Genomic DNA, 54,491 nt, shown 5'->3' with positions numbered 1-54,491 from the left:
GGCGACCGCGATCCAGCGGTGAAGCTGTCGCACCAGGCGGTTCCAGTTCATCGGTATCCTCCCTGAAGAAATGTTGTTTTACAGTCTTCTATGGGGCATATCGCAGGTCATTGGCGCGCGGGCGGCAGGCGATTACGGTTCCACATCGCCGTCCATCCGCGCCAGAACCTGCCCGATCTGATCGAGGAACCGTGGCCAACCCATTCTGGCGCCGTGAAAATATCTTGGCTGATCCGGCTTGAACCCGATCTGCTCGACGCGCAGCAGGGTGCCGGTCCGGGTCGCGGCAAGGGTCCAGGTCACCACGCTTTCCAGGTCGCCCGAGTTCCAGCTATAGGACAGGCATCTGTGCGGCTGGACGACCCGGACCTCGCAATCGACGGCGCCCCAGTCGAAGCGAAGCTGGCAGCGATGACCCGCGACCGGGGCGAAATCGCATTCCGCCAGCCATTCCGCGATCAGATGCGGCTGGGTCAGGGCCCGCCAGATCCGTTCCGGCGGATGCGGAAATTCTCGTTCCACGGCAAGCGAGCGCCTTTCCTCGGTCATTGGTCCATCCTCTTCAGCAGGTCTTCGAGACCGTCCAGCCGGGCGTTCCAGAAGCCGACCATCCGCCGGGTCCAGTCGGCCAGCGGGTCAAGCGCGCCGGGCCGGGCGCTGTAGCGGGTCTGCCGCCCTTCCGGGTGGCCCTGCACCAGCCGGGCCTGTTTCAGCAGGCGGAGATGCTTCGAGACCACCGGCTGCGAGACCCCGGCCTGCGCGGTCAACTCGCCGACCGTCCGGTCGCCTTCGCAGAGCCGTTCGAAGATCGCGCGCCGCGTCGGGTCGGCAAGCGCCCGGAAGATCAGGTCCTGGTCGGTCGGCATCGCAACTCATACCCCGCTGGCTATGGATAACGTATAGCCAGCGGGGTATGGATGAGTCAACAAGGCGGTGATCGGGCAGGCCGCCCGGCTGCGCTATCCGTTGCGGAAGTCGGCGGGCTTGATGCCGTGGCGGTTCAGCTTGTCGTAGAAGGTCTTGCGGGCCAGGCGCAGGCGGCTCATGACCTGGGTGGCGTTGCCCTTCTCGATCCGCAGCGCGTCGCGGATCAGCTCGGCCTCGTAGGCCGCGACAAGCTCGGCCAGGCTGGGCGGGGGGGTGTCGGGACCGGCCGCGTCGAAGGGGGTCAGGCCGAAGGCGTGGCTCTCGGCGAATTGCTGCAGCTCGCGCAGGTTGCCCGGCCAGCCATAGCCCGCCAGCCGGGCCTTGACCGCGCCGGTCAGCGGCGTGACCGGCAGGTTCAGCCGCTTGCAGGCCGCCAGCAGGAAATGCCGGAACAGTTCCGGGATGTCCTCGCGCCGTTCTGACAGGGGCGGCAGCGGCAGGACCACCCCCGCCAGCCGGTAATAGAGATCGCTGCGGATGGCGCCGGCCGCAAGCGCCGCCTCGGGGTCGCCGGCGACCGAGCCGATGACGCGCAGCTCCAGCGGCCGGGGGGCCGCGGCGCCGGGCGGGGTGAATTCGCCGGCCTCGATCAGGGCCAGCAGCCGGGCCTGGAGGACCGGGGCCAGCCCGTCGATCCCGTCCAGATACAGCGTGCCGCGATGGGCCCGTTCCAGCTGCCCCGGATTGCGCGGCAGGCGCCCCTGCGGCTCGGTTCCCAGCATCTCCGCGTCGAAGCGTGCCGGGTCCAGCGCGGCGCATTTCACATGGACGAAGGCACGGGCGCGGCGGGGACTGGCGCGATGGATGGCGCGCGCGACGGTTTCCTTGCCCGCGCCGTCCGGCCCGGCGATCAGCAGGTCGCCCCCCGCTTCCCCCAGCCGTTCGACCGTCTCGCGCAGATGCAGCATGAAGGGGCTGTGCCCGATCAGCTGCATGTCCTGCGCCGCGCCTTCCTGCTGCTGCCGGCGCAGCATCCGGTTTTCCATCACCAGCGCGCGGGCCGAGGCCGCCCGGTTCAGCGAGGCGCCCAGCTGGTCGGCGTCGACGGGCTTGGTCAGGAAGTCGTAGACGCCTTCCTTCAGGGCGGCCACGGCCATCGGCACGTCGCCGTGGCCGGTCAGCAGGATGACCGGGATCTCGGCATCCAGCGCATGGATGCGCGCGAACAGCTCGAACCCGTCCATGCCCGGCATCCGCACGTCCGACAGCACCACGCCGGGCCAGTCCGGCCCCAGCCCGGCCAGCGCGTCCTGCGCCTTGTCGAAGGGCTCGACCCGATAGCCCCTGATCCGCAGGGTCTGGACCTGCGCCTGCAGCAGATCGGCGTCGTCGTCGACCAGGCGGATCAGCGCGGCTTCGGTCATGGCGCCCTGGGCAGATCGAGGTGGAAGACGGCGCCCGTGCCGGGCCGCGGGGGCTCGGCGGTCAGCCGGCCGCCGAAATCGCGGGCGATGTCCTGCGAGATGACCAGCCCCAGGCCGACGCCCTCGGGCTTGCTGGTGGCGAAGGGCGTGAACAGGGTCGCGGCGATCTCGGGCGCCAGGCCCGGCCCGTTGTCGGCGACGGTGATCCGCACCATCGGACCCTCGCCGACCAGGATGCGGATCAGCGGATCGGGACGCCCCGCAAGCGCCTCTTGCGCGTTCTGGATCAGGTTGACCATCACCTGTTCCAGCCGCACGGTTTCCGCCATGACGCGCAGCTCCGCCGGGATGGGCGCCACCTCCAGCCGCATGTCGCGCCCGCTGCCGCGGCTGGCGGCCAGCAGGACCGAGGCCTCGACCGCCTCCTTGACCGAGACCGGGCCGACATGGCCGGTCGCCTTGCGCGAGAAGCTGCGCAGCTCGGTGGTGATCTGCGCGATTCGGTCGGTCATCCGCACGATGCTGCCAAGGTTTCCCGCCACGTCCGGCGCCTGATCCGAGGGCAGCATGGCCAGCCCGTTCTGCGCCAGCAGCTTGATCGTGGCCAGCGGCTGGTTCACCTCATGCGCCACGCCCGCCGTGATCTGGCCCAGGGCGGCCAGCTTGTTCGCCTGCACCAGGTCCCCCTGCAGCTTCGACAGCCGCTCTTCGGCCGCGCGGCGTTCGCGCATTTCGTCGGACAGGTCGCGGGTGCGCTCGGCCACGGCCCGTTCCAGATCCGCGCGATAGCGGCGTTCGGCCTCGGCCTTCTGGCGGATCTCGCGCTGGTGCCGCCATGCCCGGCCCGCCGCCAGCGCCACCAGCAGCAGCAGCAGCCCGGCGCTGCCGGTGGTCAGACCCGCCCATCGCAGCGCCGGCCGGGACGAGGAATGGATCGCCAGCCGCCAGCCCGGCGCGCCCGGCACCTCCAGATGGGTCGCGAATTGCGTGGGTTCCGGCGCCGGGATCTGCTGGAAGCGCAGGTCGTCAAGGCTGGTCAGGAACACCTGCCCGGCCTCGTCGGTGACGAAGGTGGGGTTCGGATCGCGCGCCCAGTTCGCCTCCAGGTCGTCGAACTCCACCTTGACGACGATCACCCCGACCTGGTCCGCGCCGGCGGTGATGTCATGGGACAGGTAGAGGCCGGGCCGGCCGCTGACCGTGCCAAGCGCGAATTGCGTCGCCTCGCCCGCCAGGATCGCCTGGCTGAAATAGTCGCGGAAGCTGTAGTCCTGCCCGATGAAGCTGGCCGCCTCGTTCCAGTTCGAGGCCGCGATCGCCACGCCCTCGCGGTCCAGCAGATACAGCACGGAGCTGCGGGTCTGGGCCTGCAACCCCGCCAGCTTGACCGAGGCGTCGCTGCGATTGGCGATGCTGGGCGCCAGCAGCGCCTGCCGCATGACGGAATCGTCCGAAAGCACCGTGGCCACCGCGCGCTGCCGCGCCAGGATGCTTTCCAGCGCCTGCACCCGTTCCTGCGCGACCGAGGCGGCGGCATCGGTCAGGTCCGCCAGCGCCGCCTCGCGCGACAGGCGGAAGGTCGCGGCCAGCAGCGCCAGCGCGACCGCCAGGCCAAGCAGCAGCGCCACCGGCCACCCGGTCCGGGCCGAGACCCCGCCGCGATCCCGCGAATCCCCCGCTGCTGCCATCGAACCCCGCCATCCGGCCTGTGTGGAATTCCACACTAGCACTTTCGGCCTGTGTGGAAAACCACACGGATGCAAGGCCCGTCCAGACCGTAAAATCCATGAAATCAATGCATTGCTGCCATACGCCCGTTTTTTGGGCGTCCCCCTGCCGCTGCGTAGAATGGTCGTCACGATTACGTCACCCGAGGCAGGAGGAGGCCCCATGCAATTCGATACATCCGCGGCGCCGGTGGCGCAGACGCCGAAACCCATCTATCGGCATCTCTATTTCCAGGTCATCTGCGCGATCGTCGCGGGCGCCCTGATCGGCCATTTCTACCCCGAGACCGGCGAGGCGCTGAAACCGCTTGGCGACGGCTTCATCAAGCTGGTCAAGATGATCATCGCCCCGGTCATCTTCCTGACCATCGTGACCGGGCTGGCCGGCATGGGCACGCTGAAGGGCGTGGGCTCGGTCGTGGGCAAGGCCTTCGGCTATTTCCTGACCTTCTCGACGCTGGCGCTGGTCGTCGGGCTGGTCGTGGCCAATGTCGTGCGGCCGGGGGCGGGGATGAACATCGACCCCGCCTCGCTGGATATGGGCGCGGTGTCGGGCTATGCCGAGAAGGCGCATGAAAGCTCGCTGACCGGCTTCGTCATGGACATCATCCCGACGACGCTGGTCTCGGCCTTCGTCGAGGGCAATATCCTGCAGGTGCTGTTCATCGCCATCCTGTTCGGCATCGGCATGATCCTGGTCGGCGATCGCGCGAAGCCCGTGCTGAACGTGCTGGAGGCGACCAGCTTCGCGATCTTCCGCGTGGTGGACGTCCTGATGAAGGCCGCGCCGGTCGGCGCCTTCGGTGCCTTCGCCTTCACCATCGGCAAATACGGCATCGCCTCGATCGTCAACCTGGCGACGCTGGTCGGGACCTTCTACCTGACCTCGGCGCTGTTCGTCATCGTGATCCTGGGCACGGTCTGCGCGGTCAACGGCTTCTCGATCTTCCGGCTGATCTCCTACCTGAAGGCCGAGATCCTTCTGGTGCTGGGCACCTCGTCCTCGGAATCGGCGCTGCCCTCGCTGATGGAGAAGATGGAGAAGGCGGGCTGCGCGCGCCCCGTCGTGGGGCTGGTCGTGCCGACCGGCTATTCCTTCAACCTGGACGGCACCAACATCTACATGACGCTGGCCGCCCTGTTCATCGCCCAGGCGACCAATACCGACCTGTCGCTGCAACAGCAGGTCCTGCTGCTTCTGGTGGCGATGCTGTCCTCGAAGGGGGCGGCGGGCGTGACCGGCGCGGGCTTCATCACGCTGGCGGCCACGCTGTCGGTGGTGCCGACCGTCCCGGTGGCGGGCATGGCGCTGATCCTGGGGGTGGACCGCTTCATGTCGGAATGCCGCTCGATCACCAACTTCATCGGCAATGCCGTGGCGACGGTCGTGGTCAGCCGCTGGGAAGGCGCGCTGGACCGCGAGCAGTTCGACCGGGTGATGGCGGGCGAGGCCGGCGGCATGGCGGAGCCGGTGCATGACCTGCGCGGTGCGCCCGCCGGGTTGCAGCTGAACGAGGCCAATGCCGACTGAGCCAGGGGGGCGCCGCGCCGCGGCGCCCCGCGTCGACATCCGCGATCCGGTTCCGCGATCAGGCGGAACCCCGCCGGGAGGGGCGGCAGCGGTCATCGAAGATTGACGCAAGCGGCCCGGTTCCCGAGGAACCGACAGGGCCACGGAACAACAATCCAAGGGAGGAACCATGCAACACCACACCGACATCCAACCCGCCCGCCGCCTGCCGATGCGCGCCGCCGGCCTGGCGCTTGCCGGCATTCTCGCCTGCCAGGCGACGCTGGCCGCGGCCGAGGTCGCCCCGCGCGACGAATTCTTCTGGCTGGCCGAGATCAACAAGGCCACCACCGTCATCAACAGCGACGAGGGGCTGCTGGACCCGCAGCTGGCGCCCGCGATCGCCGCGGCCCTGGCGCAGGTCATCGAGGACGGTGCCCAGCCCGATGCCGAGCGCCCCGATACCGTCATCAGCTTCGAGCCGCTGCTGATCGAGGCGGGCGGCGAGGATGTGACGCTGCTTCACGCCGGACGCTCCAGCCAGGACATGCATGCGACCTATCGCGCCGCGATCCTGCGCGACAAGCTGCTGGAGTTGGCCGAGCAGCTGAACGCGACCTCGACCACGCTGGTCGATCTGGCCGCGCGCCATGCCGATACCGTCGTGCCGAACTATACCAATGGCGTGGCCGCCCAGCCCAACAGCTTCGGCCATTACCTGCTGGGCCATGCCGCCGGGCTTGAACGCGACGCGCAGCGCATCCGCGAGGCCTATGCCCGCATCGACCGCAGCGCCATGGGCACGACCGTGCTGAACGGCAGCAGCTGGCCGCTGAACCGGCAGCGCATGGCGGATTACCTGGGCTTCGCGGCGCTGGTCGACAACGCCTATGACGCCTCGCAGATCTCGTCCATGGACCAGCCGGTGGAACTGGCCGGCATCGTCACCTCGATCGCGCTGCACAGCGGCAATTTCGTCGAGGACATCATGACGCAATATGCGCAGACCCGGCCCTGGATCCTGCTGGAGGAGGGGGGCGAAAACACCTATGTCTCCAGCGCCATGCCGCAGAAGCGCAATCCGGGCCTGCTGAACAATACCCGCAGCGACGCCTCGACCGCGGTGACGCTGGCGATGGGGCCGATCATCCAGACCCACAACATCACGCCGGGAATGCCCGATCCGAAATCGGTGGATGCCAATTCCGAGATGGTCGACGCGGCCATCGGCGTGCTGGACCGGCTGGACCGCGTGCTGAAGGCGCTGGTCATCAATCCCGAACGCGCGCTGGAGGAGCTGAACAGCGACTGGACCGCCTCGCAGGAACTGGCGGACCTGCTGATGCGCGACCATGGCCTGCCGTTCCGCGAGGGCCATCACTTCGCGTCCGAGATCGTGACCCATGCGCGCCAGAATGACCTCGGCCCGCTGGATTTCCCCTATGCTGAGGCGCAGCGCATCTATGCCGAAACCGTCGCGGGCAAGGATTACCCGCAGGAGCTGCCGCTGACCGAACAGGTCTTCCGCGAGACGCTGGACCCGGTCGCCATCATCCGCAACCGCGCCACCGCGGGCGGCCCGCAACCGGCCGAGATGGAGCGCATGATCGCCGAGGCCCGCGACCGGCTGGCCCGGCAGGAGGGCTGGATCGCGGAACGGCGCGACCATGTCGCGGCGGCGCTGGCGCGGCTGGACCAGGATTTCAGCGCGCTGCTGTCCAACTGACGCCGGGCCGAGGGTGACGCCGGGCTGGGGCTCAGGCGTCCCCCAGCCGCAATTCGACGCAGGCGCCCGCGGCCTTCGCACGGGCATGGCGGGCGCCGTTCAGGGGCAGGGGGCCGATCCGCGCGCCGGTGATGATCACGTCGCCAGCCTTCAGGTCCCGCCCCTGGCGCCGCGCATGGCCGGAAAGCCAGCGCAGGAAATCCAGCGCATCGGCGAGGGGGGCGGCGGCTTCGGTTGTCGGGACCGGCCTGCCGTCCAGCTCAAGCGCGATCCCCAGCCGGTCCGCCGGCGGCTTCGCCAGCTTCGAGCCCAGAACGACGCCGGCCGAGCTGAAGCTGTCGGCCATCCGCGCAAGGGGCGGCAGCTTTGCCTGCGGCGCAAGGCGCGGCGCCACCAGCTCGAAGGCCAGATGCACGGCGGCGATGGCCCGCAGGATGTCGTCCTCGGCCGCGTCGGGGCCGGGATCGGCGGCCATCAGGAACGCCGTCTCGACCTCGATCCGCGCATCGGCGGGCACGGCCAGCAGCGCGCCGGACTGCGCCAGGGTCGCGCCGGGCAGCACCGCGCATTCGCGGTCCGCGCCCCCCAGCAGCGCCATCTTCCACAGCCCGCCGGGATCGCCCAGCCCGGCCAGCACCGCCTCCTGCACCGCATAGGCGGCGGCGGTGTCGCCGGGCGGCGGGGTCAGGCCGTCGGCCGGGCGAGCGGAACGGCGCGCCGCCAGCAGCACCTGCGCGGCGGCCCCGGCGTCGAAGCCGGTCACGAGGCCACCCGCAGGCCCGGAAGATCGCCGGGCATGGCGTGGCGCGGAATGATCGCGCCGGGATGCTGCACCACCACCGCCGCCAGCCGCGCGGCGGCAAGGATGGCCGGCTGCGGCGCCAGGCCCGCCAGCCGCGCCGCCAGATAGGCCGCGTTGAAGCTGTCGCCCGCCCCGGTCGTGTCGCGCGCCGCGACGGCGGGCGGCAGGGCGTGGGTCTGAACCTCGGTTTCCCCCGCCGCGCGGCGCAGGACAGCCGCGCCGCCGGTGGTCAGGACGATCTCGGCTTCGGTCAGGCGCATCAGCAGCGCCATCGCTTCGGCCGGGGCGGCGGTGCCGAAACAGGCGGCCATGTCGTCCGTCGAGGGCAGCACCAGCGTGGCGATCCCCGCCGCCTGGGCGATGACCCGGCCGGCGGTTTTGGCATCGGGCCACAGCGCGGGGCGGTAATTGGTGTCGAAGACGATCCGCGCGCCCGCCTTTCGCCGCCGGGCCAGCGCCTCGATCAGGCGCGCGCGGCCTTCCTCATGCAGCACGGCCAGGGTGATCGCCGACAGAAACAGCGTCCCGGCCTGCTCCAGCGCCGCCAGCGGCGCCTGCCCGGCGTCGCAGAACAGGCTGCGGAAGGGGGCGTGCTCGCGCCAATAGAGGAAGCTGCGTTCCCCCGCCGCGTCGGTCGAGATGAAGCTGAGCCCCGGCCGCCCGCCCGGCCGCCCGCCCGGCCGCAGCACCACCGGCGCCATGCCGACCTCCTCGGCCTCGGCCTCGGCGATCAGCCAGCGGCTCATGGCGTCGTCGCCCAGGCCGGTCAGATAGCCGACCGCGCCCGGACCCATCAGCCGCGCCAGATAGATGGCGGTATTCAGCGTATCGCCGCCCAGCCGCCGGTCGAAGGTCGAGGGGGCATCGGGTCGGGCGGTGAATTCGACCAGCGGCTCTCCGATCGCAAGGATGCGCATGATCAGGTCCCGTAAGGCGTGGGCAGGGGGCGGCCGGCGGTGAAGGCCGCGATATTGTCCAGGACCAGCTGCGCCATCGCCCGCCGCGCCTGCGCCGTGGCCGAGCCGATATGCGGCGTCAACACGCAGTTCGGCGCCTGAAGCAATGCCTGCGGCACCTCCGGCTCGCCCTCGACCACGTCCAGCCCGGCCGCGGCGATGCGGCCCTGCGCCAGCGCCTCGGCCAGCGCGGCATTGTCCACCAGCGAGCCGCGCGCGACGTTGACCAGGATGCCCGAGGGCCCCAGCGCGGCCAGTTCCGCCGCGCCGACCAGACCGCGCGTATCCTCGCCCCCGGCCGCCGTCACGAACAGCAATTCGCAATCGCGGGCCAGCGCCTGCGCGTCGGGGCGGAAGCCGTCGGGGCTGTCGGGCTTTTCGCTGCGGCTGGTATAGAGCACCTGACTGCCAAGGGCGCGCAGCATCCCGGCCAGCCGGCGGCCGATCCGCCCATAGCCCAGGATCCCGGCAGGGCGCCCGAGGACCGGCAGCCCCAGCCCCAGCTTGCCCCCGGCGGCCCAGTTTCCGGCGCGGGTGAAGCGGTCGCCCTCGGCGATGCGGCGGCCCGTGGCCAGCGCCAGCGCCAGCGCCATTTCCGCCACCGCATCCGACAGCACGTCCGGCGTCGTCGTCACCTGGATGCCGCGCGCGCGGGCCTGTTCCAGGTCCACCGCATCGACGCCGACACCATTGACCGCGATCAGCCGCAGGGCGGGCAGGGCGGCCATCTGCGCCGAGGACAGGCCCAGCCCGCCGGTGGTCAGCACGATTTCCACGTCGCCCGCATCGGCGATGTCGCGGGTGATCCGGTAATCCGCCGCCAGCCGGTCGGCCATTTCCTGCGGCTTGGGATCGGCCAGGACCAGGATGCGCGGCCGGCTCATGCGATCTGGCCCAGGAAGTTGCGCAGGCGCTCGTTTTGCGGGTTGCCGAAGAATTCCGCCGGGGCGTTCTCCTCGACGATGCGGCCCTTGTCCATGAAGATCACCCGGTCGGCCACGGCGCGGGCGAAATCCATCTCGTGCGTGACGCAGAGCATGGTCATCCCCTCGCGCGCCAGGTCGATCATCGTGTCCAGCACCTCCTTGACCATTTCCGGGTCCAGGGCCGAGGTGGGTTCGTCGAACAGCATGATCCGCGGCTTCATGCACAGCGCGCGGGCGATGGCCACGCGCTGCTGCTGGCCGCCCGACAGCTGCGCGGGATATTTGTCCGCCTGTTCGGGGATCTTCACCCGCTCCAGATAGTGGCGCGCGGTCTTTTCGGCCTCTGCGCGGCTGACCTTGCGGGCCTTCATCGGCGCGAGGATGCAGTTTTCCAGGACGGTCATGTGCGGGAACAGGTTGAAGCTTTGAAAGACCATGCCGACATCCTTGCGGACCTTGGCGACATTCTCGCCGCCGGCGGTCAGCTCGACCCCGTCCACGACGATCGTGCCGGATTCGATGGGTTCCAGCTGGTTGATCGTGCGGATCAGCGTCGACTTGCCCGAACCCGAGGGGCCGCAGATGACGATCCGCTCGCCCGGCTGGACCGTCAGGTCGATATCGGCAAGGGCGTGGAATGCGCCGTAATACTTGTTCACGGCCCGCATGATGATCGCATGTTCCGTCATGGTCAGATCCCCCTGGAAAAGCGCCCGGCCGGCGACGGCCGGGCAGGCCGTTCTCACTCGGCGTTCTTCACGAAATCGGGCAGCGGCTCGCCCAGCCATTTCTGGTGGATCTCGTCCAGCGTGCCATCGCCCCTGGCCTCGGCCACGAAGGCGTTCACCTTCTCCAGCAGCGCGTCCGAGCCCGGCGCGACGGCGATGCCCTGCACTTGGCTGGACAGGTCGAACTTCTTGTCGAAACGGTCGCCCACGGCAGCGCCGATCTGCGCCATCACCACGTTCGAGGCGCCGATCAGCCTGACCTGCCCCGACATCAGCGCCTGCACGGCGCTGGCGTCGTCGTCGAAGCGGCGGATCTGCGCGTCGGCGGGCGCGACCTCGGTGACGGCGGTGTCCTGGGTCGAGGCCCGCGCGACGGCCACGGTCTGGCCCGACAGGGCCTCGGGTCCGGCGATCTCCAGCCCGGCATCGCCATAGACGGCGATGCTGATCCCGGCATAGGGGTCCGAGAAATCGACCCGCGCCGCGCGTTCCTCGGTGATCCCCAGCGAGGCGACCAGCACGTCGACCTGTCCCGACAGCAGATAGGGGATGCGGTTCGGCCCGGTCACCGGCACGATTTGCGGCTGGACGCCCAGATATTCCGCCAGCGCCTTCGCCACGTCGGCATCATAGCCGTCTGGCTGGCCGGCGCTGTCCATGATGCCGAAGGGCGGGAAATCGACCAGCATGCCCACCTTGACCGTGCCCGCGCTCTCGATGGCGGCCAGGTCGGCGGCGGCTGCGGGACCGGCAAGGCCCGCGGCCAGCGCGCCCGCGGCAAGGGTGGTGAAAAGACGACGGTTCAGTTGCATGGCTCCCCCTCCTCAAGGGTGGTTTGGTGTCAGCGCATCAGCGCGCGACGCATCCGGGCTTCGAGATGCCGGGCCAGCAGCGACAGCGGCCAGCACAGCAGGAAATACAGGGCCGCGACGGTGCCGAAGACCAGGAACGGCTGGAAGGTGGCGTTGTTGACGATCTGGCCGGCGCGGGTCAGTTCGGTGAAGCCGATGATCGAGGCCAGCGAGGTGCCCTTGATCAGCTGGACCAGGAAACCCACGGTCGGCGCGGTGGCGATGCGCATCGCCTGCGGCAGGATGACGTGCCGCATCCGGTCGCGATAGCCAAGCGCCAGGGCGGTCGCGGCCTCGCTCTGCCCCGAGGGGACGGCCTCGATGGCGCCGCGCCAGATCTCGCCCAGATAGGCGCTGGCATGAAGCGTCAGCGCGACGGCGGCGGCCAGCAGCGGATCGATCGGCAGGCCCACCACCGCCAGCCCGAAATAGACCAGGAACAGCTGCATCAGCAGCGGCGTGCCCTGAAAGACCTGGATGAAGCCGGTGGCGATCCGGCGCAGGACCCGGTTCTGCGAGCTGCGCGACAGGGCGATCGCCAGCCCGCCGATGGCGCCGCCGGCAAAGGCGATGGCCGACAGGATCAGCGTCCAGCGGACGGCGGTGACGATGAACAGGATGTCGGCCGAGGAAAATTCGCGGATCATGTCAGCGCCCCGCCGGATAGGTGAAGAAGACGCGGCGAATGGCGGCGAACAGCGTCGAGAAGCCAAGCGCCAGCAGGAAATAGAGGACCGTCAGCACCAGGTAGATCTCGAAGCTGGCGAAGGTCCGCGCGTTCAGGTCCGCCCCCGCCGAGGCCAGGTCGTTGGCCGAGATGACCGACACGACGCTGGAGGTCAGCATCAGGTAGATGAACTGGCTGGTCAGCGAGGGATAGATGTTGCGTAGCGCGGGCTTGACCACGACGTAGCGGAAGATCTGCACCGGGTTCAGGCCAAGCGCGCGCCCGGCCTCGATCTGGCCGCGCGGGATGGATTCGATCCCGGCGCGGATGATCTCGGTCCCGTAGGCGCCGACATTGACCACCAGCGCCACCAGCGCGGCGGTATTGGGCGACATGCTGATCCCCACGGCGGGCAGGCCGAAGAAGATGAAGAAGATCTGCACCAGGAACGGCGTGTTGCGGATCACCTCGACATAGGCGTCGACCAGCCAGCGCAGCGGCCGGATGCCCGAGGTCTTGGCGACCGCGCCCAGGACCGAGACGACCAGGCCGAACAGCATCGCCATCAGCGACAGCCGCACGGTCAGCCAGGCCCCGAACAGCAGCAGGTCCAGGTTCTGGATCACCGGCTGGAAGTTGAACTGATACATCTGGCCCTCCCCCTGCCGATGTAGAGATTCGTTCGAAACCTCAATTTAGATCGATCTAAAACAGGATCAAGCCAAAGTCAACACCGCGCGCCGCCGCTGCTTTCCCGGATGCGGAGCAGGGGCTGGACGATGGCGCGCTTGACCGGCGCGTCGGGATCGGCCAGCCGGCGGGCCAGCAGCCTTGCGGCATTGGCGCCGATGGCGGCGGGCTGCATCGCGACGCTGGTCATCGGCGGATAGGTCAGTTCCGCCAGCGGCAGGTCGTCCAGCCCGACCACGGCCCGGTCCCGGCCCGGCTGGCAGCCCGCCTGCCGCAGGCCCGCCATCAGCCCGGCGGCCAGCACGTCGTTGAAGCACAGGATCGCGGTGGGCAGGGCGGGCAGGTCCAGGATCCGGCGGGCCGAGCGCATCGCGCCCTCCCAGCTCAGTTCCGCCTCGACGATCCCGCCATCCTCGGCGCCGGTTTCGGCCAGCGCGCGGGCGAAGCCCTCCAGCCGCTCCTCGCGGGCCGAGGTGCGGGCGCTGACCGACAGGAAGGCGATGCGGCGATGTCCGCGCTCGACCAGGTGGCGCACCGCCAGCCCGACGCCCGCGACATAATCCGCCCCGGCATAGTCGGTGGCGTCGCGCCCGACCTCGCGCAGGGACTGGACCAGCGGCAGGCCCCAGCGGCGGATGCGGTCGGGCAGGTCGGCCGCGGTGCCCTGCGCGGGGCACAGGATCACCCCGTCGACGCCGTGGCCGCGGAACCGCTGCAGGATCTGGTCCTGACGCGGCGCGTCGTCGCGGCTGTTGGCCAGCAGCACCACGCGGTCGTCCAGGCCCATCACCTCTTCGGCGCCGGACAGGAATTCGGTGAAGAAGGCATTGACCAGATTGGGCACGATCACCCCGATGGTGCGGCTGCTGTTGTTGCGCAGCCGCGCCGCGCCGATGTCGCGCACGTAATCCAGATCGGCCATGATCTGCTCGACCCTCTGGCGCGTATGCTCGGCCACCAGCGGAGAATTCCGCACCACCAGCGAGACCGTCGCCCGCGACACGCCCGCGATCCGGGCGATTTCGGCCAGCGTCACCTTCTTGCGGATCATCGGGCTTTCTCCTTCGCGGCTGCCGGGGTTCGCGCCATGATCTTCCAGATCCGGGGCAAAGGACAACACCCGGCCGCGATCAGGCCTGCAAGCGGGGGTCCAGCGCGAAGCGTTCCTGCCGGACCGAATCGAAATCGGTCGCCGGCTTCGTTGCGTCGAAGATCAGGTTCCAGCTGTGCCGGGACACGGCGCTGGGGATCAGGACGAAGCGGTGGCGGGCCAGAAGCGCGTCGCCGAAGGCCTGCTGGTTGCGGTTCGGCGTGCAGGGCACCAGCCAGTGCGGGTTCGGAATGTCCTGCGGCAAGACGACATGGATCATGCCGGGATCGACGATCCGGCCGCAGGTCAGCACATGCGGCTGCGTATCCAGCACGCGAAAGCCCTTGTGGACCGCGACCTCCAGCGTCGCGGTGGCGGGGTCCAGCGAGGCATAGATCGCCCGGATGCCGGGCGAGTTCCAGCGCCCGCCGACCCGGAAGCTGCCTTCGCCGCTGGCCCAGGTCGGGGCGTGCCTTTGCGCATCCAGCCGCCAGAACCGAAACTCGCCGCTTCCCAGCGGCGGCGGCAATGGCGTCATGCATAGACCCCGTATTCGATCCGGGTCAGGTAGTCCTCGACCGCCTCGACGCCGACCGCCGTGGCCAGAAGATCGATGGGCTTGCGCTGGTCCAGCCCGATCGCCGGCTGGTTCATCCACCCCTCGGCCGCCTCGCGCGATCCGAAGATCTCGGTCGCGCGACCCAGGATCTCGGCGAATTTCCAGGTCCGGTTGCTCTGATCGACGCTGAGAACCGCCTCGGGCGCGTCCTTCTTGCGCCGCTGAAGCGTCCTGACGCTGATCCCGATCGCCTTGTCCAGCACGTTCTCGGTGGCCAGCAAGGAGATCTCGCGCGTCAGGTGCAGCAGCGCCGACGAGGGCAGGCCGCGCATCAGCATGTCATGCGCCTCCAGGCTGGTGCGCACCGGCTTGCGGATCGTGTCCCGCCCGCCCAGCAGGGCATAGGTGCGGGCGATGTCGTGTTCGACGGGCATGGGTTCGGCCATGAAACCCTCCTGTGCTGACAAGTGTCGCTGATAATATGACACTTGTCGCACCATTCTTCAAGGGCAGAGGCCGGGCCCGGCAATCAGGCGACCCGCTGGCCGCGGACCCAGACCCCGCGCAGGGCGCCGGCATGGCCGACCCGCGTGACCCGGATCAGGTCCGCCCGCACGCCCGCCTCGATCCGGCCGCGATCCGCAAGCCCTGTCGCCCGCGCCGGGGCCAGCGTGACCGTGCCGATGCCGCGCGCCATGTCGCCCCACAAATCGCCCAGCAGCAGCGCCGCCGACAGCAGCGAGGAGGGCACATAGTCCGAGGACAGGATGTCCAGCAGGTCCATCTCGGCCAGCTCATGCGCGGCCACGTTGCCGGAATGCGACCCGCCCCGGATCAGGTTCGGCGCCCCCATCATCACCCCGATGCCCTTGTCGCGGCAGGCCCGCGCCGCCTCGACGGTGGTGGGAAACTCGGCAAAGCCCACCCCATGCGAAGCAGAGGCCGCGACCTGCCCGGCGGTGGTGTCGTCATGGCTGGCCAGCACCGCGCCATAGCGCCGCGCCTCCTCGACCGCGCGCGCCTCGTGCAGGTCCCCGATCCGGGCGCGCAGGGATTGCTGGCTGGCGACATGCAGGTCGAACTCGGCATCCGACAGCCCGCGCTTGCCCATCACATAGTCGCGCAGCTTGCCGATGTCGCGGAACTGGCGCTGGCCGGGGGTGTGGTCCATCAGGCTGACGATGCCGATCCGGTCCTCGGGGCCGAAGCGGGCCATCTCGTCGACCAGCGTTTCCGAGCAGATCTCGGCGCGCAGATGCAGGAAATGGCTGATCCGCAGCGCGCCCGCGTCGCGCAAGCCCAGGATCTCGGTCGCCAGTTCGCGGGCATATTCGCCATAGCCGGCCTTGTCGGGCGAGGTGATCGAGCCGACCCGGAGCGCATCGAAGACCGTGGTGATCCCGACCGAGGCCAGCTCGGCGTCATGCGCGATGATCGCCGCCTGGTGCGGCCAGTCGACCCTGGGGCGCGGCTGGATATGCCGTTCCAGGTTGTCGGTATGCAGCTCGATCAGGCCCGGCATGACCAGGTCCCCGCCGCAATCCACCGCGCCAGGGGGCACCGCGCCGCCCGGATCGACCGACAGGATGCGGCCCTCCTCGAAGGCCACGGCGCCGTGGATCACCTCGTCGGGCAGGACCAGCCTTGCATTGGCGAGAATCGTCATGTTCATCCTTCCTGTCTTGCACATCGCGGGGCAGGGCGGCTGAATGCCGTCATCCTGTCACGGCCATGTGACATTCCCATGCGACCAGGCGCTTCATGGATCAGATAAAACGCTTTGCCGTCTATTACGCCCCCCCGCCGGGGGATTTCGCCGATCACGCCAGCGCATGGCTGGGCCGGGATGCCGTCAGCGGCGCGCCCTGCGCCCAGCCCGACCTGGGCCTGCCCGCCAGCGCGATCACCACCGAGCCGCGGCGCTACGGCTTCCACGGCACGCTGAAGCCGCCCTTCCGCCTGGCACCCGGCCGCACGCCCCAGGCGCTGGGGCAGGCGCTGGCCGACCTGGCCGGCGATCTTGCGCCCGTCAGCCTGCCGGGCCTGCGGCTTGCCCGCATCGGTGGCTTCCTGGCGCTGGTCCCCGAAGGCGATGCCGCACCCCTTGCGGCGCTGGCGGCGCGGGTGGTCGCGGAGCTCGATCCGTTCCGCGCGCCCCTTACCGGGTCCGAGATCGCCCGCCGCCGCCCCGAACGCCTGTCGCCGCGCCAGCGGGAATTGCTGGACCTCTGGGGCTATCCCTTCGTGATGGAGGAGTTCCGCTTCCACCTGACGCTGACCGACCGGCTGGAGCCCGCCTGCGCCGACCGGACCGAAACCGCGCTGGATGCCTTTTTCGCCCCGGTCCTGCCGCGCCCCTTCCAACTGCGCGATCTGTGCCTGTTCGGCGAGGGGCAGGACGGGCTGTTCCGGCTGCTGCATCGCTACACGCTTTCCGGCTGAAGCGCGGCAAGGAAGCGCGCCAGCCCCGTCTCGGGCGTGCCGTCGTTCAGCACATGGCGGATCTCCAGCCCCTGCGGCAGGGCGAAGCCGGCGCGGGCAAGGCGGCGGTGCTGGTCCTCGGCGGTCTCTCGCCCGCGATGGGCCAGGCGCTGCGCCAGGATGCCGGGCGGCGCGGTGACCAGCACGACGACCAGCCCCGGCCATTGCCGCGCCGCCTCGGCCAGCACCCCGCGCGAGGCGTTGAACAGCACCGGCCCCGTGCCAGCCAGTTCAGATGCCGGGATGCCATAGCCCAGCCCATGCGCCCGCCAGTGCAGCGCGAATTCGCCCGCCCCGGCGCGCCGGGCGAATTCCGCCTCGGTCAGCGGCTCGAAATCCTCGCCGCCGGCCTCGAGCGGGCGGGTGATCGCGCGGCGCGCCAGCCGCAAGCCCGGATGCGCCCGCGCGGCCATGGTCATCAGCAGGTCCTTGCCCGCCCCCGAGGGACCGGCCACCGCGAACAGCCGCGCGCTCATGCCGCCTGCTCCGGCACGAAGGCGGCCGCGTCCACCAGCCGGTCGCAGACCCGCGCCCGCGCGGCCTCGTCGTGGAAGATGCCCAGGATCGCGGCGCCCCGCGCCTTGGCCTCGCCGATCAGCGCCAGCACCACCTCGCGATTGGCGGCATCCAGGCTGGCGGTCGGCTCGTCCAGCAGCATCACCGGATAGTCGTGGACGAAACCGCGGGCGATGTTCACCCGCTGTTGCTCGCCGCCCGAAAAGGTGGTGGGCGACAGGGTCCACAGCCGCCGCGGCACGTTCAGCCGCGCCAGCAGCGCCGCCGCCCGGTCGCGGGCCCGGTCAGTCGGCACGCCCAGCCGCAAGAGCGGCTCGGCCACGACCTCCAGCGTGGGCACCCGCGGCACCACCCGCAGGAACTGGCTGACATGGCCCAGGGTGGCGCGGCGCAGGGCCAGGATCTCGCGCGGGGCGGCGCCGGCCAGCTCGACCCCGGCGACCCGGATCGAACCCGAGGCGGCCAGGTAATTGCCGTGGATCATCCGCATCAGCGTCGACTTGCCGGCGCCCGACCGGCCCACCAGCCCGACGCATTCGCCCGCCGCCACCGTCAGATGCGCCCCGGCCATCACCGGGATCACCGCGCCGCCCTGGTTGTGCAGCACGAAGCTCTTGGAAAGGTTTTCTATGTGGATCATCGCGTTACACCTGCAGGACCGAGGAGACGAGCAATTGCGTATAGGCGTGCTGCGGATCGTCCAGCACCTGGTCGGTCAACCCGGTCTCGACCACGCGGCCCGATTTCATCACCATCAGCCGGTCGGCCAGCAGCCGCACCACCGCCAGGTCATGGGTGACGATCACGGCCGACAGCCCCAGGTCCCTGACCAGGCCGCGCAGCAGGTCCAGAAGCCGCGCCTGGACCGACACGTCCAGCCCGCCGGTCGGCTCGTCCATGAAGACCAGCCGCGGCCCGGTGACCAGGTTGCGCGCGATCTGCAGCCGCTGCTGCATCCCGCCGGAAAACCCCGAGGGCCGGTCGTCGATGCGCTCGGCGGCGATCTCGACCCGGCCCAGCCAGTCGATGGCGCTGTCGCGGATCGTGCCATAGCGGCGTGCGCCCACGCCCATCAGCCGCTCGCCGACATTGCCGCCGGCGCTGATGCCCATGCGCAGCCCGTCGCGCGGGTTCTGGTGCACATAGGCCCAGTCGCTGCGCGCCAGCCGGCGCCGCGCCGCCTCGGGCATCGCCAGCACGTCGGCGCCGTCGTAAAGGATCCGCCCCGCGTCCGGGCGCTGCTGTCCGGCAAGGCAGGACAGCAGCGTCGACTTCCCCGAGCCGCTTTCGCCGACGATGCCCAGCACCTCGCCCGGCCACAGATCGAAGCCGACATCCGCGCAGCCGATCCGCGCCCCATAGCGGCGCGTCACCCCGCTTGCGGACAGAAGCGGCACCTCTGCTTTCATCTTGGCACAAATATCCATTTCCGCCGCCTGCATCACGCGCCTCCCTCGCCGTCGGGGCGTCCCGCCTGCCGGGACGCGCAGAAATCCGTGTCCGAGCAGCTGAACATCCGGCTGCCCCGGTCGTCGGTGATGACCTCGTCCAGATAGCTGTCGGTGGCGCCGCACAGCGCGCAGGCATGTTCGGCACGCGACGGCGTGAAGGGGTGGTCCTCGAAATCCAGGCTGACCACCCTGCTATAGGGCGGCAGCGCATAGATCCGCGCCTCGCGCCCCGCGCCGAACAGCTGGATCGCCGGATTGTCCGCCAGTTTCGGATTGTCGAATTTCGGGATCGGCGAGGGGTCCATGACATAGCGGTCCTCGACCTTCACCGGATAGGCATAGGCGGTGGCGATCTCGCCATGCCGGGCGATGTCCTCGTAGAGCTTCACATGCATCAGCCCGTATTCCTCCAGCTCGTGCATCCGCCGCGTCTCGGTCTCGCGCGGCTCCAGGAAGCGCAGCGGCTCGGGGATCGGCACCTGGTAGACCAGGATCTGGCCCTCGCTCAGCGGCGCCTCGGGGATGCGGTGGCGGGTCTGGATCACCGTCGCCCCGGTCGTGGACTGCGTGGTCTCGACGCCGGCGGTGCGCTGGAAGAAACGCCGGATCGAGACCGCGTTCGTGGTGTCGTCGGCGCCCTGGTCGATGACCTTCAGCCGGTCGTCCGGGGTCAGGCAGGCCGCCGTGACCTGCACGCCGCCGGTGCCCCAGCCGTAAGGCATCGGCATCTCGCGGCTGGCGAAGGGCACCTGGTATCCGGGCACCGCCAGCGCCTTCAGCAGCGCCCGGCGGATCATCCGCTTGGTCTGTTCGTCCAGATAGGCGAAATTGTAGTCCTGCACGGTCATTCCGCCGCCTCCTGCATGGTTTCCGCCCGCAATCTGCGCACCAGTTCCAGTTCGGCCTGGAAATCGACGTAATGGGGCAGCTTGATATGCTCCAGGAAGCCGGTCGCCTGGATGTTGTCGCAATGCGATAGCACGAATTCCTCGTCCTGGGCGGGGGCGCCGGTGAAATCCTCGCCCAGCTCGCGCCAGCGCAGCGCCCGGTCGACCAGGCTCATCGACAGCGCCTTGCGTTCGCCCTGGCCCATGACCAGCCCGTAGCCGCGGGTGAATTGCGGCGGCTCGGTCCGCGATCCCTTGAACTGGTTCACGCTTTCGCATTCGGTCAGCTCGATCTCGCCGATGGGGACCGCGAAGCCCAGCTCCGGCAGCTCTGCCTGGACCTCGACCATGCCGATGCGCAATTCGCCGACGAAGGCATGGGTGCGGCCATAGCCGCGCTGCGTCGAATAGGCCAGCGACAGCAGGAAGCCCTCGTCGCCGCGCGCCAGGGCCTGCAATCGCAGGGCGCGGCTGGCGGGAAGCTCCAGCGGGCTGCGGGTCAGGTCGGGGGCGGGCGTGTCGTCCGGCGCCTCGGCCTCGATCAGCCCGTCGCGGTCCAGAAGGCCGGCGACATGGGGCACGGCTTCGTCCGCGGCCGGGGCGGTGGGGGCGGCGGGCGGCACCGCGCCCTCGGCGGCCAGCGCGAAATCCAGCAGCCGGTGGGTATAGTCGAAGGTCGGCCCCAGCACCTGCCCGCCGGGCAGGTCCTTGAAGGTGGCCGACACCCGGCGATCCACGGCCATCCGCGCGGTATCGACCGGCTGCGAGCTTCCGAAGCGCGGCAATGTGGTGCGATAGGCGCGGATCAGGAACACCGCCTCGATCAGGTCGCCGCGCGCCTGCTTGATCGCCAGCGCGGCAAGGTCCGGGTCGTGAAGCGAGCCCTCGGCCATCACCCGGTTGACCGCCAGCGTCATCTGTTCGCGGATCTGGGCGACGGTCAGTTCCGGGACCGAGGGATCGCCGCGGCGCTCCTCGGCCAGCCAGGCATGGGCGGCGTCGATCGCGCGCTCGCCCCCCTTGACGGCGACATACATCAGCTTTCCTCCACGCGGGTGGTGCGGGGCAGTGCGGCAAGCCTGTCGCCGCAGGTCAGGATCAGATCGAAGCCGAGCGGGAACAGCGCCCGGTTGGCGCGCAGCGCATCGGTTTCGGGCAGCGACAGGCGCGCCGTCTTGTGGATGCCCGGTCCGGTCAGGCGCGGGCCGTCCTGGTCCAGCCGCGCCATCTCGACGATCAGCGTGGCCGAGCGGTCGGGATAGGCCGGGTCGCCGACCGGGAAACGGTCGACGGGCTCCAGGGCCTGCCAGGTTCCCAGCGCGAACTGCGCCTGGTCCGGGCCGGCCAGCGGCGCGCCGGTATGGAAGGCGATCCAGTCGCGGACCGCGGCGCAATCGGCCGCCCCGGCCAGGTGCAGCGGCGTCGTCGCATCGGCCAGCGTCAGGACCGTCACCCCCGCCGCGACCGACAGCGGCGCGGGCGGCAGGGCGCCGCCGACCCGGTGGATGCGGCCGGGACGGGCCATGGCCTCCAGCAAGGCGCGGAAGGCATGGGCCGACTGGATGGCGGGGTCGTGAAAACCCCCGGCAAGCTGGTTCATTGATCCTCTCCGCGCACAAGGGTGAAGAATTCGACCCGCGTCGCCGCCGCCTTCGCGGCCCGCGTCCTGCGGCGGGCCTCGGCCTCGCGGCGCAGCGGGTCCAGGATCTCGGCCTCGATCCGGGCGGCCGCATCGCCCTGCATCAGCGCGTCGGTGATGGCGGCGCGGGCGGCGTGGCCCTTGTCGCGGCCCTGCACCATCGCATGGCCGACCTCGCCCGTGCCCAGCCGGACCGAGGCGCGGGTGACGGTCATCTCGCCCAGGTTGAAGGGCGCGCCGGTGCCGCCGGTCCGGCCCTGCACCATCACCGTGCCGATCTGCGGCGGGCGCAGCAGGTCATGGGCGGGCAGGTCCGGCATCAGGGCCGCCAGCCGCGCCGGGGGCGCCTTGGCCAGGATCGCCATCCAGTCGCGGCGGCGGGCGTCGTCGGGGGGCAGGGGAATGTTCATCTGGACATCTTGCGGGTTTGTCTATGATCCTATACAACTAGACAAGTCATAACTCGCCCGCCGCCCCGGCTCAAGAAAAACCGTGTGAAATTTTGGTGACGACATGGCCCGCACCCCGATCTGGAGAAACATCGCCGACACGCTGGGGGCCGAGATCGCCGGCGGCCATTACCGGCCCGGCGACCGATTGCCGACCGAGGCCGAGCTGTCGGCCCGCTTCGGCGTCAACCGCCACACGGTGCGGCAGGCGCTGGCGCATCTGGCCGAGGCGGGGACGGTGCGGTCGCGGCGCGGGGCAGGGGTCTTCGTGACCTCGCGGCCGACCGATTACCCCCTGGGCCGCCGGGTGCGGTTCCACCAGAACATCGCCGCGCTGGGGCGCCAGGCCTCGCGGCGGCTGACCCGGCTGGAGACCCGCGCCGCCGACGCGCGCGAGGCCGAGGCGCTGGCCCTGCCCGCCGGGGCCGCCGTCCATGTGGTCGAGGGCGTGTCGCTGGCCGACGGCCAGCCGCTTGCGGTGTTCCGGTCGGTCTTCGACGCCGCGCGCTTTCCCTCGCTGGCCGGGGAATTGCAGCGCCACCAGTCGATCACCGCCGCGCTGAAGGCCTGCGGGCTGGCGGATTACACGCGGGCATGGACCCGGATCACCGCCAAGCTTGCCCGCCCCACCATGGCGCTGGCGCTGGAGATCCGCGAGGGCGCGCCGATCCTGCGCTCGGAATCGGTGAATGTGGACGGCGCCGGCCGGCCGGTCGAATACGGCCGGACCTGGTTCGCGGGCGACCGGGTGTCGCTGACCATGGCGCCCGAGGGCTGAGCGCCTCAGCTGCCCCGGATCAGCTTGCGGCGCAGCCAGCCCGACAGGCTGTCCATGGCCATGACCATCAGCACGATCAGCACGATATACCAGGCCACGTCCTCCCAATCCTTCTGGGTCTGGATCGCCTGGGTCAGCATCAGCCCGATGCCGCCGCCGACGATGGCGCCGATCACGGTCGCGCTGCGGGTGTTCGATTCCAGGAAATACAGCACCTGGCTCAGCAGCACCGGCATCACCTGCGGGATCACCCCGAACCGGGCGCGCTGCAGGCTGTCCGCCCCGGTCGAGCGCACGCCCTCGACCTGTTTCTCGTCGATGTTCTCCAGCGCCTCCGAGAACATCTTGCCGAACGAGCCGGTATCGGTCAGCAGCATGGCCAGCGCGCCGGTCATCGGGCCGGGGCCGAAGGCGCGGGCCAGGACGATGGTCCAGATCAGCCCGTCCACGCCCCGGATGAAGTCGAAGACCCGGCGCAGCCCGAAGCGCAGCGCGCCGAAGGGCATCATGTTGCGCGCCGCCATGAAGCCAAGCGGCAGCGCCAGGATCGCTGCGCCGAAGGTGCCCAGGAAGGCCATCAGGATGGTCTCGAACATCGCCCAGAAAACCGCGCCATGCTGCCACATCGCGTTGTTCAAAAACCCGCTGGCCATGGCGGCGACATTGGGGCGGGACGGGTCCAGCCGTTCGCCCCACAGCGCCAGCCCCGCCAGCTGGGTCCAGCTCTTGCCGAAGAACGGGCTGTCGGGGGTGAAGAAGAAGGCCGGCCAGCCGGCGGCATAGCGGAAGGTCTCGACCTTCGAGCGGGTATAGGCGAAGCGGCCGCCCGCCGTCGTGACGCTGACCCGCCTGTCGGAGGCGTTGATCCAGTCCGGCAGCGCGCCCTCGGGCGTGGTCAGGACCAGCCGGTCGCCCTGGGGGCGGATGTCGATGATGCCGTAATCGGGCACGGCATAGCGCGCCCCGGCAGCGTCATAGGTGACCACATGGCCGCCGCCCAGGTCGATGGTGGTCACCTCGCCCGCCACCGTGACCCAGCCGGGCAGCCGGCCCTGCGGATAAAGCCCCTTGGCCTCGCCCTCGATGGCGACGGTCAGCCGGCCCGAGCGGTTGTCGCGCGTGACATGGGTCTTGTGGCTCCAGAAATCGGCCAGCAGGACCTTGGCATTGTCCATCTTGGCCCGCGCGGCCAGCCCCGCCACGTCGAAGGCCATCGCGGCATAGAGAAGATAGGCCAGGATCGCCAGCGGCACCGCGAAGGACAGCATCCGGCGGCGGCGGAAGCGGGCGATGACGGTATCGGCCACGGGCGGGAAAAGCGGCGGCGGGGAAGCGGTCATGCCGGTCATGGCTCAGCCTTTCACCAGGCGGTTGCGGGCGTGGTCCGACAGCCGGTCGATCGCCACGATGGTCAGGAACAGCAGCAGGAAGATCGCCACCACCAGGTCATAGCGGCCCTGGCCCCATTGCATCGCGATCTTCAGGTCATAGCCGATGCCGCCCGCGCCGACGAAACCCAGGATCGCGCTGGCGCGCACGTTGATCTCGAAGCGCAGCAGCGCATAGGACAGCCAGTTCGGCGCGACCTGCGGGACCACGCCCAGCCACATCCGCTGCATCCAGGAGGCGCCGACGGATTGCAGCCCCTCGACCGGCTTCAGGTCGGCATTCTCGGCCACTTCGGAAAACAGCTTGCCAAGCGCGCCGGCGGTGTGGATCGCGATGGCCACGGCCGCCGGCACCGGCCCGCCGCCCAGGATATAGATCAGCACCAGCGCGATCACGATTTCCGGGATCGCCCGCGCGCCGTCCATCAGCCGGCGGAACAGCCCGGTCAGGCGCGGCCAGCGCGCCAGCCCGCGCGTCGACAGCAGCGCCAGCACCATCGCCGCCATCCCGCCCAGCAGCGTCGAGACGGCGGCGATGTTCAGCGTCTCGACCAGCGAGGGCAGGTGGCGCAGGATCAGCCCCGGCAGGTTGGCGCGCTTGTCCCAGGCCTCGGAGAGGACCTCGGAGGGAAAGTCCAGGACCAGCGGCAGCCCGTTCAGAAAGCCGCCGGCATTGCGATCCTCGGCCAGGCGGAAGCCCGAGATCATCGCCAGGGCGAAGACAAGAAGGATGATCCCGCCATAGAGCCGGCGCCGGCGCACCAGCGCCAGATAGGCGGCGCTGGTGTCGCCCGGCAGGGGACGGGCGGGGTTGGTGCCATGGGCGATGTCGGCCATCGATCCCTCGTTTCTGCCTGCGGGAAAGCGGCCCCCGCAGGAAATGGCCGCCGCGCGCCCCGCAATCCGGGACGCGCGGCGGGATGGGCGGGGCGGGATCAGCTGGAGGCTTCTTCCAGCTTGCGCGCGGCGACGATGCCTTCGTAGGCGTCATGGGTGATCGGGACGAAATCCATCGCCTCGCCATGGGCGACGCCATAGGCGCAGTCCCGGTCGGTTTCGTGCAGGTCGGCGGTCAGCTGGATGATCTTGTCCCGCACCTCCTGCGGCAGCGCCTTGCGCACCACCATCGGGCCTTCCGGGATCAGCTTCGAGCGCCAGATCTCCGTGATGTCGTTCATGTCGACCAGGCCGGCATCGGCGGCCTTGCGGAAGGCGCCGGAATTGTAGCCGTCCTCCCAGTCGCCCAGCCCGTCGGCCCAGGCCACGCCGGCATCGAAATCGCCGTTGGCCACGCCCACGATGGACTGTTCATGACCGCCTGAGAACCGCACATCCGAGAAGAAATCCGCCAGCGGCCCGACGATCTCCTGCAGTTCCGCCCCCGGCACCAGATAGCCCGAGGTCGAGTTCGGCTCGGCGAAGGCGAAGCTCTTGCCGCGGGCGTCCTCGATGGTGGCGATGCCGCTGTCGGCGCGGGCGAAGCCGATCGCGTAATAGCCGGTCGAGCCGTCCATGTTCTGCTTGGTCAGGACCGGCTCGACCGCCTCGGGATCGGTCAGGAAGATCTTGGCATAGCCCGAGGCCCCCAGCCAGGCCATGTCCAGCGACCCGCCCAAGAGGCCCTGGATCACCCCGTCATAGTCGGCGGGGGTGAAGACCTTGACCGGCACGCCCAGCTCGGCCTCGATGGCGGCGCGATAGCATTCGTTCGAGTTCATGCGGTCCTGGGCGTTCTCGCCGCCCATGATGCCGAGGTTGAACTGGGTGATCTCTTGGCCGAAGGCCATGCCTGACAGCGCGGTGGTCGCGGCAAGCGTGAATGCGGCGAGCTTCTTCATGGGATACTCCGTTGCGGATTTGACAGGGTTCGGTTCAGGCCAGCATCCGGGCGGCATAGGCCGCGTCGGCTGCGGAATCGGCGGGGATGGCGGTCGAGGTCGCGGCCTCGTTGAAGCTTTCGTCGGCGCCGTAGATGTCGCGGGCGACGCCGGTGGACAGCTGTTCGGGCGTGCCGTCGAAGACGATGCGGCCGTCGCGCATGCCGATCACCCGGTCGCAATAGCGCCGCGCGGTGTCCAGCGTGTGCAGGTTGGCGATCACCATCCGCCCGTCCTCCAGGTTGATGCGGCGCAGCGTGTCCATGACGATCTGCGCGTTCATCGGGTCCAGCGAGGCGATGGGCTCGTCGGCCAGGATGATCTTCGGGTCCTGCATCAGCGCCCGCGCGATGGCGACGCGCTGCTGCTGGCCGCCCGACAGCGCCTCGGCGCGTTTCGGGGCCTGCTCGGCGATGCCCAGCCGGTCGAGGATCTGCAGCGCCCGCAATATGTCGGTCTGCGGCCACAGGTTGAACATGGTCGCCAGGGTCGAGCGGCGGTTGAGCAGCCCGTGCAGCACGTTCGAGGCCACGTCCATCCGCGGCACCAGGTTGAACTGCTGGAAGATCATCGCGCACTGGCTTTGCCACGCACGCCTTGCGGCGCCGGTCAGGCCCAGGATCTCGCGCCCCTCGACCAGGATCCGGCCGGCCGAGGCATCGGTCAGCCGGTTCATCATCCGCAGGAAGGTGGACTTGCCCGCCCCCGACCGGCCGATGATCCCGACGAAGGCGGGCCGGTCGATGGTGAAGCTGATATTGTCGACCGCAGGGCGGTTCCCGAAGATTCGCGTGACGTTGCGCACTTCCAGCAAGGCGTGGCCCTTTCCCGATTCCGGGCCCTTCTAGAGACGCTCCTTGACGGGAAGATCGCGGATTGATGACAAATCGACGACAATCGGGGGCGGGGCGTCGCTCCATGGATTGCGTCCTGCCGGCGGTCGCCGGCAAACGCCAGTCCGAGGCGCGGGCCGTTCTGCGGTGAAAAAGGGATGATCTCCCGCATTATCGGCCGTATCCGGGAAATCATCCCGGTGCGCCCAGCCGGCGCCCTGACGGCCATGCCGGGGCCGCGTGCCGGGCGGAACCCTGTTTGCCGCGCGCGCCCGCATCGGCGTCTGCCCATCCTTGCCAAGCGGGCCATTGTTCCCGACATCTGGCGCAACGCAGAAGGGGATGCATCATGAGAAGGCTTGTCTTTTCCGCTCTTGCCGCGATCGGGCTGTCGGGCGCCGCGGCGGCCTCGGATTTCGGCCCTCTGGTCACGCCGGAGGAATTGCAGGCGCTGGTGGCCCGACCCGAGGCGCCGCTGGTCCTGGACATCCGCGGCGAGGCCTATGACCAGGGCCATGTCGAAGGCGCCATCTCGGCGCCCTATGACCGTTTCCGCGGCCCGGCCGACAATCCCGGCGCATTGCTGCCCGAGGACCAGCTGCAGGCGACCCTGCGCGAGCTGGGCGTCACGCTGGAACGCCCCGTGGTCGTCGTGCATCAGGGCGCGGATGACAGCGATTTCGGGGCTGCGGCGCGGGTCTACTGGACGCTGAAATCCTCGGGCGTCAGTCATTTGGCGATCCTGAACGGCGGGATGGGCGCATGGGCCGGTGCCGGCCTGCCGCTGGAGACGAAAGCCAATGCGCCGGTCCCCTCCGAGGTCGAGATCGCCTTTTCGGACCGCTGGCTGGCCACGACCGAGGACGTCGCGGCCATCGTCGACGGCCAGTCGGGCGCGAGGCTGATCGATTCGCGGCCCGAGGGCTTCCACCAGGGCCTGCAATCCCATCCGGCGGCGACGAAACCCGGCACCCTGCCGGGGGCCGAGAACATCTCGCACGCGGTCTGGTTCGACGATCCGACGCGGGTGATGGACGCGCCCGCGGCCAGCGACCTGGCGGCGCGGCTTGGCATCGGCCGGCAGGACCAGGTCGTGGCCTTCTGCAATACCGGGCACTGGGCGGCGACGGAATGGTTCGCGCTGTCGGAACTGGCCGGGGTCGAGGACGTGAAGCTCTATCCCGATTCCATGGTCGGCTGGTCGCAAGGCGGCGGCGCGATGCAGAACACCCCCGGCCTGATGCGGAACCTGCTGAACCAGATCAAGGGCAGCAACTGATGGTCGAGGCAGTCGCGCTTCCCGCATCGGGGCGTCCCGCGCAGCGCGGGCTGATCGTGCTGGCCGGGCTGGCGGCGGTCTTCGCCGTGGCGCTGTTTGCCGGCGCGCGCTTCGGGCTGCTGCTGGCGATCGGCCTGGGCTTCGGCATCGCGCTGGAGGGGCTGCGCTTCGGTTTCGCCGGGCCGTGGCGGGCGATGATCCTGCGGCGCGATCCCTCGGGCATCCTGGCGCAGCTTCTGGCCATCGCGCTGGTCTCGGTCGTGGCCTTCCCGCTGCTGGCCGCCCGCCCCGGAGAGATCGCGGGCGCCGCGGCCCCGATCGGCTGGGCGATGGTCGGCGGCGCCTTCGTCTTCGGCGCGGCGATGCAGGTCGTGCTGGGCTGCGGCTCGGGCACGCTGGTCAATGCCGGCAGCGGCAATCCGGTGGGACTGCTGGCGCTGCCCTTCTTCGCCATCGGCAGCTTTCTGGGCGCCTACGGGCTGGTCTGGTGGACCGGGCTGGGCGCGCTGCCGATCCTGACGCTTGGCGGCGGATCGGGGCTTGCGCTGACCCTGGCCCTGCTGGCGGCGGTGGCTGTGGGGCTGCTGCTGCTGGCCGCGCCGGGCACGCGGCGGGTGCCAAGGCGGCTGGTCTTCGCCGCGCTGGCGATTGCGGCGCTGGCCATCGCCAACCTGGTCGTCGCGGGCCAGCCCTGGGGCGTGGTCTACGGGCTCGGGCTTTGGGCCGCCAAGGGCGCGGTGGCGCTGGGGGCCGATCTGTCGGCATCCAGCTTCTGGAGCGCGCCGGGCAATGCCGCCCTGCTGGGGCAGAGCGTGCTGACCGACGTGACCTCATTGACCAATATCGGCATCATCGCCGGGGCCTTCCTGGTCGCGGCCTGGCGCAGCGGCGGGCTGTCCCAGCCGCTGCCCAGCTTGCCCGCCCGCGCCTGGATCGCGACGATCGTGGCCGGCCTCTTGCTGGGCTATTCCTCGCGGCTGGCCTTCGGCTGCAATGTCGGGGCGTTCTTTTCCGGCATCTCGACCGGCAGCCTGCATGGCTGGGTCTGGTTCGCCGCGGCCTTCGCGGGATCGGTTCTGGGCGTCCGCCTGCGCCCGATGCTGGGGCTGGAGGCGCGCGCATGACCCGTCGCGTCACCGCCTTCGCCGCGCTGCTGTTGCTGGCCGCGCTGCTGGTCTTCGACCAGGCGACCGCCGATCTGAACCCCTACCGGGCGCCGCCGCTGCTGGCGCTTGGATCGGGGGTTGCGGCCAGCGGCGGCTTCTGCGGCGCGCTGCCGGACTAGGCTTCCGCCGGCTGGCTGGCTGCCCTCTCGGCAAGCACCCAGTCGATGAAGGCGGCCCTTGCCGCCAGCCGCGCCTCGTCGGCGACCGGCGCGTCGGATATGGTCAGGTAATAGTCGAACTCCTCCAGCACGGCGATGTCGGACAGCCGGACCAGCGCGCCCTCGGCCAGATCCGTGGCGATCATCGCCAGCGAGCAGATCGCCACCCCCTGGCCCGACAGGGCGGCCGCGCGCAACAGGTTGAAATCCTGGAAGACCGGGCCGGGCAGGTCGGCGGGAACCGGCAGGCCGGCGCGTTGCAGCCACAGCTGCCAGCCCGCCGTGTCGGCGTCGTGCAGCAGGCCCATCGCGGGCAGGTCCGCCGGGGCAGGGGGCAGGTCGGCGGCATCGGGCAGCAGGCGCGGGCTGCAGACCGGCACGCTGATGCCCGACAGGAAGCCCTGGGCGCGGAAACCCGGCCCCCTGGGCGGGCTGTCCGAGAAGACGAAGGCCAGGTCGACATCCCCGAAATCCACCGCATGGCCGTGATGGGCATAGATCACCCGCAGCGCGATGTCGGGATGCAGGGCGCGGAAGCCCGGCAGGCGCGGGATCAGCCAGCAGACCGCGACCGAGGGGATCGCCGCCACCACCAGCTCGTTCGCGGCGGCGCTGTCGCGGGCCCGGCGGCAGGCGGCGTCGATCCCGCCAAGTGCAAGCGTCAGGTCGCGCGCCAGCGCCTCGCCGCGCGGCAGCAGGCGCGGGCGGCGGCCCGAGCGGTCGAACAGCGGCGCGCCCAGCCAGTCCTCCAGGTGGCGGATCTGGTGGCTGACCGCCGATTGCGTGACGAACAGCGCCTCGGCGGCGGCGGCGAAACTGCCCAGGCGGGCGGCGGCCTCGAAGACGCGCAGGGCGTTCAGCGGCGGTTGCGACATCGTTCCTCGCTTGAGAATTACTCAAGCTATACATGATAAATGGTCTTTTGACTTGGGGAAAGGTCGGGATCACAGTTGAGGCAATCGAAAGCAACACACAGGATCCCCGATGACCCAGCGCGAGAGATTGCAGGATTTCACCGGCAACGGCCCGAAGGCCGCGCCGACCTTTTCCGCCGCCGAGATGAGCCGCCGCCAGCAGGCGATCCGCGCGCATATGGCCAGCGCCGGGATCGATGCGGCGCTGTTCACCTCTTATCACAACATCAACTATTACGCGGATTTCCTCTATTGCCAGTTCGGGCGCCGCTACGGGCTGGTGATCGACCATGACAAGGCGACCACGATCAGCGCCGGCATCGACGGCGGCCAGCCCTGGCGGCGCACGGCGGGCGGCAACATCACCTATACTGACTGGCAGAAGGACAATTATTTCCACGCCGTCCGCCAGCTGGTCGGCGCCGCAAGGCGCATCGGCATTGAGTTCGACCATGTCAGCGTCGAGCTGCTGGCATCGCTGGAATCGGAATTCCCCGGCGTCGATCTCGTCGACATCGCCGCCCCCGCCATGCGGCTGCGGATGGTCAAGTCGGCCGAGGAGATCGCCCATATCACCGAGATGGCCCGCATCGCCGACCTGGGCGGCGCGGCCTGCGTCGAGGCGGTGGCCATGGGCGTGCCCGAGCACGAGGTGGCGCTGCATTCCACCGCCGCCATGGTGCGCGAGATCGCCCGCACCTGGCCCCAGGCCGAGCTTCTGGACACCTGGACCTGGTTCCAGTCGGGCCTGAACACCGACGGCGCACACAACCCCGTCACCAGCCGCCGGATCGAACGCGGCGACATCCTGTCGCTGAACTGCTTCCCGATGGTCGCGGGCTATTACGTCGCGCTGGAACGCACCCTGTTTGCCGAGGAGGCCAGCGACGAGCATCTGCGGCTGTGGCGGATCAACTGCGAGGTCCATGACCGCGGCAAGGAGCTGCTGGTGCCGGGCAACCGCTGCTCGGACATCGCGCGGGAGCTGAACGAGATCTATGCCGGCCACGGCCTGCTGCAGTATCGCAGCTTCGGCTATGGCCACAGCTTCGGGGTGCTGTGCCACTATTACGGCCGCGAGGCGGGGCTGGAGCTGCGCGAGGATTGCGACACCGTCCTGGAGCCCGGCATGGTCGTCAGCATGGAGCCGATGATCACCATCCCCGAGGGGATGCCCGGCGCCGGCGGCTATCGCGAGCACGACATCCTGGTCATCGAGGACGGCGGCAACCGCAACATCACCGGCTTCCCCTATGGTCCCGACCACCTGATCGTCAGGGCGGCGGCCAGGGCGGCCTGACCACGCGGCCCCCGGCACCGCCGGGGGCTTTCCTCCATCCTCCGACGCACAAAATAGGAGCCCCCATGCTGTTCGATTCATGGGTCCTGGACTGGTTTGCCCTGCTGAACCTGGCCACCCTTTCGCTTGCCGCGCTGGCCTTCGCCATCGGGCGCCTTCGCAACCGTCACTGACCGACAGGCGCGCCGCCGCGCAAGGATCGCGCAGAACGATCCGCCGGCCCGCGCCCCCCCGACAGGGAGAAGAAGATGAACGACTATCTGTGGTTGAACTGGCTGATCATGGCCGCCTCGATGATCGGGCTGCTGTGGCTGGGCTGGAAATCCTGCGGCGCGATGCACCAGAATGCCGAGGACGAAAGCGGCTTCCTGGTCGCCGGGCGCTCTCTGGGGCCGCTGGTCGGGGCCGGGACCATCGTCGCCACCGGCTATTCCGGCTGGGGCTTCATGGGCTCGCCCGGCGTCGCCTATCAGTTCGGCGCGGTCGAGCTGCTGGGGAACTTCATGTTCGCCCCGGCCATGGTGATCGCGGTGCTGTTCTTCGCGCGCTTCCTGTCCAGCCGAGCCGAGGCGATGGGAAGCTGCACCATCCCCGAATATGCGGCGCGGCTGCACGCGACCGGCAGGCTGGGCCGCGTGGTCCAGGCGGTGGCGGCGCTGATGACCATCGTGCTGCTGCTGGTCTTCCTGACCAGCCAGATCAAGGCCGTCGGCATGCTTGCCGCAGGCTGGCTGGACCTGCCCGAGGCCTGGGGCGCGACGCTGATGATCGGGGTCATCATCCTCTATACCGTGCTGGGCGGCATGCTGGCGGTGGCCTGGACCGACGCGCTGATGCTGTCGGGGATGCTGGCCGCCGCGGTCATCATCTGCGCGCAGATCTTCGGCGACCTGTCGCCGCTGGCGCTGGTGTCCGAGCTGCGCGCCGTCGATGCCGCGCTGGTCGATCCCGCCACGGCCGAGCCCTATGGCAAGCATCCCGGCGCGGTCTTCATGGTGCTGCCCTATGCCTTCATGTTCACGGCGGTGCTACCCTACATGTCGGTGCGTTTCCTGGCCTTCCGCCCGGACGTGAATTTCAGCAAGGTGGCGCTGTTCGTCGCGCCCTTCGCCTGCATCCTGTCGCTGATCCCGATCGTGGGGCTCTACATGCGGGTGCGGATGCCGGGGCTGGAGGCCGCCGACCAGGCCATGCCGGCCTATCTGCAGACCTTCCTGCATCCGGCGCTGGGGGGCTTCATCACCCTGTGCATCCTGTTCGCGATGAAATCCACCGCCAATTCGCTGCTGCATACCGTCGCGGCGGCCGCCTCGCACGACCTGCGCCGGGCGCTGTTTCCGGGGCGCGAGAACCCGGCGGCGACGCTGGCGATCAACCGCGCGGCGGTGGTGGTCTTCGGGCTGGTCGGGCTGGCCATGATGCTTTACGCGCCGCCCTTCCTGCTGTCCTGGCTGGGCATCCTGGGCACCGGGACGCTGCTGGCCGCGCTGGTCGGGCCGATCTTCGTGTCCTCGTTCTGGCTGGGCAACGGCTGGGGCGCGCTGGCGGCGATGGCGGGCGGCTTCGTGACCTCGGGCGGGCTGCTTCTGTGGTCGGATGCGGGCTGGGTCGTGGGGCCGCTGGTCGGCTGCCTGGTGTCCAGCACGCTCTATGTGCTGGTCAGCCTGGCGACCTTCGGCATCAGCCGCAGGGTCGAGGCCCCGGCCTGACGACACGGCGCACCGGGCGCCCCGGCGCCCGGTGCGATCGTTCAGTTCTGCGCGTTCATCACATAGCCGGGATGGCAGGCAAGGCGCACCGTGGTGATCGGCCCGGCATCGTTCCAGGTGCTGCGCTGCAGGATCAGCAGCGCCTGGCCGCGCCGGGTCTGCAGCAGCCGCGCCTCGCGCGCATCGGCATTGGCGGCCGAGAAGGCCATCTCGGCCCGCAGATAGGGGGCGTTGCGGACCAGCCATTCATTCGCGTTGACCTGCCGGAAATCGACCTGCTCCAGCCCCGGCACCGCGCGCGGATTGATCCAGCGATCCTCCAGCTGATAGGGCCGGCCGTCGCCGTAATGGACGGCGCGCAGATGGATCAGCTGCTCGCCTTCGGGCAGGCCGATCCGGGCCGCGATGTCGGCGGGCAGGGGGCTGCGGCGTTGGGCGACCACGCGATGGCCGTATTCCATCCCCGCCTGCTCGATCTGCTCGCGCACGATGGGGATCGAGATCGTGGCCTTGCGCACCGGGTTGATCGTCACCCGCGTGCCCGCCCGGCGCTTGCGGTCCAGCAGCCCCTCATCGGCCAGCAGCTGCAGCGCCTTGTTCACGGTCGCGCGGGCGACGCCGAATTCCACGGCCAGGTCGGCCTCGTCCGGGATGCGGTCGCCCTGCCGCCATTCGCGGTCCACGATGCGGCGGCGGACTTCGGCGGCGATATGCTGGGCCTTGGCCGAGGGGGGGGCCAAAGACTGGCCGGCTTGCTTGTCGGTCACATGCGCTCCTGCAATCTGGCGATGCAGGCCAGATAATCGGCCAGGATCCGGTCGCGGTCCATATGCCGTCCGTCCCGCACGACATGGCGGCCCGCCACCCAGACCTCGCGCACCAGCCCCTCACCGCCCGCGAAGATCAGGCTGTCCAGCATCTTGTCGCCCTTGCGCCCGAACATCACCGGATTGTTCAGCGACACCGCGGCCAGGTCGGCCCACAGCCCTTCGCGGATCGCCCTGGTCGCGCGCCCCGCCGCCGTCGCCCCGCCGTCCAGCCCCGCGTCATGGAGCACCCGCCCGGTCGAGCGGCCGGGCTGCGCCAGGATCGCGCGGGCGGTGTCGCGCAGGCGCTGGCTGTATTCCAGGGTGCGCAGCTCCTCGATCAGGCTGATGCGGATATTGCTGTCCGAGCCGAACCCCAGCCGCCCGCCGGCCTCCTGCCAGATCGTGCCGTTGAAGATCCCGTCGCCCAGGCTGGATTCGGTGATCGGGCACAGGCCCGCGACCGCGCCGGTGGCGGCAAGGCGGCGGGTCTCGTCCTCGGTCATGTGGGTCAGGTGGATCAGCGTCCAGCGCCGGTCGGGGGCGTGGTTGTCCAGCAGCCATTCGACCGGGCGGCGGCCCCAGGCGGCCCGGACTTCCTCGATCTCGGGGATCTGCTCGGCCAGGTGCATGTGCAGCGGGCGATCCGGGCGCAGGGTCGCGCAGAGGGCCAGCGCCTCGGGGGAAACCGCTCGCAGCGAATGCGGCGCGACGCCGATCCCGGCATCAGCCGGCAGGTCGCGCAGCAGCCGTTCCGAGGCGTCCAGCAGGCGGATGAACTGATCGGGCGTGGTGCCGAAACGCCGCTGGCCCGGCCCCAGCGGGCGGCGATCCACGCCGCCGAACTGGTAATGCACCGGCAGCAGCGTCAGCCCGATCCCGGTCCGGCTGGCCGCCGCCGCGATCCGCCCGGCCATTTCCGCGATGTCGTCGTAAAAGCCGCCATCGGCGCGGTGGTGCAGATAGTGGAATTCCACATTGGTGGCATAGCCCGCCTCCAGCATCTCCATCTGCACCAGCGCCGCGATGGCCTCGACATCCTCGGGCGTCAGGTGGTCCAGGAAGCGATACATGATCTGCCGCCAGGTCCAGAACGTGTCGCGCGGATGGGGCCCGCGCGATTCCGACAGCCCGGCCATGGCGCGCTGGAAGGCGTGGGAATGCAGGTTCGCCATCGCGGGCAGCAGCAGCTGGACCCGCTGGCCCGCTGCCGGGGCGCCCGGCTGCACGCGGGTGATTCGCCCATCTGCCCCCAGGTCGACCCGGACATCTTCTGCCCAGCCTTCCGGCAAGAGCGCCTGTTCTGCCCAGATGATGGTCATCTTGCTGTTCCTTTCTGCCGGATCCTGCCGGACGGGCTTTCCTGAAAATAGGTTTAGACATAGAGGATAAATAAGTTTAAACATAGAACCGCGAAGAAATCAATGCGGAGCATGTGTCCGATGCAGGTCCTCGTGAATGCCACCCTTGCAACAATGGCTGATGAATCAGCCGGTTACGGATTGATCGACGGCGCCGCGCTGGTCATCGACGGCGACCGAATCATCTGGGCGGGAGCCGAGGCGCAGCTGCCCCATCGCGATGCGCCGCGTCGCGATCTGGGCGGACGGCTGGTGACGCCGGGGCTGGTCGATTGCCACACGCATGTCGTCTTCGGCGGCGACCGGGCGCAGGAATTCGAGATGCGGCTGGAAGGCGCCAGCTATGAGGAAATCGCGCGGGCGGGTGGCGGCATCCTGTCCTCGGTCCGGGCGACGCGCGAGGCCGACGAGGCTGCGCTGCTGGATGCGGCGCTGCGGCGCGTCGATCACCTGATCGCCGAGGGCGTGACCACCATCGAGATCAAGTCGGGCTATGGGCTGGATGTCGAGACCGAGCTGAAGATGCTGCGCACCGCCCGGCGGATCGGCGAAAGCCGCCCGGTCCATGTGGCGACGACCTGGCTTGCCGCCCATGCCCTGCCGCCGGAATGCAAGGACGACCGTGCGGGCTATCTGCGCGACGTGGTGATCCGCGGCATGGACCGCGCCCATGCCGAGGGGCTGATCGACGCCGTGGACGGTTTCTGCGAGGGGATCGCCTTCTCGCGCGACGAAATGGCGGCGGTCTTCGATCACGCCGCCGGCCTGGGCCTGCCGGTCAAGCTGCATGCCGAACAGCTGTCGGACCTCGGCGGCGCGGCGATGGCGGCGGAACATGGCGCGCTGTCCGCCGATCACCTGGAATATCTGGGCGCCGACGGGATCGCGGCGATGGCGGCCTCGGGCACGGTCGCGGTGCTGCTGCCCGGCGCCTTCTACACGCTGCGCGAGACGCAATTGCCCCCTGTGCAGGCGCTGCGCGATGCGGGCGTGCCCATCGCGCTGGCCACGGATGCCAATCCGGGCACCTCGCCGCTGACCTCGATCCTGCTGACGATGAACATGGGCGCGACGCTGTTCCGCCTGACCCCGGCCGAATGCCTGGCGGGCGTGACCCGCCATGCGGCCCGCGCCCTGGGGCTGGCGGATCGTGGCACGATCACGGCGGGCGCGCGCGCCGACCTGGCGATCTGGGATGTCCGCCATCCGGCCGAACTCAGCTACCGCATCGGCTTCAACCCCCTTCATGCCCGCGTTTTCGGAGGCGAATTTGTCTGAACTGATCCTGATCCCCGGCGAAACGACACTGGACCAGCTTGAACAGGTGTGGCGCGAGGGGCTGGCGGTGCGCCTGGCCGACAGCGCCCGCGACGGCATCGCCCGTTCTGCCGCCGCCATCGCGGCTGCCGCCGATGGCGAGGCGCCGGTCTATGGCGTGAACACCGGCTTCGGCAAGCTGGCCTCGATCAAGATCGCGGCGGGGGATACCGCCACGCTGCAACGCAACCTGATCCTGTCGCATTGCTGCGGCGTGGGCGAGCCGGTCGAGCCGGAGACCGTCCGGCTGATCATGGCGCTGAAGCTCTTGTCGCTGGGGCGCGGCGCATCGGGCGTGCGTCCCGAAGTGATCCAGCTGATCGAGGACATGCTGGCGCGTGGCGTGCTGCCGGTGATCCCGTCGCAGGGCTCGGTCGGCGCCTCGGGCGATCTGGCGCCGCTGGCGCATATGGCCGCCGCCATGCTGGGCGAGGGGCGCGCGACCCATGACGGCCGCGAGATGGCCGCCGGTGACGCGCTGGCCGCCGCGGGTCTGAAGCCCATCGTGCTGGCCGCCAAGGAGGGCCTGGCGCTGATCAACGGCACGCAGGTCTCGACCGCCTTCGCGCTGGCCGGGCTGTGGCAGGCGTTCCGGGCGGCGCGCAATGCGCTGGTCGCCTCGGCGATCTCGACCGATGCGATCATGGGCTCGACCGCGCCGTTCTTCGACGAGATCCACCAGCTGCGCGGCCATCCCGGCCAGATCCTGGCGGCGCGGGTGATCCGCGAGCTGATGGCGGGCTCCGAGATCCGCGAAAGCCACCGGGTCGGCGACAGCCGGGTGCAGGACCCCTATTGCATCCGCTGCCAGCCGCAGGTCACGGGCGCCTGCATCGACATCCTGACCCAGGCCGCCCGCACCCTGCAGATCGAGGCCAATGCCGCGACCGACAACCCGCTGGTGCTGACCGGCGAGGGGGCGATCGTCTCGGGCGGGAATTTCCATGCCGAACCCGTCGCCTTCGCCGCCGACCAGATCGCGCTGGCCATCGCCGAGATCGGCGCGATTTCCCAGCGCCGCATCGCGCTGATGGTCGATCCGGCGCTGTCGCACGACCTGCCGCCCTTCCTGACCCCCGATCCGGGCCTGAACAGCGGGCTGATGATCGCCGAAGTGACCAGCGCCGCCTTGATGAGCGAAAACAAGCACCTGGCTAATCCATGCTCGACGGATTCGACCCCCACCAGTGCCAACCAGGAGGATCATGTCAGCATGGCCGCCCACGGTGCGCGGCGGCTCGGGCGGATGAACGCGAACCTTGCCCATATCATCGGCATCGAGCTGCTTTGCGCCAGCGCCGGGGTCGAGTTCCGCGCGCCGCTGAAGACCTCGGCCGCGCTGGCGGCGGTGATCGCGCGGCTGCGTGCGGATGTGCCGGCGCTGGGTCAGGACCGCTACATGGCGCCGGACCTGGCGGCGGCGGCGGAACTGGTGCGCTCGGACGCGCTGGCCCAGGCGCTGCCCGGCGATCTGCTGGCCGAGGTGCGGCCATGACCCCGGTCGAGGTTGCCCAGGGCGACGGCCCGGTCATCCTGGGCCTGCCGCATACCGGCACATGGCTGCCCGAGGATATCCGCGCGGCGCTGAACGACCGCGGCCGGGTGCTGGCCGATACCGACTGGCATATCCATCGCCTCTATGACGGGCTGCTGCCCGGCGCGACGACGGTGCGGGCGGTCTTCCACCGCTATGTGATCGACGCCAATCGCGGGCCGGACGATGCCAGCCTCTATCCCGGCCAGAACACGACGGGCCTGGTGCCGCTGACCGATTTCGACGGCCAGCCGATCTGGGATCTTGAGCCGACCGCGCTGCAAATCGCCGATCGCAAGGCCCGCTTCCACGCCCCCTATCACGCCGCGCTGGCGGCCGAGATCGAACGGGTCCGGGCGCGTCACGGGGTGGCGATCCTCTATGACTGTCACTCGATCCGGTCCAATATCCCATTCCTGTTCGACGGCGTGCTGCCGGATTTCAACATCGGCACCAATAACGGCACCACCTGCGAACCGCGCCTCGAAGCCGAGGTGCTGCGGATCTGCGCCGCCAGCGGGCGCAGCCATGTGCTGAACGGCCGCTTCAAGGGCGGCTGGACGACGCGGCATTACGGTCAGCCGGGGCAGGGCGTCCACGCGATCCAGATGGAACTGGCGCAAGCGACGCATCTGGCGTCCGAGGTCCCGCCCTTCGCCTATGACGAGGCGAAGGCCGATGCGCTGCGCGTCACGCTGACGGCGATCCTTCAGCGGCTGGCGGCGCTGGCGCCGGAGATCCGGGCATGAAGCCGCTGCAGGGCATCCGGGTGCTGGACCTGTCGCGCGTGCTGGCCGGCCCCTATGCGACCGCGCTGCTGGCCGATCTGGGCGCCGAGATCATCAAGCTGGAGCCGCCCCAGGGTGACGACTATCGCCATATCGGGCCGTTCCGGGACGGCGAAAGCGCGCTGTTCACGCTGAACAATCGCGGCAAGCGCAGCCTTGCGCTGGACCTGAAGACCCCCGCCGATCTGGCGCTGGCGCGGGCCATCGCCGCCCGCGTCGACGTGGTGGTGGAAAACTTCCGCCCCGGCGTCGCCGCGCGGCTGGGGCTGGGGGCCGACGAATTGCGGGCGGCCCATCCGCGGCTGATCTATTGCTCGATCTCGGGCTTCGGACAGGACGGGCCGTTCCGCGACCTGCCGGCCTATGACCTGGTGGTGCAGGCCATGTCCGGGCTGATGGCCGGCACGGGCGAGGATGGCGGCGCGCCGCTGAAGACCGGCGAAAGCATCGCCGACCTGCTGGCCGGGCTGTTCGCCAGCTGGTCGATCATGGCGGCGCTGGTCGGGCGGGGCGCGACGGGGCAGGGCGCGACGCTGGACGTGGCCATGTATGACGCGCTGTTTTCCATGCTGACCACCAGCCATGCGCTGCACCTTTACGCGGGCGTGCTGCCGCAGCGGGTCGGCAACCGCCATCCCCTGTCCACGCCCTTCGGCTGTTTCGCGACCAGCGACGGGCAGGTGGTGATCGCGGTGCTGAACGGCCGGCAATTCGCCACCCTGGCCCGGCTGATCGGCGCCCCCGAGGCGGCCGACGATCCGCGCTTTGCCAGCGACGAAAGCCGCACCGCGCATGAACCCGCCCTGAAGGCGCTGATCGAGGACTGGTCGCGCGGCCTGACCACCGAGGCCGCCGTCGCCGCGCTGGCCGCCGCCGGCCTGCCCGCCGCGCCGATCTGGGACATCGCGCAGGCAGGTTCGAACGACCATGCCGTCGCACGCGGGCTGGTCAGCCTGTTGCCGCATCCGGTGCTGGGCCTGGCCCCGACCGTCGGCCAGCCGGTGCGCTTTGACGGCGAAAAACCCGTGGCCGGCGGATCGGCCCCGTCCCTGGGCGGCGATCTGCAGGCGATCTTGCAGGAATTCGGACTGGAGAGAACCGCATGAGCGACGAATGGCACATGCTGGCCGAGGAAGAGCGGCTGTTCTGCGACATGCTGGAGCGCATCTGCGCCGAGCGCATCGCGCCGAAGGCGGCGGAAACCGACGAGACCTCGGGTTTCGTCCATGACCAGCTGCGCGTGCTGGCCGAGGCCGGGATGTGGGGCGCGAACCTGCCCGAGGACCATGGCGGCAGCGGCATTTCCGCCCCGGCGCTGCTGAGGGCGGTGGCGATCGTCGCCGGCGCCTGCGGCTCGACCGCCTCGGCGCTGACAGCGCATTACCTGGCGACCGACTCGATCCTGCTGGGCGGAGCGCAAGCGCAGAAACAGGAATGGCTGCCCCGCGCGGCGACGGGCGAAGCGCTGGGGGCCTTCGGCCTGACCGAGCCGACCGCCGGCTCGGACCCCGCCGACATGAAGACCCGCGCCCGGCGCATCGATGGCGGCTGGCATGTGAAGGGCACGAAATGCTTCATCTCGAATGGCGGGGTGGCGGATTTCATCGTGCTCTACGCGGTCACCGACCCGGACAAGGCGCATCGCGGGATTTCCGCCTTCATCCTGCCGAAAGGCACGCCGGGGCTGGAGGCCGGCCCGGCCGAGCGCACCATGGGGCTGAAGGGCGGCCATGTCTTCACGCTGAACATCGACTGCCACTTGCCCGATGACGCGCTGCTGGGCGAGGAAGGCCGCGGCTTCCGCACCGCCATGCAGGTGCTGGACAATGGCCGGATCGAGGTCGCCGCGCAATGCCTGGGCATGGCCGAGGCGGCGATGAAGGCGGCCGTCGCCTATGCGAAGGACCGCGTCATCGGCGGGCAGGCGCTTACCGACCGGCAGGGCATCCGCTGGATGATCGCCGACATGGGGCTGGCCTTCCGCCAGGCGCTGCTGGTCGCGCAGGACGCGGCCCGGCAGCGCGACCTGGCGCATCATGGGCAGGGCGGGCGCTTCTCGCTGGCCTCGTCCATGGCCAAGCTGGCGGCTTCCGAGGCGGCGGGCAGGATCGCCGACACGGCGCTGCAGCTGCATGGCGGCTATGGCTATACCCGCGACTTTCCCATCGAGAGGATCAACCGCGATCTGCGCATCATGCGGATCTACGAGGGGTCCAGCGAAATTCAACGCATCATCATTTCCGGCAACATGCTGGCCTGAACGGAGACCACAATGGACAATCGCACCGTCAATCCAAGGCACAATGCCCGCGACGTCTTCCCCGCCACCGGCACCGAGATCAGCGCGAAAAGCTGGCTGACCGAGGCGCCCTTGCGGATGCTGATGAACAACCTGCACCCGGACGTGGCCGAGAACCCGCATGAGCTGGTCGTCTATGGCGGCATCGGCCGGGCGGCGCGGACCTGGCAGGATTTCGACCTGATCGTGGACAGCCTGCGCGCGCTGGAGGGCGACCAGACGCTGCTGGTCCAGTCGGGCAAGCCGGTGGGCGTGTTCCAGACCCACAAGGACGCGCCGCGGGTGCTGATCGCGAATTCGAACCTGGTGCCGCATTGGGCGAACTGGGACCATTTCAACGAATTGGACCGCAAGGGTCTGGCGATGTATGGCCAGATGACCGCCGGGTCCTGGATCTATATCGGTTCTCAGGGCATCGTGCAGGGCACCTACGAGACCTTCGTTGAGGCCGGGCGCCAGCATTACGGCGGCGATCTGACCGGCAAGTGGATCCTGACCGCCGGGCTGGGCGGCATGGGCGGCGCGCAGCCTCTGGCCGCCGTCATGGCCGGGGCCTGCTGCCTGGCCGTCGAATGCGACGAGACCCGCGCCGATTTCCGCCTGCGCACCCGCTATGTCGATGAAAAGACGCACTCTCTGGACGAGGCGCTGGAGATGATCGACCGCTGGACCAAGGCGGGCGAGGCGAAATCCGTGGCGCTGATCGGCAATGCGGCCGAGGTCTTCCCGGAACTGGTGCGTCGCGCAAAGAACGGGGGCGTGCGTCCCGACATCGTCACCGACCAGACCAGCGCGCATGACCCGGTGCATGGCTATCTGCCGATGGGCTGGTCGGTCGCGGAATGGCGCGCGCGCCAGGAAAGCGACCCCAAGGGCGTCGAACAGGCTGCCCGCCGCAGCATGAAGGTCCAGGTCGAGGCCATGGTGGCCTTCCACGACGCGGGCATCCCGACGGTCGATTACGGCAACAACATCCGCCAGATGGCGCTGGAGGAGGGGCTGGAGAACGCCTTCGCCTTCCCCGGCTTCGTGCCCGCCTATATCCGCCCGCTGTTCTGCCGCGGCATCGGCCCCTTCCGTTGGGCCGCGCTGTCGGGCGATCCCGAAGATATCTACAAGACCGACGCCAAGGTGAAGGAGCTGGTCGACGACCCGCATCTGCACAACTGGCTGGACATGGCGCGGGAACGGATCGCCTTCCAGGGCCTGCCGGCGCGGATCTGCTGGGTGGGGCTGGGCATCCGCCACAAGCTGGGCCTCGCCTTCAACGAGATGGTCCGCAACGGCGAATTGAAGGCCCCGATCGTCATCGGCCGCGACCACCTGGACAGCGGCAGCGTGGCCAGCCCCAATCGCGAGACCGAGGCGATGCAGGACGGATCGGACGCGGTTTCCGACTGGCCGCTGCTGAACGCGCTGCTGAACACCGCCTCGGGCGCGACCTGGGTCAGCCTGCATCACGGCGGCGGCGTCGGCATGGGCTTCTCGCAGCATTCCGGCATGGTCATCTGCTGCGACGGCAGCGCAGAGGCCGATGCCCGGCTGGCGCGGGTGCTGTGGAACGACCCGGCGACCGGGGTGATGCGCCATGCCGATGCCGGATATCAGATCGCCATCGACTGCGCGCGAGAGCATCATCTGAACCTGCCCGCCATCCTCTGACCGCCTGCGCGTGCCGTCCCCTCTGGCGGCGCGCGGCCATAAGGTCCAAAAAACCGACATCAAGTCCAACTCAGGAGAGATCCATGACCATGATCCGAACCGCCAAGGCCGCGCTGCTGGGCATCGCCGCCCTTGCCATGACCGGCCCCGCGCTGGCCGACCAGCTGGCCGACATCCAGGCCGCCGGCAAGATCGTCACCGCGACCGACATGCATTACGCGCCCTTCGACATGCTGGTGAACGGCGAATACCAGGGCATGACCAAGGACCTGTTCGACGAGGTCAGCAAGGAACTGGGCGTCGAGCCGGTCTATCAGGACATCCCCTGGACGGCCGAGCTGCCGGGCCTCGAGGTCGGCAAGTTCGACATCGTCATCGCCCCCGTGACCATCACGCCCGAGCGGCTGGAGCGCTATACCTTCACCCCGCCGATCGCCGACGCCACCGTGTCGCTGGTGCGCGCGGCCGGCAACGACGCCATCGGCAAGCCCGAGGACATCGCCGGCAAGCGCGTGGGCGTCCAGCAGGGCACCGCGCAGTTCCGCCAGCTGCAGGCTTACGGCGAAAGCCTTGGCGGGGTGGACGTGCGCGAATACGGCACCACCGACGAAGCCTATGCCGACCTGGCCGCGGGCCGGCTGGACGCGGTGGCGGGATCGCTGCCGAACCTGACCTACCTGGTCAAGAACCGCCCCGAGACCTTCGCGCTGTTCGAGCCCGCCTCGTTCGGCGAGCCCACCTATTTCGCCTGGGTGCTGCGCAAGGAAGAGGCCAGCGAAAGCTTCGCCGCCGCCATCCGGGACGCCATCGCGAAGATGACCGAGGACGGCCGCATCCAGGCGATCCAGGAAAAATGGCTGGGCAGCTATACCGAACTGCCGCTGGAAGTCTCGGCCGAATGATGTGACCCGGCGGACGGGGGGCTGCCTCCTGTCCGCCCCGATCCCGACGGAGGGCTCATGTTTTCCATCCCGACCTTTCTGGACAGCTTCGGGCCGCTGTTCTGGGCGGCGCGATACACGCTTCTGGTATCGGGCCTCGGCATCGCGCTGGGGCTGGTGATCGGGGCGCTGATCTGCGCGGCGCGGCTGTCGGGGGTGGCGTTCCTGCGCACCTTCGCCGCGTTGTGGGTCAGCTTCCTGCGCGGCGTGCCGCTGCTGGTGCAATTGCTGCTGGTCTATTTCCTGCTGCCGGTGATCGGCATCGACGTGCCCGCGCTGGTCGCCGCCGTCGTCACCGTGGGCATCTGCGCCAGCGCCTATATCAGCGAGATCTGGCGCGGCGCCATCGGCGCGCTGCCCAGGGGCCAGACCGAGGCCGCGCGCGCCATTGGCATGGGGCCCGGCGATGTCTGGACGCGCATCGTGCTGCCGCAGGCCGTCACCATGTCGCTGCCCGCCCTGATCAACGAACTGATCCTGCTGGTCAAGGCAAGCTCGCTGGTCTCGGTCGTCGGCATCATGGAGATCACCCGCGCCTCCCAGGCGCAGGCCGCGACCACCTTCCGCCCGATGGAGGTCTACCTGGCCGCCGCCTGCATCTACCTGATGATCAACCTGTGCCTGGCGGCGCTGGGGCGTTACCTTGAACACAGGATGGCCGTGTGATGGAGTGGCAGATCCTTGAACAATACGGGCCCATGCTGCTGCGCGGCTTCGGGCTGACCATCATGTGCTGGCTGCTGGGCACGGTCTTTTCGATGGCGCTGGGGCTGCTGATCGCGCTGGCGCAGCGCCACGGTCCCACCCCGCTGCGCTGGCTGTTGCAAGCCTATATCGAGGTGATCCGCGGCACGCCCTTCCTGGTGCAGCTGTTCGTGCTCTACTATGGCGGCCCGCTGGTCGGGCTGCGGCTGGACGCGGTTCCGGCGGGGCTGCTGGGCCTGACCATCTATGGCAGCCCCTATTTTGCGGAAATCTTCCGCTCGGGCTTCCGCGCCGTGCCGATCGGCCAGATCGAGGCCGCCCGCGCCATCGGCATGCCCGAACATGTCATCATCCGCCGCGTGCTGTTGCCGGTCGCGCTGGTCTCGGCGCTGCCGGCGCTGGTCAACTTCTCGATCATCCTGACCAAGGAGACCGTGATCCTGTCGATCATCACCGTCCCCGAGCTGATGTACCAGGTCCAGCGCATGTCCACCGAAACCTTCCGCTATCTGGAAGCCAACCTGGTGCTGGCGCTGTTCTTCTGGCTGCTGGTCGAGACGATCTCACGCTTCGGCCGCAAGCTGGAGACGCGCATCACCCATTACCTGATCGAAAGGCCGTAACAGATGGTTCAGGCTTCTTCCGTCGAGATCCGCGGCGTCAACAAGTTCTATGGTCCCTTCCAGGCGCTGAAGGACATCGACATGTCGATCGCGCCGGGCAAGGTGACCTGCCTGATCGGGCCCTCGGGCTCGGGCAAGTCGACGCTGCTGCGCTGCATCAACTTCCTGGAGGAATACGATTCCGGCGAGGTCCGCATCGATGGGCAGCTGATCGGCTATGAGGCGCCGGGCAGGAAGATGTCGGCGCGCAAGCTGCGCGCGATGCGCCGGTCCATCGGCATGGTGTTCCAACAGTTCAACCTGTGGCCGCACATGACCGCGATCCAGAACGTGACCGAAGGTCTGGTCCGGGTGCGCGGCATGAAAAAGCCCGAGGCCGAGGCCCGCGCCGCCGAGGCGCTGAACAAGGTCGGCCTGGGCGACAAGATGGGCAACCACCCCTCGCGCCTGTCGGGGGGCCAGCAGCAGCGCGTGGCCATCGCCCGCGCCATCGCCATGGAACCCCGGCTGATGCTGTTCGACGAGCCGACATCGGCGCTGGACCCGGAACTGGTGGGCGAGGTGCTGACGGTCATGAAGACGCTGGCCGCCGAGGGCATGACCATGGTGGTCGTGACCCACGAGATGGGCTTTGCAGCCCATGTCGCCGATCAGGTGGCCTTCATGGAAAAGGGCGAGCTGGTCGGCATGGACATCCCCGACCGCATCCTGCACCAGCCCGAGGACCCGCGCATCCAGGGCTTCCTGCGCAGCTATCACGAGCGCAACAGCTTCTGACCCGTCGCGGGCATCGCCGGCCGTTTTCCGGCCGGCGATGGGTTCCTTTCAGCGGCCCTCGGTCAGGTCGTCGGCGGCTTCCTCGTGCAGCAGCCCGCTGATCCGCTTGCGCTCCTTCAGCGCCGACCAGGCGCCCCAGGCCAGCAAGAGCACGGTGATGCCCATGACCGTGGCGCTGATCGGCCGGTCGATGAAGGTCATGAAGTCGCCCCGCGACAGCAGAAGCGCGCGGCGGAAATGCTCCTCCATCAGCGGGCCCAGCACGAAGCCCAGCAGCAGGGGCGCCGAGGGCCAGTCGAGGATCCGCATCAGGTAGCCCAGGAAGCCGAAGAACACGACCAGCCAGACCTCGAAACTGGACATGTTGACCGAATAGGTCCCGATGCAGATGAACATCAGCACCGCCGGGAACAGCAGGTGATAGGGGATCATCAACAGCCGCACCCAGACCCCGATCAGCGGCACGTTCAGCACCACCAGCAGCAGGTTGCCGATCCAGAAGCTCATGATCAGGCCCCAGAACAGCGCCGGCTGGTCGTTGACCAGGCTGGGCCCCGGCGCGATGCCGTGGATCATCAGCGCGCCCAGCATCAGCGCCATGGTCGGGCTGCCGGGGATGCCCAGGGACAGCGTCGGGATGAAGCTGGTCTGGTCGGCCGAGTTGTTGGCCGATTCCGGCGCCATGATGCCCTCGATGGCGCCCTTGCCGAAGCGCCTGGGGTCCTTGGCGACGCGCTTTTCCATCGCATAGGCCATGAAGGCCGCGACCGAGGGGCCGGTGCCGGGCAGCGTGCCGAAGAAGGACCCGATCGAGGATCCGCGCAGCATCGGGAAGATCGACCGCTTCACGTCGTCCTTGCTGGGTTTCATCGCCTTGAACCTGACCGATTCGGGGTCGATGTCGCCGACATGGACGTTGCGGACCGAGGCGATCACCTCGGACACGCCGAAGATGCCCATGGCCAGCGCGATCAGGCTGATCTGGTCGGTCAGCTCCAGCGTGCCGAAGTTGAAGCGCGGCGTGCCGGTATAGATGTCGGCGCCGACGCAGCCGAAGAGGATGCCCAGCACCACCATCGCCAGCCCCTTCAGCGCCGATCCGTCCGAGATGGTCGAGGCCGCGACCAGCCCCATCACCATCAGCGCGAAATATTCCGCCGACCCGAAGCTGAGCGCGTATCGCGCGATCACCGGCCCGAACAGCATCAAGAGCAGGATGCCGATCGAGCCGCCGACGAAGGACGCGACCGTGGTCATCAACAGCGCCACGCCGCCCCGCCCCTGCCGCGCCATCGGATAGCCGTCGAGGCAGGTCACCGCATTGGCCGGCGTGCCGGGGATGTTCAGCAGGATCGATGCGGTGTTGCCGCCATAGCTGGTCCCGTACCAGATCCCCGCCAGCATGATCAGCGCGGTGGTGGGCTCCAGGTAGAAGGTGATCGGAAACAGCATCGAGATCGCCGACAGCACCCCGATGCCCGGAATGACGCCGACCAGCGTGCCCAGGAACACCCCCAGGAAGCAGTAGAGCAGGTTGGTGAAGGACAGCGCCGTGTTCAGGCCAAGCGCGATATTGCTGAAGATGTCCATATGCGGGTGCCCCTCAATACGGCCAGCGGAACATCGGCATGGGCAGGCCCAGCCCGACGCGGAAGGTCAGCCAGGCGATCAGGCACAGCACGGCACACAGGATGGCCAGGCTGACGGGGCGGAACTTCAGCTCGGCCAGCGACGAGATGATGGTGACGCCCAGGATCGCCGGGATCAGCCCGAAGGGCCGCACCAGGATCGCGAAGGCGCCCACGCCCAGCAGCACGAACAGCGGCGTCCAGATGCGGATATAGGGCTTCGGCCCGGTGCGGAAGAAGGCCGGGATGGCGATCGCCAGGCCGAACCCCGCCAGGATGATGCCCAGCATCATCGGGAACATCCCCGGCGCCATGCGGCGGAAGGTGCCCAAGTCGTAATGCGCGGCCGAATACCACGCCACCCAGACCCCGAAGGCGACCATCAGCAGGCCCCCGAAGATATCCCTGTAGTCCCGAGACAGCATTGTCATCTTCTCCGTGCAGGGCCCCCGCGCCGGGGGCGGCCAAACGAGGGCGGCCGGCCGGATCGCCCGGCCGGCCGGTCCGGGCTCAGTTGGCGTAGACGCCGGCGTCCTCGATCAGCGGGCGCCACAGTTCGATCTCGGCTTCCAGCTTGGCGCGCAGCGCCTCGGGGGTGGCGTCGTCCTGCGGCGAGGGCGCGGTGCCCAGGTCGGCGAAACGCTCGATCACGGTTTCATCCTGCAGCGCGGTCTGCAGCGCCGCGCTCAGCTTGGCCACCACGTCGTCGGGGGTACCCGCCGGCGCATAGAGCCCGTGCCAGATGGTGATCTCGAAATCGCCCAGCCCGGCTTCGGCGGTGGTCGGCACGTCGGGCAGGCTGTCCAGCCGCTCGGGCACGGTCACGGCGAAGGGCTTGATCGAGCCGTCGCGGATCTGGTTCGTGGTATTGGTGGTCTGGTCGCAGAGGAAATCGACCTGCCCGCCCATCAGGTCGGTCACGGCCGGCGCGGTGCCCTGATAGGGGATGGTGGTCATCTGCTGGTCGACCGCGTTCATGAACAGCAGCCCGCACAGATGCGAGGCCGCCCCGATGCCGGCATTGGCATACATCACGTTCTCGCCTTCCTCGCGGACCCAGTCGATGACCTCTTCCAGGGTGTTCAGCTCCAGGTCGGGACGGCCGACGAAGACCATCGGCACCTCGGTCACCAGCCCGATATAGGAAAAATCGTTCAGCACGTCAAAGGGCAGCTGGCGATACAGCGTCGGCGCGGTGGACATGCCGATGTGATGCAGCAGCAGCGTATAGCCGTCGGCCTGGGCCTGCGCCACGCGCGCGGCGCCAAGCGTGCCGCCGGCGCCGCCGACATTCTCGACCACCACCTGCTGGCCCAGGTCGCGGCTCATGGCCTGGGCAACCAGGCGGGTCACGGTATCGGTGGGGCCGCCCGCCGCGAAGGGGACGACGATGTTGATCGGCTGGGTGGGATAGTCCTGCGCCGAGGCCATGCCCGCGAAAGCGGCCAGCGCGGCGGCAAGGATGGTGGTCTTCTTCATGCTTCTCTCCTCCTGTTGGATGCGCCATGGGCGCTTGCGCGGCAGAGAGACAGGCAGACGACCGCGACCCTGAAGACCCGCATGACAGCCGCCGCACCTCCTCCCCAGATGCGTTCAGACAGCCCATCAGGCGGTGCGGCGGCCCGCCGCGCAAGCACGCATCGGCCCGCGCGGCAAGAAAATGGCCGTCATCGGCCCCGAATGGGTGGATATGGTAACATCATCGGGCCGCGATGTGTCGATTTTCACCCAAAAGCCGTTCAGGCTTCGCCTTCACCGGCGAAGGCGCGGCGGCTAAGGCCGTGTTTCTGCATCTTTTCGTAAAGCGACTTGCGCGACAGGCCAAGCGATTCATAGACCGGCTTCAGGCTGCCGCCATGCAGCGCCAGCGCGTCCGAGATCAGCTGCTTTTCATAGGCGGCCATCCGATCCGACAGCCGCGCGGGCAGGTCCGCGTCCGGCCGCCCGTCGGCGAATTGCAGCCCCAGCCCCAGCCCGTAGCGGTCGGCGGCATTGCGCAATTCGCGCACATTGCCGGGCCAGTCGCGCGCGGCGATCGCGGCGATCACGTGGTCGGGCACCGGCACCGGGTCGCGCTGGTGGCGCACCGCGGCCTCCTGCACCAGTTTCAGAAACAGCAGCGGCACGTCCTCGCGCCGTTCGGACAGCGGCGGGACGCGCAGCGCGACGACGTTCAGGCGATAGAACAGATCCTCGCGGAAGCGCCCGGCGGCCACCTGGTCGGCCAGGTCGGACTTGCTGGTGGCGATGAAGCGCACGTCCAGCTGGTATTCCTCGTTCGAGCCCAGCCGGGTGATCTTGCGCTCCTCTATCACGCGCAGCAGCTTGGCCTGCACGTCCAGCGGCATGGCGCCGATCTCGTCCAGCAGGATGGTGCCGCCCTGGGCCAGCTCGAACTTGCCGTAGCGCGCGCGCATTGCGCCGGGGAAGGCGCCCAGCTCGTGGCCGAACAGCTCGCTCTCGATCAGGCTGACCGGCAGGGCGGCGCAGTTGATCGCGACGAAGGGGCGGCTGGCGCGCGGGCTGAAATCGTGCAGCGCGCGGGCGGTCACCTCCTTGCCGACGCCGGTCTCGCCCAGCAGCAGCACGTCGGCGCTGGTCGGCCCCACCGTGCGCAGGCGCGAGCGCAGCTCGATCATCGCGGCGGATCGCCCGACCAGGCGCTGCTCCAGGTCGTCGCGCTGCCCGGCCGCCGCGCGCAGCAGCCGGTTTTCCAGCACCAGCCGCCGCCTTTCGCTGGCCCGCCGGGCGATGTCGGCCAGCCGCCGGGGCGCGAAGGGCTTCTCGATGAAGTCATAGGCGCCCTCGCGCATCGCCCGGACGGCAAGCTCGACCTCGCCATGGCCGGTGATCAGGATCACCGGGATTTCGGAATCGATCTCGTGCACGCGGGTCATCAGCGTCATGCCGTCCATGCCGGGCATGCGGATGTCGGTGATCAGCACGCCGGGAAAGCCGAAGCCGACGAAATCCAGCGCGCGTTCCGCGACCGAGAGGCTGCGCACCTGGAATTCGGCCAGTTCCAGCGCCTGCGCGGTGGCGCGGCGCATCTGGTCGTCGTCATCGACCAGCAGGATGTCGCCCGGCGTCATTCCGCGGCCTCGGGCAGGTCGCGTGCCGTGGCGGCGGGCAGTTCCAGCAGCATCTCGGCGCCGCCGCCATCGGGGCTGGACAGGTGCAGGCTGCCGCCGAAATCCTTGACGATGTTGTAGGAGATCGACAGCCCCAGCCCCAGCCCCTTGCCGACGCCCTTGGTGGTGAAGAACGGGTCGAAGATCCGCGCGGCGATGCCCGGCGCCACCCCCGGCCCGTTGTCGCGGACCGCCACCGTCACCCGGTCGCCCCTGCGCCGGGCGGTCAGGCGGATGCGCGGATCGGGCCGGCCCTCGACCGCGTCGGCGGCGTTCGAGATGATGTTGACCAGCACCTGCTGCAGCCGCACCGGCCCGGCCCGCACCAGAAGCGGCCCGTCATGATCGCCGTCGCCGATCTCGGTTTCCAGCTCCACCCCGGCGGCGCGCAGGCGGGGCGCGATGATCGGCCTTGTGTCGCGGATCACCTGTTCCAGCGCGACGGTCTGCAGCTCGGTATTCGGCATCCGCGCGAAATTGCGCAGGTGGCGGCCCAGCACGTCCATCCGCTCGACCAGCGCGCTGATGTCCGCAAGGTTCTGCTGCGCCTCGTCGATGCGGCCGCGCTCCAGCAGGATCCCGGCATTTTCGGCATAGGCCCGCACCGCCCCCAGCGGCTGGTTGAATTCATGGCTGAGCGCGGCCGACATCTGCCCCAGCGCCGCCAGCTTGCCGGCCTGCACCAGGTCGGACTGGGTCTTGCGCAATTCGCGCTCGGTCGCGCGGCGCTCGATCACCTCTTCCTCCAGCCGGCGGTTGACCTCGGCCAGGTCGGCGGTCCTTTCGCCGACCCGCCGCTCCAGCGTCTCCTGCGCCTCGCGCTGGACGGCCAGGCGTTCCTCGAAGCGGCGCCGGCGCTGCTGCAGGCTCAGCCAGATCAGCACCGCCACCCAGAACAGCGACAGCAGCGCCGCGACCGCGATCAGCGCCTGGATCCGCGCCGGGCGGGTCTGCATCAGCACCTTCACCGTCCAGTCCATCTCGGGCATGGCCTCGGTCAGGGCCAGGTATTCGGTCCGCCCCTGCGGCTCGGGCACGGTCATCAGCAGATGCCCGCCGGGGCCTTGCCCGCGCGTCACCGGCAGTTCGCGCAATTCGGTCTCGGCATAGCGGCGGGTCTCGGCGGTGCGGGCCAGCCGTTCCTCGGTCAGCGCCTCGATCGCCGCATAGGTCCATTCGGCGCGGTCGGACATGAAGATGATGCCCTCGGGATCGGTCACGACGATGCCGTAATCGGCGCCCTTCCAGGTCATCTCGATCGGGTCGATGTCGACCTTGAAGACCAGCACGCCGGTGATCCGTCCCGCCTCGCGGATCGGCGCGCCGAAGTAATAGCCGCGCTTCAGCGAGGTCGTCCCCAGCGCGAAGAAGCGCCCCTCGCCCCCCGCCAGCGCATCGCTGAAATAGGGGCGATAGGCGAAGTTGCCGCCCACGAAACTGTCCGGGGCGCCGTGGTTCGAGGCCGCGACCGTGGTGCCGTCGGGCAGCATCGCATAGATGACCGAGGAGCCCAGCAGCGCGTTGATCGCCTCCAGCTCGCGATTGACCTGATCGGCCAGTGGGCCGTTGCCGGGGTCGCGCACCAGCGCGCGGATGCTGTCATGCTGCGCGATCAGCGCCGGCAGGTTCTCGTATCGGGCCAGCTCGCCGCGCAAAGCGCTGACCGCCAGGCCCAGGGTGTTTTCCGCCCGCCCCGCAAGCTGGTCGAATTGCAGGCCGGTCATGTAGCGGGTCGCGGGCAGGGCGGTGGCGATCGTCACCGCCACCGCCAGGCCGACGGGCACGATCGAATCTCGCCGCCAGGAAAGCTGCATCCGTTTTCGTCATCCCCCCACGCCGCGGTTCGCACCCGCGCGCGGACAGGATAGCGCAAGACCGCGCGCCGGTGCAAACGCCCGGCCGGCCGGTCAGAGGCCCATCAGCGCATCGCGCAGCAGCGTTTCGGAGATCGGCCGGCCGTGGAACAGCTCATAGGCGTGCAGGCCCTGATAGAAATACAGCTCGTATCCGCTGATGATCCGCAGCCCGGCGGCTTCGGCATCCTTGAGGAAGCGCGTATCGACCGGGGTATAGACGGCATCGAAGGCCCATGCCGCGCCCGCCATCAGATCCGCCGGGACCGGCGTGCCCTCGTGGCCGACCATGCCGACCGGCGTGCAGTTGATCAGCCCCGAGGTCCCGGCGGCACCGGCCGCCACCTCGGCGGTGGTGCTGACCTTCAGCGCGGGATCGGCGCGGCGCAGGGCCTGGGCCAGCGCCTCGGCCTTGGGCAGGTCGCGCTCGACCAGGCGCAGCTCGGTCATGCCGAGCGCCAGGAGCCCGAAGGCCACGGCCTTACCGACGCCGCCCGCGCCCACCATGCAGACCACCCCCGGCGCGGCATCGCCCATGACCCGGCGATAGGCGGCCACGAAGCCGGACCAGTCGGTATTGTGGCCCTGCGGCCCTTTTTCGGTGAACAGCACCGTGTTGCAGGCCCCCAGCGCCGCCACGCGCGGATCGGGGATCTCGACCAGCGGCACCACGCGCTCCTTGTAGGGATAGGTGATGTTCAGCCCGCGCAGCCCCTCGGCGCGGGCGGCATCGAACACCTGCTGGAAATCCTGGCCCCGCTGATGCGGGATCAGAAGCTCATAGGCGACCTCGATGCCGGTCAGCCGCCCGGCCAGTTCGTGCAGGCGCGGCGATTGCGAGGCGGCGATATTGTCGCCGATCAGGCCAAGGCGCACGACATCGGCGCCGGTCGGGGTCGTCATTGCGGTTTCCATGCGGTCAGGTTCCATTCATTTCGCGCGGCTGAGCGCGCGGCGGGCATGGCCGAGAAGCGGCGTCTGGCTGAGCAGGATCACGATCACCGTCAAAAACAGCACCAGCGACAGCGGGCTGGTCAGCATGTTCGCGAAGAAGCTGCCCAGGCTTTCCTGTTCGGAGATGATCGCGCGGCGCCAGTTCTCGTCGATCAGGCGCGACAGGATCACGCCCAGGATCACCGGGCCGACCTGATAGCCGTATTCCTTCATGAAGAAGCCCAGCACGCCGAAGCCCAGCATCCAGTAGACATCCGTGACCGAGTTGTTCAGCGCATAGGCCCCCACCACCGACAGCAGCAGGATCAGCGGCAACAGGATGCCCTTGGGGATCTCGACGATGCGGGTGAAGATCTTGATGCCGGTCAGGCCGAAGATCAGCAGGAAGATATTGGCCAGCACCAGACCGCCGACGATGAACCAGAACATGTGCGGCTGCTCGATCATCAGCATCGGGCCGGGGTTCAGCCCGTGGATGAACAGCGCGCCGATGAAGATCGCTGTCACCGCGTCGCCGGGGATGCCCAGGGTCAGCATCGGGATGAAGCTGGCGCCCACGGCGGAGCTGTTGGCGGTCTCCGGCGCGACCAGGCCTTCCTTGGCGCCCTGGCCGAAGGGGACCTCGGGGTTGCGGGTGGTGCGCTTGGCATAGTCGTAGGCCATCAGCGCCGCGATGTCGCCGCCGACGCCGGGCAGCGCGCCCACGCCCACGCCGATGGTCGAGGTCTGCAGCGACAGCGGCAGCATCTTGCGGACCGAGGACC

At 69.3% G+C, this 54,491-nt stretch carries 56 protein-coding genes (2 of these 56 cut by a window edge); 19 read left to right on the top strand and 37 right to left on the bottom strand.

Annotated features, from left to right (window positions below):
• The 5 genes from C9E82_RS03400 to C9E82_RS25230 form a co-directional block, all read right to left on the bottom strand.
• A protein-coding gene (locus C9E82_RS03400; protein ID WP_119896199.1) for a hypothetical protein crosses the window boundary here: on the bottom strand, nt 1–51 show its beginning. It extends 165 nt beyond the left edge of the window; the window shows 51 of its 216 coding nt (coding positions 1–51); the start codon lies at nt 49–51; its stop codon lies off the left edge, out of view.
• A gap of 81 nt (nt 52–132) precedes the next feature.
• On the bottom strand, nt 133–549 hold the full coding sequence (locus tag C9E82_RS03395) for an SRPBCC family protein (RefSeq protein ID WP_119896200.1): 417 nt from the start codon (nt 547–549) through the stop codon (nt 133–135).
• On the bottom strand, nt 546–866 hold the full coding sequence (locus C9E82_RS03390) for an ArsR/SmtB family transcription factor (protein ID WP_119896201.1): 321 nt from the start codon (nt 864–866) through the stop codon (nt 546–548). The genes C9E82_RS03395 and C9E82_RS03390 overlap by 4 nt, the downstream gene beginning before the upstream one ends.
• A gap of 93 nt (nt 867–959) precedes the next feature.
• Nucleotides 960–2,291, bottom strand: coding sequence for a sigma-54-dependent transcriptional regulator (locus C9E82_RS03385; protein WP_119896202.1), 1,332 nt, complete (start codon nt 2,289–2,291; stop codon nt 960–962).
• Complete coding sequence (locus C9E82_RS25230; protein WP_119896203.1) at nt 2,288–3,979, bottom strand: sensor histidine kinase; 1,692 nt, start codon at nt 3,977–3,979, stop codon at nt 2,288–2,290. Before C9E82_RS25230 ends, C9E82_RS03385 begins: the two co-directional genes overlap by 4 nt.
• A gap of 202 nt (nt 3,980–4,181) precedes the next feature.
• Here C9E82_RS25230 and C9E82_RS03375 point away from each other — a divergent pair, with 202 nt between their 5' ends.
• Both C9E82_RS03375 and C9E82_RS03370 read left to right on the top strand, forming a co-directional pair.
• Nucleotides 4,182–5,549 carry a dicarboxylate/amino acid:cation symporter gene (locus C9E82_RS03375; RefSeq protein WP_119896204.1) on the top strand — a complete coding sequence of 456 codons (1,368 nt, stop codon included), beginning with the start codon at nt 4,182–4,184 and terminating at the stop codon, nt 5,547–5,549.
• Nucleotides 5,550–5,718: 169 nt separating this feature from the next.
• Nucleotides 5,719–7,254, top strand: coding sequence for an argininosuccinate lyase (locus tag C9E82_RS03370; protein WP_119896205.1), 1,536 nt, complete (start codon nt 5,719–5,721; stop codon nt 7,252–7,254).
• A gap of 31 nt (nt 7,255–7,285) precedes the next feature.
• Here the strand turns inward: C9E82_RS03370 and C9E82_RS03365 are convergent, their stop codons facing one another.
• The 11 genes from C9E82_RS03365 to C9E82_RS03315 form a co-directional block, all read right to left on the bottom strand.
• Complete coding sequence (locus C9E82_RS03365) at nt 7,286–8,017, bottom strand: fumarylacetoacetate hydrolase family protein (protein ID WP_119896206.1); 732 nt, start codon at nt 8,015–8,017, stop codon at nt 7,286–7,288.
• Entirely contained in the window at nt 8,014–8,973 is a 960-nt protein-coding gene (locus C9E82_RS03360; RefSeq protein ID WP_119896207.1) for a sugar kinase, read from the bottom strand. The genes C9E82_RS03365 and C9E82_RS03360 overlap by 4 nt, the downstream gene beginning before the upstream one ends.
• A gap of 2 nt (nt 8,974–8,975) precedes the next feature.
• The gene (locus C9E82_RS03355; RefSeq protein ID WP_119896208.1) at nt 8,976–9,896 is read right to left on the bottom strand and encodes an NAD(P)-dependent oxidoreductase; all 921 of its coding nucleotides are present in this window, start codon (nt 9,894–9,896) and stop codon (nt 8,976–8,978) included.
• The gene (locus C9E82_RS03350) at nt 9,893–10,627 is read right to left on the bottom strand and encodes an amino acid ABC transporter ATP-binding protein (RefSeq protein WP_119896226.1); all 735 of its coding nucleotides are present in this window, start codon (nt 10,625–10,627) and stop codon (nt 9,893–9,895) included. The genes C9E82_RS03355 and C9E82_RS03350 overlap by 4 nt, the downstream gene beginning before the upstream one ends.
• A gap of 53 nt (nt 10,628–10,680) precedes the next feature.
• On the bottom strand, nt 10,681–11,478 hold the full coding sequence (locus tag C9E82_RS03345) for a transporter substrate-binding domain-containing protein (protein WP_119896209.1): 798 nt from the start codon (nt 11,476–11,478) through the stop codon (nt 10,681–10,683).
• Nucleotides 11,479–11,507: 29 nt separating this feature from the next.
• Nucleotides 11,508–12,164 (bottom strand): amino acid ABC transporter permease, encoded by a 657-nt coding sequence (locus tag C9E82_RS03340; RefSeq protein ID WP_119896210.1) that lies wholly within the window; start codon nt 12,162–12,164, stop codon nt 11,508–11,510.
• Nucleotide 12,165: 1 nt separating this feature from the next.
• A complete protein-coding gene (locus C9E82_RS03335) occupies nt 12,166–12,834 on the bottom strand; it encodes an amino acid ABC transporter permease (RefSeq protein WP_119896211.1) in 669 nt (222 codons plus the stop codon).
• 77 nt (nt 12,835–12,911) lie between these two features.
• Nucleotides 12,912–13,925 (bottom strand): LacI family DNA-binding transcriptional regulator, encoded by a 1,014-nt coding sequence (locus tag C9E82_RS03330; protein ID WP_119896212.1) that lies wholly within the window; start codon nt 13,923–13,925, stop codon nt 12,912–12,914.
• 79 nt (nt 13,926–14,004) lie between these two features.
• On the bottom strand, nt 14,005–14,502 hold the full coding sequence (locus C9E82_RS03325; RefSeq protein ID WP_119896213.1) for an RES family NAD+ phosphorylase: 498 nt from the start codon (nt 14,500–14,502) through the stop codon (nt 14,005–14,007).
• Nucleotides 14,499–14,969: a type II RES/Xre toxin-antitoxin system antitoxin gene (parS, locus tag C9E82_RS03320; RefSeq protein WP_119896214.1), complete on the bottom strand. Its 471-nt coding sequence runs from the start codon at nt 14,967–14,969 to the stop codon at nt 14,499–14,501. The genes C9E82_RS03325 and parS overlap by 4 nt, the downstream gene beginning before the upstream one ends.
• An 83-nt stretch (nt 14,970–15,052) precedes the next feature.
• Nucleotides 15,053–16,195 (bottom strand): alpha-D-ribose 1-methylphosphonate 5-triphosphate diphosphatase, encoded by a 1,143-nt coding sequence (locus C9E82_RS03315; RefSeq protein WP_119896215.1) that lies wholly within the window; start codon nt 16,193–16,195, stop codon nt 15,053–15,055.
• An 89-nt stretch (nt 16,196–16,284) separates the two neighbouring features.
• On the opposite strand from C9E82_RS03315, the gene C9E82_RS03310 reads away from it, so the two are divergent.
• Nucleotides 16,285–16,965, top strand: coding sequence for a DUF1045 domain-containing protein (locus C9E82_RS03310; RefSeq protein WP_119896216.1), 681 nt, complete (start codon nt 16,285–16,287; stop codon nt 16,963–16,965).
• Here the strand turns inward: C9E82_RS03310 and C9E82_RS03305 are convergent.
• Genes C9E82_RS03305 through phnG form a run of 7 tightly spaced genes read right to left on the bottom strand, consistent with a single transcriptional unit; the run spans nt 16,947 to nt 21,907 of the window.
• A complete protein-coding gene (locus C9E82_RS03305; protein WP_119896217.1) occupies nt 16,947–17,480 on the bottom strand; it encodes a phosphonate metabolism protein/1,5-bisphosphokinase (PRPP-forming) PhnN in 534 nt (177 codons plus the stop codon). The two genes, C9E82_RS03310 and C9E82_RS03305, sit on opposite strands and share 19 nt — an antisense overlap.
• Nucleotides 17,477–18,160, bottom strand: coding sequence for a phosphonate C-P lyase system protein PhnL (gene phnL / locus C9E82_RS03300; protein ID WP_119896218.1), 684 nt, complete (start codon nt 18,158–18,160; stop codon nt 17,477–17,479). Before phnL ends, C9E82_RS03305 begins: the two co-directional genes overlap by 4 nt.
• Before the next feature lie 4 nt (nt 18,161–18,164).
• Complete coding sequence (phnK, locus tag C9E82_RS03295) at nt 18,165–18,929, bottom strand: phosphonate C-P lyase system protein PhnK (protein ID WP_119896227.1); 765 nt, start codon at nt 18,927–18,929, stop codon at nt 18,165–18,167.
• A 32-nt stretch (nt 18,930–18,961) separates the two neighbouring features.
• On the bottom strand, nt 18,962–19,819 hold the full coding sequence (locus tag C9E82_RS03290; protein ID WP_119896219.1) for an alpha-D-ribose 1-methylphosphonate 5-phosphate C-P-lyase PhnJ: 858 nt from the start codon (nt 19,817–19,819) through the stop codon (nt 18,962–18,964).
• The gene (locus tag C9E82_RS03285; RefSeq protein WP_122449196.1) at nt 19,816–20,895 is read right to left on the bottom strand and encodes a carbon-phosphorus lyase complex subunit; all 1,080 of its coding nucleotides are present in this window, start codon (nt 20,893–20,895) and stop codon (nt 19,816–19,818) included. The genes C9E82_RS03290 and C9E82_RS03285 overlap by 4 nt, the downstream gene beginning before the upstream one ends.
• The gene (phnH, locus tag C9E82_RS03280) at nt 20,895–21,458 is read right to left on the bottom strand and encodes a phosphonate C-P lyase system protein PhnH (RefSeq protein WP_119898068.1); all 564 of its coding nucleotides are present in this window, start codon (nt 21,456–21,458) and stop codon (nt 20,895–20,897) included. The genes C9E82_RS03285 and phnH overlap by 1 nt, the downstream gene beginning before the upstream one ends.
• Nucleotides 21,455–21,907: a phosphonate C-P lyase system protein PhnG gene (phnG, locus tag C9E82_RS03275; RefSeq protein WP_119898067.1), complete on the bottom strand. Its 453-nt coding sequence runs from the start codon at nt 21,905–21,907 to the stop codon at nt 21,455–21,457. The genes phnH and phnG overlap by 4 nt, the downstream gene beginning before the upstream one ends.
• A 103-nt stretch (nt 21,908–22,010) precedes the next feature.
• Between phnG and phnF the strand changes: the two genes are divergently transcribed.
• Nucleotides 22,011–22,724 (top strand): phosphonate metabolism transcriptional regulator PhnF, encoded by a 714-nt coding sequence (gene phnF, locus C9E82_RS03270; RefSeq protein WP_119898066.1) that lies wholly within the window; start codon nt 22,011–22,013, stop codon nt 22,722–22,724.
• 5 nt (nt 22,725–22,729) lie between these two features.
• On the opposite strand, the gene phnE (C9E82_RS03265) is transcribed toward phnF, so the two are convergent.
• From phnE (C9E82_RS03265) to phnC, 4 genes are all read right to left on the bottom strand, one after another.
• Nucleotides 22,730–24,064: a phosphonate ABC transporter, permease protein PhnE gene (phnE, locus tag C9E82_RS03265; protein ID WP_240643522.1), complete on the bottom strand. Its 1,335-nt coding sequence runs from the start codon at nt 24,062–24,064 to the stop codon at nt 22,730–22,732.
• Nucleotides 24,065–24,076: 12 nt separating this feature from the next.
• On the bottom strand, nt 24,077–24,949 hold the full coding sequence (gene phnE, locus C9E82_RS03260; protein WP_119898064.1) for a phosphonate ABC transporter, permease protein PhnE: 873 nt from the start codon (nt 24,947–24,949) through the stop codon (nt 24,077–24,079).
• Nucleotides 24,950–25,047: 98 nt separating this feature from the next.
• Complete coding sequence (gene phnD, locus C9E82_RS03255; RefSeq protein WP_119898063.1) at nt 25,048–25,950, bottom strand: phosphonate ABC transporter substrate-binding protein; 903 nt, start codon at nt 25,948–25,950, stop codon at nt 25,048–25,050.
• A 34-nt stretch (nt 25,951–25,984) separates the two neighbouring features.
• Nucleotides 25,985–26,803, bottom strand: coding sequence for a phosphonate ABC transporter ATP-binding protein (phnC, locus tag C9E82_RS03250; protein ID WP_119898062.1), 819 nt, complete (start codon nt 26,801–26,803; stop codon nt 25,985–25,987).
• A 368-nt stretch (nt 26,804–27,171) separates the two neighbouring features.
• Between phnC and C9E82_RS03245 the strand changes: the two genes are divergently transcribed.
• The 3 genes from C9E82_RS03245 to C9E82_RS24355 are packed head-to-tail and all read left to right on the top strand — an operon-like array spanning nt 27,172 to nt 29,386.
• The gene (locus tag C9E82_RS03245; protein ID WP_119898061.1) at nt 27,172–28,101 is read left to right on the top strand and encodes a sulfurtransferase; all 930 of its coding nucleotides are present in this window, start codon (nt 27,172–27,174) and stop codon (nt 28,099–28,101) included.
• Complete coding sequence (locus tag C9E82_RS03240) at nt 28,101–29,225, top strand: YeeE/YedE family protein (protein ID WP_119898060.1); 1,125 nt, start codon at nt 28,101–28,103, stop codon at nt 29,223–29,225. Before C9E82_RS03245 ends, C9E82_RS03240 begins: the two co-directional genes overlap by 1 nt.
• The gene (locus C9E82_RS24355) at nt 29,222–29,386 is read left to right on the top strand and encodes a hypothetical protein (protein ID WP_170162064.1); all 165 of its coding nucleotides are present in this window, start codon (nt 29,222–29,224) and stop codon (nt 29,384–29,386) included. Before C9E82_RS03240 ends, C9E82_RS24355 begins: the two co-directional genes overlap by 4 nt.
• Here C9E82_RS24355 and C9E82_RS03235 read toward each other — a convergent pair.
• Nucleotides 29,383–30,300, bottom strand: coding sequence for a LysR family transcriptional regulator (locus tag C9E82_RS03235; RefSeq protein ID WP_119898059.1), 918 nt, complete (start codon nt 30,298–30,300; stop codon nt 29,383–29,385). The two genes, C9E82_RS24355 and C9E82_RS03235, sit on opposite strands and share 4 nt — an antisense overlap.
• 109 nt (nt 30,301–30,409) lie before the next feature.
• Between C9E82_RS03235 and C9E82_RS03230 the strand changes: the two genes are divergently transcribed.
• Both C9E82_RS03230 and C9E82_RS03225 read left to right on the top strand, forming a co-directional pair.
• Nucleotides 30,410–31,639: an aminopeptidase P family protein gene (locus tag C9E82_RS03230; protein WP_119898058.1), complete on the top strand. Its 1,230-nt coding sequence runs from the start codon at nt 30,410–30,412 to the stop codon at nt 31,637–31,639.
• A gap of 248 nt (nt 31,640–31,887) precedes the next feature.
• Entirely contained in the window at nt 31,888–33,348 is a 1,461-nt protein-coding gene (locus C9E82_RS03225; RefSeq protein WP_119898057.1) for a sodium:solute symporter family protein, read from the top strand.
• A 41-nt stretch (nt 33,349–33,389) separates the two neighbouring features.
• Here the strand turns inward: C9E82_RS03225 and C9E82_RS03220 are convergent, their stop codons facing one another.
• Both C9E82_RS03220 and C9E82_RS03215 read right to left on the bottom strand, forming a co-directional pair.
• Nucleotides 33,390–34,115, bottom strand: a complete 726-nt coding sequence (locus C9E82_RS03220; RefSeq protein WP_119898056.1) for a GntR family transcriptional regulator — start codon at nt 34,113–34,115, stop codon at nt 33,390–33,392.
• Nucleotides 34,112–35,476, bottom strand: a complete 1,365-nt coding sequence (locus C9E82_RS03215) for a formimidoylglutamate deiminase (RefSeq protein WP_119898055.1) — start codon at nt 35,474–35,476, stop codon at nt 34,112–34,114. Before C9E82_RS03215 ends, C9E82_RS03220 begins: the two co-directional genes overlap by 4 nt.
• Before the next feature lie 120 nt (nt 35,477–35,596).
• Here C9E82_RS03215 and hutI point away from each other — a divergent pair, with 120 nt between their 5' ends.
• The 10 genes from hutI to C9E82_RS03165 all read left to right on the top strand — a co-directional run bounded on the left by hutI (nt 35,597) and on the right by C9E82_RS03165 (nt 46,161).
• Nucleotides 35,597–36,793: an imidazolonepropionase gene (hutI, locus tag C9E82_RS03210; protein WP_119898054.1), complete on the top strand. Its 1,197-nt coding sequence runs from the start codon at nt 35,597–35,599 to the stop codon at nt 36,791–36,793.
• Complete coding sequence (gene hutH, locus C9E82_RS03205; protein WP_183154032.1) at nt 36,762–38,327, top strand: histidine ammonia-lyase; 1,566 nt, start codon at nt 36,762–36,764, stop codon at nt 38,325–38,327. Before hutI ends, hutH begins: the two co-directional genes overlap by 32 nt.
• Nucleotides 38,324–39,115, top strand: a complete 792-nt coding sequence (gene hutG / locus C9E82_RS03200; protein WP_119898052.1) for an N-formylglutamate deformylase — start codon at nt 38,324–38,326, stop codon at nt 39,113–39,115. Before hutH ends, hutG begins: the two co-directional genes overlap by 4 nt.
• Nucleotides 39,112–40,260 (top strand): CaiB/BaiF CoA transferase family protein, encoded by a 1,149-nt coding sequence (locus C9E82_RS03195; protein ID WP_119898051.1) that lies wholly within the window; start codon nt 39,112–39,114, stop codon nt 40,258–40,260. Before hutG ends, C9E82_RS03195 begins: the two co-directional genes overlap by 4 nt.
• Nucleotides 40,257–41,414, top strand: a complete 1,158-nt coding sequence (locus C9E82_RS03190) for an acyl-CoA dehydrogenase family protein (protein ID WP_119898050.1) — start codon at nt 40,257–40,259, stop codon at nt 41,412–41,414. The genes C9E82_RS03195 and C9E82_RS03190 overlap by 4 nt, the downstream gene beginning before the upstream one ends.
• A 12-nt stretch (nt 41,415–41,426) precedes the next feature.
• The gene (gene hutU, locus C9E82_RS03185) at nt 41,427–43,115 is read left to right on the top strand and encodes a urocanate hydratase (protein WP_119898049.1); all 1,689 of its coding nucleotides are present in this window, start codon (nt 41,427–41,429) and stop codon (nt 43,113–43,115) included.
• A gap of 83 nt (nt 43,116–43,198) precedes the next feature.
• Entirely contained in the window at nt 43,199–44,017 is an 819-nt protein-coding gene (locus tag C9E82_RS03180) for a transporter substrate-binding domain-containing protein (RefSeq protein ID WP_119898048.1), read from the top strand.
• 57 nt (nt 44,018–44,074) lie between these two features.
• Entirely contained in the window at nt 44,075–44,722 is a 648-nt protein-coding gene (locus C9E82_RS03175; protein WP_119898047.1) for an amino acid ABC transporter permease, read from the top strand.
• Nucleotides 44,722–45,384, top strand: a complete 663-nt coding sequence (locus tag C9E82_RS03170; RefSeq protein WP_119898046.1) for an amino acid ABC transporter permease — start codon at nt 44,722–44,724, stop codon at nt 45,382–45,384. The genes C9E82_RS03175 and C9E82_RS03170 overlap by 1 nt, the downstream gene beginning before the upstream one ends.
• A gap of 3 nt (nt 45,385–45,387) precedes the next feature.
• The gene (locus C9E82_RS03165; protein ID WP_119898045.1) at nt 45,388–46,161 is read left to right on the top strand and encodes an amino acid ABC transporter ATP-binding protein; all 774 of its coding nucleotides are present in this window, start codon (nt 45,388–45,390) and stop codon (nt 46,159–46,161) included.
• A 48-nt stretch (nt 46,162–46,209) separates the two neighbouring features.
• Here C9E82_RS03165 and C9E82_RS03160 read toward each other — a convergent pair whose 3' ends face one another.
• The 7 genes from C9E82_RS03160 to C9E82_RS03130 all read right to left on the bottom strand — a co-directional run.
• Complete coding sequence (locus tag C9E82_RS03160) at nt 46,210–47,751, bottom strand: tripartite tricarboxylate transporter permease (RefSeq protein WP_119898044.1); 1,542 nt, start codon at nt 47,749–47,751, stop codon at nt 46,210–46,212.
• A gap of 13 nt (nt 47,752–47,764) precedes the next feature.
• A complete protein-coding gene (locus C9E82_RS03155; protein WP_119898043.1) occupies nt 47,765–48,214 on the bottom strand; it encodes a tripartite tricarboxylate transporter TctB family protein in 450 nt (149 codons plus the stop codon).
• Nucleotides 48,215–48,299: 85 nt separating this feature from the next.
• Nucleotides 48,300–49,268 carry a tripartite tricarboxylate transporter substrate-binding protein gene (locus tag C9E82_RS03150; protein ID WP_119898042.1) on the bottom strand — a complete coding sequence of 323 codons (969 nt, stop codon included), beginning with the start codon at nt 49,266–49,268 and terminating at the stop codon, nt 48,300–48,302.
• Between the two features lie 260 nt (nt 49,269–49,528).
• Nucleotides 49,529–50,881 carry a sigma-54-dependent transcriptional regulator gene (locus C9E82_RS03145; protein WP_119898041.1) on the bottom strand — a complete coding sequence of 451 codons (1,353 nt, stop codon included), beginning with the start codon at nt 50,879–50,881 and terminating at the stop codon, nt 49,529–49,531.
• On the bottom strand, nt 50,878–52,734 hold the full coding sequence (locus tag C9E82_RS03140) for a sensor histidine kinase (protein ID WP_119898040.1): 1,857 nt from the start codon (nt 52,732–52,734) through the stop codon (nt 50,878–50,880). Before C9E82_RS03140 ends, C9E82_RS03145 begins: the two co-directional genes overlap by 4 nt.
• Before the next feature lie 93 nt (nt 52,735–52,827).
• The gene (locus C9E82_RS03135; protein WP_119898070.1) at nt 52,828–53,676 is read right to left on the bottom strand and encodes a shikimate dehydrogenase family protein; all 849 of its coding nucleotides are present in this window, start codon (nt 53,674–53,676) and stop codon (nt 52,828–52,830) included.
• Between the two features lie 27 nt (nt 53,677–53,703).
• Nucleotides 53,704–54,491: the 3' portion of a tripartite tricarboxylate transporter permease gene (locus C9E82_RS03130; RefSeq protein WP_119898039.1), read on the bottom strand. Its footprint extends 715 nt past the window's final position; only the last 788 of its 1,503 coding nucleotides appear in the window; its start codon lies off the right edge, out of view — the gene reads right to left on this strand; its stop codon occupies nt 53,704–53,706.

It is taken from the genome of Paracoccus sigandri (assembly GCF_003709565.1).
In the GTDB taxonomy this organism is placed as follows: domain Bacteria; phylum Pseudomonadota; class Alphaproteobacteria; order Rhodobacterales; family Rhodobacteraceae; genus Paracoccus; species Paracoccus siganidrum.
Note: the sequence above shows the minus strand (reverse complement) of the source record. Positions and strands in the feature narration are given on the sequence as shown.

Bases quoted from the DNA above. Each gene is read 5' to 3' on its own strand.
- C9E82_RS03385 (WP_119896202.1), bottom strand. From the start codon at position 2,291: ATGACCGAAGCCGCGCTGATCCGCCTGGTCGACGACGACGCCGATCTG.
- C9E82_RS03135 (WP_119898070.1), bottom strand. From the start codon at position 53,676: ATGACGACCCCGACCGGCGCCGATGTCGTGCGCCTTGGCCTGATCGGC.
- hutH (WP_183154032.1), top strand. From the start codon at position 36,762: ATGCCCGCGTTTTCGGAGGCGAATTTGTCTGAACTGATCCTGATCCCC.
- C9E82_RS03340 (WP_119896210.1), bottom strand. From the start codon at position 12,164: ATGATCCGCGAATTTTCCTCGGCCGACATCCTGTTCATCGTCACCGCC.
- phnL (WP_119896218.1), bottom strand. From the start codon at position 18,160: ATGATCCACATAGAAAACCTTTCCAAGAGCTTCGTGCTGCACAACCAG.
- hutU (WP_119898049.1), top strand. From the start codon at position 41,427: ATGGACAATCGCACCGTCAATCCAAGGCACAATGCCCGCGACGTCTTC.
- hutG (WP_119898052.1), top strand. From the start codon at position 38,324: ATGACCCCGGTCGAGGTTGCCCAGGGCGACGGCCCGGTCATCCTGGGC.
- C9E82_RS03230 (WP_119898058.1), top strand. From the start codon at position 30,410: ATGACCCAGCGCGAGAGATTGCAGGATTTCACCGGCAACGGCCCGAAG.
- C9E82_RS03360 (WP_119896207.1), bottom strand. From the start codon at position 8,973: ATGCGCATCCTTGCGATCGGAGAGCCGCTGGTCGAATTCACCGCCCGA.
- C9E82_RS03350 (WP_119896226.1), bottom strand. From the start codon at position 10,627: ATGACGGAACATGCGATCATCATGCGGGCCGTGAACAAGTATTACGGC.
- C9E82_RS03155 (WP_119898043.1), bottom strand. From the start codon at position 48,214: ATGCTGTCTCGGGACTACAGGGATATCTTCGGGGGCCTGCTGATGGTC.
- C9E82_RS03235 (WP_119898059.1), bottom strand. From the start codon at position 30,300: ATGTCGCAACCGCCGCTGAACGCCCTGCGCGTCTTCGAGGCCGCCGCC.
- C9E82_RS03330 (WP_119896212.1), bottom strand. From the start codon at position 13,925: ATGATCCGCAAGAAGGTGACGCTGGCCGAAATCGCCCGGATCGCGGGC.
- C9E82_RS03390 (WP_119896201.1), bottom strand. From the start codon at position 866: ATGCCGACCGACCAGGACCTGATCTTCCGGGCGCTTGCCGACCCGACG.
- C9E82_RS03335 (WP_119896211.1), bottom strand. From the start codon at position 12,834: ATGTATCAGTTCAACTTCCAGCCGGTGATCCAGAACCTGGACCTGCTG.
- phnG (WP_119898067.1), bottom strand. From the start codon at position 21,907: ATGAACATTCCCCTGCCCCCCGACGACGCCCGCCGCCGCGACTGGATG.
- C9E82_RS03310 (WP_119896216.1), top strand. From the start codon at position 16,285: ATGGATCAGATAAAACGCTTTGCCGTCTATTACGCCCCCCCGCCGGGG.
- C9E82_RS03160 (WP_119898044.1), bottom strand. From the start codon at position 47,751: ATGGACATCTTCAGCAATATCGCGCTTGGCCTGAACACGGCGCTGTCC.
- C9E82_RS03375 (WP_119896204.1), top strand. From the start codon at position 4,182: ATGCAATTCGATACATCCGCGGCGCCGGTGGCGCAGACGCCGAAACCC.
- phnH (WP_119898068.1), bottom strand. From the start codon at position 21,458: ATGAACCAGCTTGCCGGGGGTTTTCACGACCCCGCCATCCAGTCGGCC.
- C9E82_RS03240 (WP_119898060.1), top strand. From the start codon at position 28,101: ATGGTCGAGGCAGTCGCGCTTCCCGCATCGGGGCGTCCCGCGCAGCGC.
- C9E82_RS03290 (WP_119896219.1), bottom strand. From the start codon at position 19,819: ATGACCGTGCAGGACTACAATTTCGCCTATCTGGACGAACAGACCAAG.
- C9E82_RS03345 (WP_119896209.1), bottom strand. From the start codon at position 11,478: ATGCAACTGAACCGTCGTCTTTTCACCACCCTTGCCGCGGGCGCGCTG.
- C9E82_RS03285 (WP_122449196.1), bottom strand. From the start codon at position 20,895: ATGTATGTCGCCGTCAAGGGGGGCGAGCGCGCGATCGACGCCGCCCAT.
- C9E82_RS03370 (WP_119896205.1), top strand. From the start codon at position 5,719: ATGCAACACCACACCGACATCCAACCCGCCCGCCGCCTGCCGATGCGC.
- C9E82_RS03180 (WP_119898048.1), top strand. From the start codon at position 43,199: ATGACCATGATCCGAACCGCCAAGGCCGCGCTGCTGGGCATCGCCGCC.
- C9E82_RS03305 (WP_119896217.1), bottom strand. From the start codon at position 17,480: ATGAGCGCGCGGCTGTTCGCGGTGGCCGGTCCCTCGGGGGCGGGCAAG.
- C9E82_RS24355 (WP_170162064.1), top strand. From the start codon at position 29,222: ATGACCCGTCGCGTCACCGCCTTCGCCGCGCTGCTGTTGCTGGCCGCG.
- C9E82_RS03140 (WP_119898040.1), bottom strand. From the start codon at position 52,734: ATGCAGCTTTCCTGGCGGCGAGATTCGATCGTGCCCGTCGGCCTGGCG.
- C9E82_RS03395 (WP_119896200.1), bottom strand. From the start codon at position 549: ATGACCGAGGAAAGGCGCTCGCTTGCCGTGGAACGAGAATTTCCGCAT.
- C9E82_RS03145 (WP_119898041.1), bottom strand. From the start codon at position 50,881: ATGACGCCGGGCGACATCCTGCTGGTCGATGACGACGACCAGATGCGC.
- C9E82_RS03315 (WP_119896215.1), bottom strand. From the start codon at position 16,195: ATGAACATGACGATTCTCGCCAATGCAAGGCTGGTCCTGCCCGACGAG.
- hutI (WP_119898054.1), top strand. From the start codon at position 35,597: ATGCAGGTCCTCGTGAATGCCACCCTTGCAACAATGGCTGATGAATCA.
- C9E82_RS03150 (WP_119898042.1), bottom strand. From the start codon at position 49,268: ATGAAGAAGACCACCATCCTTGCCGCCGCGCTGGCCGCTTTCGCGGGC.
- parS (WP_119896214.1), bottom strand. From the start codon at position 14,969: ATGGCCGAACCCATGCCCGTCGAACACGACATCGCCCGCACCTATGCC.
- C9E82_RS03165 (WP_119898045.1), top strand. From the start codon at position 45,388: ATGGTTCAGGCTTCTTCCGTCGAGATCCGCGGCGTCAACAAGTTCTAT.
- phnD (WP_119898063.1), bottom strand. From the start codon at position 25,950: ATGAAGAAGCTCGCCGCATTCACGCTTGCCGCGACCACCGCGCTGTCA.
- phnE (WP_240643522.1), bottom strand. From the start codon at position 24,064: ATGACCGCTTCCCCGCCGCCGCTTTTCCCGCCCGTGGCCGATACCGTC.
- C9E82_RS03245 (WP_119898061.1), top strand. From the start codon at position 27,172: ATGAGAAGGCTTGTCTTTTCCGCTCTTGCCGCGATCGGGCTGTCGGGC.
- C9E82_RS03175 (WP_119898047.1), top strand. From the start codon at position 44,075: ATGTTTTCCATCCCGACCTTTCTGGACAGCTTCGGGCCGCTGTTCTGG.
- C9E82_RS03170 (WP_119898046.1), top strand. From the start codon at position 44,722: ATGGAGTGGCAGATCCTTGAACAATACGGGCCCATGCTGCTGCGCGGC.
- C9E82_RS25230 (WP_119896203.1), bottom strand. From the start codon at position 3,979: ATGGCAGCAGCGGGGGATTCGCGGGATCGCGGCGGGGTCTCGGCCCGG.
- C9E82_RS03325 (WP_119896213.1), bottom strand. From the start codon at position 14,502: ATGACGCCATTGCCGCCGCCGCTGGGAAGCGGCGAGTTTCGGTTCTGG.
- C9E82_RS03355 (WP_119896208.1), bottom strand. From the start codon at position 9,896: ATGAGCCGGCCGCGCATCCTGGTCCTGGCCGATCCCAAGCCGCAGGAA.
- phnE (WP_119898064.1), bottom strand. From the start codon at position 24,949: ATGGCCGACATCGCCCATGGCACCAACCCCGCCCGTCCCCTGCCGGGC.
- phnF (WP_119898066.1), top strand. From the start codon at position 22,011: ATGGCCCGCACCCCGATCTGGAGAAACATCGCCGACACGCTGGGGGCC.
- C9E82_RS03195 (WP_119898051.1), top strand. From the start codon at position 39,112: ATGAAGCCGCTGCAGGGCATCCGGGTGCTGGACCTGTCGCGCGTGCTG.
- C9E82_RS03215 (WP_119898055.1), bottom strand. From the start codon at position 35,476: ATGACCATCATCTGGGCAGAACAGGCGCTCTTGCCGGAAGGCTGGGCA.
- C9E82_RS03225 (WP_119898057.1), top strand. From the start codon at position 31,888: ATGAACGACTATCTGTGGTTGAACTGGCTGATCATGGCCGCCTCGATG.
- C9E82_RS03190 (WP_119898050.1), top strand. From the start codon at position 40,257: ATGAGCGACGAATGGCACATGCTGGCCGAGGAAGAGCGGCTGTTCTGC.
- phnK (WP_119896227.1), bottom strand. From the start codon at position 18,929: ATGAAAGCAGAGGTGCCGCTTCTGTCCGCAAGCGGGGTGACGCGCCGC.